Origin of the sequence: Pontibacillus litoralis JSM 072002 (genome assembly GCF_000775615.1) — a bacterium.
Taxonomy (GTDB): Bacteria; Bacillota; Bacilli; order Bacillales; family BH030062; genus Pontibacillus; species Pontibacillus litoralis.
This window is the reverse complement of sequence record NZ_AVPG01000002.1, coordinates 1-57671: the sequence shown is the minus strand read 5'-3', so window position 1 is coordinate 57671 and position 57671 is coordinate 1. Positions and strand designations below refer to the sequence as shown.

The following is a 57671-nucleotide window of genomic DNA, read 5'->3' as shown; positions in this document are numbered from 1 at the left end:
TCGATGTCTCACGTGAATTATTTTTATCGTGTACCTCGCATCCCTCGGTCTGTCCTGAAAAAATATCGAGGTGGAATCTTAATTGGTTCTGGGTGCGATAAAGGGGAAGTTTTCGAAACCATGATGCAAAAATCGCAAGAAGAGGCAGAAAAAGTAGCACAATTTTATGATTATATAGAAATCCAACCTCCTTCTAATTACTATCATTTAATTGAGAAAGAGTTAGTGCGAAATGAAGCACATTTATACGATATTTTAAAGAATCTTGTTCATATGGCCGAACGCATTGGGAAACCAGCTGTGGCAACTGGAAATACTCATTACATCGATAAACATGAGAAGCAATATCGTCGTATTTTAATCGCCTCTCAAAGCGGAAATCCATTGAACCGTCAAACGCAACCTGATGTTCACTTTAAGACGACAACCGAAATGTTAAACGACTTTTCTTTTTTAGGAGAGGAAAAGGCGAAAGAAGTAGTCGTTACAAATACGAATCACATCGCAGATCTTATTGAAGACGTGAAGCCAGTAAAAGATGATTTGTATACACCAAACATTGATGGTGCTAATGAGGAAATGCGTGAAATGACGTATAATAGAGCGAAAAGTATTTATGGGGATCCGTTACCAGAGCTTGTAGAAAATAGAATTGAACAAGAATTAGAAAGTATTATTGGCAATGGGTTTGCTGTCATTTACCTAATTTCTCAGAAACTGGTAACCAAATCATTGAAAGATGGTTACCTAGTAGGTTCTCGTGGCTCTGTTGGATCATCTTTTGTAGCGACAATGACCGAAATTACAGAAGTGAATCCATTGCCACCGCATTACGTATGCCCAACGTGTAAGAAATCAGAATTCTTCAATGACGGTTCTGTAGGCTCAGGGTTTGATTTACCGGATAAAACCTGTCCAAGCTGTGACATTCCTTATATTAAGGATGGACAAGACATACCATTTGCAACGTTCCTTGGTTTTAAAGGAGATAAAGTACCTGATATTGATTTGAACTTCTCTGGTGAGTATCAACCTGAAGCCCATAACTATACAAAAGTATTATTTGGGGAAGACAAAGTATTTCGGGCAGGAACGATTGGTACAGTCGCAGAAAAAACAGCATACGGTTATGTGAAGGGATACGCTAGTGATCATGAGTTAACCTATAAGAATGCAGAAGTCGATCGTCTCGTTCAAGGTTGTACAGGTGTAAAACGAACAACAGGACAGCACCCTGGTGGAATAATCGTCGTACCAGATGATAAAGAAATTTATGATTTTACACCGATTCAATTCCCTGCTGATGATAAAACGTCTGAGTGGAAAACGACGCATTTTGACTTCCATTCTATTCATGATAATTTATTAAAACTCGATATTCTCGGGCACGATGACCCAACTGTTATTCGCATGTTACAAGACTTAAGTGGTATTGATCCGAAAACTATCCCTACGGATGACACGGAAGTGATGAAAATTTTCAGTGGTCCAGATGTATTAGGTGTAACAGAAGAACAAATAATGTGTAAAACAGGAACACTAGGAGTACCGGAATTCGGAACTCGTTTTGTTCGTCAAATGCTAGAAGACACGAAACCCTCTACATTTGCTGAATTAGTTATCATTTCTGGACTTTCTCATGGAACAGATGTGTGGCTTGGCAATGCCGATCAACTGATCAATGATGGCATTTGTACACTTCCTGAAGTAATTGGCTGTCGTGACGATATTATGGTGTATTTAATGCACCAAGGTCTTGAACCATCTATGGCATTTACAATTATGGAATTTGTTCGTAAAGGGAAAGGCTTGAAGGATGAGTGGGTCGAAGAAATGAAGCGTCATAACGTGCCGAATTGGTATATTGAATCATGTAAGAAGATTAAATACATGTTCCCTAAAGCGCATGCTGCTGCTTATGTTTTAATGGCCGTTCGAATTGCCTACTTCAAAGTGCATTATCCTATTTATTTTTATGCAGCATATTTTTCCGTTCGTGCAAGTGACTTTGATATTGATACAATGGTTAAAGGGCCAGAAGCGATTCGCAAACGGATTGAAGAAATAAACCAAAAAGGCTTAGACGCATCACCAAAAGAAAAAAATTTACTCACAGTGTTAGAAATAGCACTGGAAATGACGATGCGCGGTTTTACTTTTCAACCCGTTGATTTATATCGCTCGTCTGCAAGTGATTTTCTTGTAGATGGTGACACCCTTATTCCGCCGTTTAACTCTATTGATGGACTTGGGACGAACGCTGCATTAAATATTGTAAAAGTTAGAGAAGATGGGGAGTTCTTATCAAAAGAAGATTTACGTGAACGAAGTAGGATTTCTAAGACGGTTCTTGAATACATGGATCAACATGGTTGTTTAGAAGGATTGCCAGATCAAAATCAATTATCATTATTTTAAATATAAAAGGTTATTGGTCATTTGATCCATTTGGGTACGTTTCCTATCCAAAAAGTTTTTGTTGGATGCTACAAAGGTGGGAAAAATGGTGAGTAGTTTACACTAAAATCAAGGGATTACTTGCTAAAATGGCCTTCGTATGGTATATTTTTGTTGGTATGATAAAGGATACGTACTGATGCAAAGAGTGGGGAGAACCCACTCTTTCGTGTTATTGCTTATTTTTCGACTATTTTCCCTGCTGCAATCAGCAGGGAATTTTACATGATGCATATATCGTTACAAGTGTAAAGGAGGGAATTAACATGGGTAACAACGATATTAAACAAACAACAACACGGCTTGTACAACCAATATTAGATGAAATGAATTTAGAGCTAGTCGATATTGAGTTTGTTAAGGAAGGTAAGAACTGGTACTTAAGGGTGTTCGCAGATAAAGATGGCGGAATAGAGATTGAGGAGTGCGGCCAGGTTAGTGAACAATTAAGCGCAAAATTAGACGAAGAAGACCCGATTACGTTCCCTTACTTTTTAGAAATATCTTCACCTGGCGCAGAAAGGCCTCTTAAAACGAGAAAAGATATGGAAAAGCATGTAGGGTATTATATAAATGTCAAACTATATGAACCAATGAATGGGGAGAAAGAGTTAGAAGGAACGCTAACCTCTTTTGAAGATGACATTGCAACTATTAAAGTAAAAGAAAAGACTAGAACAAAACAAATAGAAGTACCATATGGGAAAATTGCCAAGGCTCGCTTGGCTGTTAGTTTTAATTAAAAGGGGGATTAAAAGTGAATAATGAGCTTTTCGAAGCCATGGATTATTTAGAGAAAGAAAAAGGTATTGATAAAAACCTTCTATTGGAAGCGTTAGAAGCAGCTCTCATATCTGCATATAAAAAGAACTTTAATTCAGCGACCAATGTGCGAGTGGACCTAAACGAATCTACTGGTGGTATGCACGTCTATGCTTGTAAAACGGTTGTTGAGGAAGTGCTTGATCCACAGGAAGAGATTTCATTGGAAAAGGCCAGAGAGATTGATCCAAACTATGATATTGATGACGTTTTAGAATTTGAAGTTACGCCTAAGGATTTTGGACGCATTGCCGCTCAAGCAGCAAAACAAGTTGTGACTCAACGTGTTCGTGAAGCAGAACGCGGTGTTATCTTTAATGAATATGTTGATCGTGAAGAAGACATCATGACAGGTATTATTCAACGAAAGGATAACCGTTTTACTTACGTGAACTTAGGCAAAATAGAAGCACGTCTTCCTATTGGAGAACAAATGCCTACAGAAGAATACAACGTACACGAAAGAATTAAAGTATTTATAACTAAAGTAGAAAATACGAGTAAAGGTCCACAAATCTTTGTATCACGTACACATCCAGGACTGTTAAAACGCTTGTTTGAAATGGAAGTTCCCGAAATCTATGATGGAACGGTTGAAATCTTATCCGTAGCTCGGGAAGCAGGGGACCGCTCGAAGATTTCTGTTTACGCTACCGATGAAGAAGTAGATCCTGTTGGTTCTTGTGTTGGACAACGTGGACAGCGCGTTCAAACGATTGTAAATGAACTTAAAGGGGAAAAAATTGATATCGTACAATGGTCAGAAGATCCTGTAGTGTACGTATCTAATGCATTAAGCCCTGCGAAAGTTCTTCAAGTACTTGTTGATGAGGAAAATAAAGCTACAACTGTTATCGTTCCAGATTATCAATTGTCATTAGCTATTGGAAAACGTGGACAAAATGCGCGTTTAGCAGCGAAGTTAACAGGCTGGAAAATTGATATTAAGAGTGAGTCAGAAGCAGTAGAAGATGGTACATTAGCTGTACAACAATCTGATGCTGATTTTGGCGAGGATTCATTCGAATAGGGAGGTCTCTTCATGTCAAAAGGGAAAAAAACTCCTTTAAGAAAATGTGTCGTTACACAGGAAATGGTGCCGAAGCAACAGCTTATTCGTATCGTTCGCAACAAAGAAGGAGAAATCTTTGTTGATGAAACAGGTAAGAAAAACGGACGAGGAGCTTACGTAAAAAGCGATGCTTCAGTCATAGAAACAGCCCGACAAAAAAACAGTTTGGCCCAACAATTAAAGGCCAATGTAACAGATGATATATACGAACAGCTGCTTCAAATTGTACAAGGTAAACAAAACGGATGAGTTCATACTTAAATATGCTAGGGTTAGCTTTTCGGGCTGGTAAGTGTAGCCTTGGTGAAGAAGCGATCATTCGAGAAGTGCAGCGCAAACGAGCATATCTTGTTTTAATTGCGGAGGATATAGGAGCAAGCACTAAGAAAAAAATGCAGGACAAATGTCGGTCCTATGAAGTAGATCTTAGAATAGTGGAAAATCGAGATGTACTTTCTAATGCAATTGGTAAAACAGGTAGAGTAGCGGTTGCTATAACAGACAAAGGTTTTGCTAGCAAAATCAAGTCAATGCTCGACGAATCTATTCGGGGGTGAATGTATGAGTAAATTGAGAGTATATGAATACGCAAAAGAAAAGAACGTACAAAGTAAAGAGGTAATAACAAAATTACAAAGTCTGAATGTTGAGGTGACAAACCATATGTCAACGATTTCGGATGATACTAAGAAGAAGTTAGATGAAATGTTTGCTGGTAAAGGTGAAAAGAAAGCACCTGTTAACAATAAACCTAAAGAGCAGAAGCAGGGAAATAGCAATCGCAATGATAAAGCAAAATCTCAGCATAAGAAAAACCAACCCAATAAACGACGAAACAACCAAAATCGCAATCAACAACAAGCACCAAAGAAAGTAGTAAAGCCACAACTACCAGCGAAGATTACATTTCACGGTAGCTTAACAGTAGCAGAACTAGCTTCTAAGTTGCATAAAGAATCATCAGAAATCATTAAGAAGCTGATGTTCCTAGGTGTGATGGCAACGAAAAACCAAGATCTTGATCCTGATACCATCGAACTTATTTGTTCGGAATTTGGTGTGGAAGTAGAAGAGGAAGTCATTGTAGATGAGGCTGAATTCGAGAATTATATTGCCGATGATAAGCCAGAAGATTTAATCGAGCGCCCTTCTGTTGTAACGATTATGGGACACGTTGACCATGGTAAAACTACGTTATTAGACTCTATTCGTAAAACGAAAGTGACAGCAGGAGAAGCTGGGGGAATTACACAACACATCGGAGCTTATCAAGTAGAAGAAAACGATAAGAAGATAACATTCCTTGATACGCCAGGTCACGCTGCGTTTACAAGCATGCGTTCACGTGGTGCACAAATTACGGATATCGCCATTCTTGTTGTTGCAGCAGACGATGGTGTCATGCCACAAACAGTAGAAGCGATTAACCATGCAAAAGCTGCGGAAGTACCAATTATCGTAGCAGTGAACAAAATGGACAAGGAAGGGGCAAATCCAGATCGCGTGAAGCAAGAATTAATGGAATATGGCCTCGTACCTGAAGAATACGGTGGAGAAACAATATTCGTTCATTTATCTGCTATTAAAGGAGAAGGAATTGATGATCTACTAGAGATGATCGTCCTTGTTTCAGAAGTGGAAGAACTTAAAGCTAACCCGAACCGTTTAGCAATGGGTACAGTGATTGAAGCAGAGCTTGATAAAGGCCGTGGTTCAGTTGCAACATTACTCGTTCAAAATGGTACGTTACGAGTAGGAGACCCAATTGTTGTAGGGAATACTTTCGGAAGAATTCGTGCAATGGTAAACGACTTAGGTAAACGCGAGCAAGTAGCTCCACCTTCTACCCCAGTTGAAATCACTGGTTTAAATGATGTACCACAAGCAGGTGATCGTTTTGTCGTATTCCAAGATGAGAAGAAAGCTCGACAAGTAGGAGAGCTTCGCCAGCAACGTCATATAGAGGAAAATAGAAGTGAGAAGTCTAAAGTTAGCCTTGATGACTTATTTGAGCAAATTAAACAAGGTGATATGAAAGAAATTAATATTATCATTAAAGCCGATGTTCAAGGTACTGCAGAGGCACTTGCTACTTCATTACAGAAAATTGATGTAGAAGGCGTTAAAGTTAAAATTATTCATACAGGTGTAGGGGCAATTACAGAATCAGATATTATTCTTGCTTCTGCTTCTAATGCTATTGTTGTTGGATTTAACGTGCGTCCAGATGCAAACGCGAAGAAGACTGCAGAAAATGAAAATGTAGATATTCGTTTGCACCGTATCATTTACAAAGTAATGGAAGAAATCGAAGCTGCTATGAAAGGCCTTTTAGACCCAGAGTATGAAGAGAAGGTTATTGGTCAAGTAGAAGTTCGAGAAATCTTTAAAGTATCTAAAATCGGTACGATCGCAGGAAGTTACGTAACAGAAGGTAAGGTAACACGTAACTCTAGTGTTCGTGTTATCCGTGATGGTGTCGTACAATTCGAGGGAGAAATTGATGCTTTAAAACGTTTCAAAGATGACGTTAAACAAGTGGATAAAGGTTACGAATGTGGTATCACCATTAAAAACTTTAACGATATCAAAGAAGGCGACATTATTGAACCGTTTGTGATGGAAGAAATTAAGAGATAATGATTGGTTATCTAGAAGTGGAATGTTACCTTTATGAGGCACAGTCGTTAAAGCAGAAACGTTCTATTATCAAACGAGTTTTAACGAGAGCTCATAATGGTTATAATGTTGCGGTGAGTGAATTAGATGATCAAGATTTATGGCAACGGACTACGCTCGGATTCGTTAGTATTTCATCCAATAAAGTACAAACGGAGAAAGAGCTCCATCGAGTGCTTGCACTCATTGATTCCTTTCCAGAAATAGAAAGAACAATAACGAATATACAATGGTTGTAAAACTCCCTCCAATCTAAAGAGGTGAATATTAAATGAGCGACATGAGAGCAAATAGAGTCGGAGAACAAATGAAGAAAGAGCTTGGCGACATTATTAGTCGTAAAATCAAAGACCCTCGTATCGGTTTTGTAACCGTGACAGAAGTCAAAGTAACGGGTGATTTGCAACAAGCTAAAGCTTATATTTCTGTTTTAGGCAGTGAAAAAGAAAAGCAAGATACGCTTATCGGTCTTGCTAAAGCAAAAGGGTTTATCCGTTCTGAAATAGGAAGAAGAATCCGACTGCGTAAAACACCAGAAATTACGTTTGAATTCGACGAAGCAATTGAATATGGGAATCATATCGAGTCTCTTATTCGTGATATAAAGTCGAATGATGAATAATTGATCAAAGAAGGGTAGACGAATGAGTCTATCCTTTTTTAAAGTAATGGATGTCCTTTGAACAATGAAATAAAAAAAGGTGAAAACAAGCATATCGTTTTTACATATTTAAAATAAATAGTTAGAATGGAGAAGGTAAGTATGGATGGTATTCTCCCTTTATGGAAGCCAAAAGGTATGACTTCACACGATTGTGTTTTTAAACTTAGAAAAATGTTACATACGAAAAAGGTAGGCCATACTGGTACGTTGGATCCAGAGGTAGAAGGCGTTCTTCCAATGTGTATTGGAATGGCGACAAAGGTTGCTTCGTATATAACGGAATCTAATAAAGTGTATGAAGCAGAAGTAACACTTGGGTTTAGTACAGAAACAGAAGATGGGGAAGGGGAGGTAGTAGAAAGAAAAAAAGTGTCGCAACCAATCTCGTTAAATGAAATACAACACGTATTGCAGTCGTTTGTTGGCACCATTACGCAAATCCCACCGCTATATTCGGCGGTAAGAGTAAATGGGATGCGACTATACGAGTATGCTCGACAAGGCATCCCAGTAGAACGACCAGAACGACAAGTAATCATTCATCAAATTGAATTGTTAAGTAACCAAGTGAAATACGAAGCGGATACTGCTACTTTTCGTTTGCGAATCATTTGTTCGAAAGGAACCTATATTCGAACTCTATGTGTTAATATTGGAGAAGCACTCGGTTATCCAGCTCATATGTCTCAGCTCGTGCGTACTGCATCAGGCTCCTTTGAGCAAGAAGATGCCTATACATTGGAGCAAATAGAGCAAGTCGTACAAGAACAAAAGCTAGTCAATATATTATTACCAATAGATAGAGGAGTTCGCCATCTTAGTCGCATCTCCATTTCTAACGAAGAAGAAAATAAAATTTATAATGGAGCAGTGTTACCGATTCCTAACCCTGTACCAGAAACGGATCCTTTTTGTATCGTTAATGAACAGCAACGTTTATTAGCGATATACAAAATTCATCCAAGAAAACCGGCATTCATGAAACCAGCACGTGTATTTCATTATGATTAGTCCTAGCTAAAAAAGAAGGTGACGAACAGTGGATATTATTCGATTAACTTATCCTCATCTTAATGTTGATTTAACATACCCAGAGAGTGTCGTAGCCATTGGATCTTTTGATGGGTTGCACAAAGGACACATGGCAGTCATTCAGGCGGCAAAAGATATAGCAAGTGAACAAGGTAGAGCGAGTGCAGTCATGACGTTTGACCCGCATCCTTCTGTCGTATTAAATAAGCATAAACCGGCTAAAATGGAACACATTACACCTCTTGATAAAAAAATAGAACTTCTCGAACAAATGGGTGTTGATCGTGTTTTTCTCGTAACCTTTAACAAGGAATTATCCAGCTTATTGCCACAACAATTTGTGGACCAGTTCTTTATTGGTTTAAATATTCGTCATGTCGTGGCTGGATTTGATTTTTCATACGGACATATGGGGAAAGGGAATATGGATACATTACCTTTTCATGCTCGTGGATTGCTCAATCAAACTATCATTACCAAAGTGATGAATAATGACGAAAAAATTAGCTCTACTTTTATCCGCTCGCTTTTACGAGAAGGAAAAATGGAGAAGGTTGCCTCCTTATTAGGCCGACCGTATGCTATTAAAGGAACGGTTATACAAGGAGATCAACGTGGTCGTACCATTGGGTTTCCAACTGCCAATATGGAAGTAGAAGAGACGTATATCACTCCTCCAGTTGGGGTGTATGCTGTGCAGGTGAAGGTTGGAGATGCGTATTACGAAGGCATGGCGAATGTTGGATACAAGCCAACGTTTTACCAAGAAGAAAAGCAGCTTTCTGTAGAAGTTAACTTGTTTGATTTTAAAGGCAACCTTTATGGGGAACAATTAGAGGTATTGTGGCATCGATATGTTCGAAATGAAATAAAATTTAATGGTGTAGAAGCGTTAATGGATCAATTAAAAAAAGATGAACGACAAATTCGAGATTTTTTTCAACACAATTAGCTTAACCCCTTGCATTTTCTCTTCAAAAGATGTAACCTAATATTCGTATGACAAGAACCTTCGCTTGGCGAGTCGAATTCTCCGACGCTCGCTAGGGGATAGGGGATAAATTATTCTAGGAGGTGAATCAGGATGGCAATTACACAAGAACGTAAGAATGAAATCATTAATCAGTTCAAGACGCATGAAAACGATACTGGATCTCCAGAGGTCCAAATCGCTGTCCTAACGGAACAAATTACGACTTTGAACGAGCATTTACGTACGCATAAGAAAGACCACCATTCTCGTCGTGGACTTCTTAAAATGGTAGGTAAACGCCGTAACCTTTTAAACTATCTACGTAATAAAGACGTAACTCGTTATCGCGAACTTATTAAGCAACTTGGTTTACGTCGTTAAAGTGATGAAGCGGGAGTATTTCCCGCTTTTTCTATACCAAAATTACATAAGATGTTGTCTTATGACGAAATATACCATTAAGTAAAGATGACTATATTTTATACTTGAGAGGAGTACAAGTACAAATGGCTGAAGAAAATTATACTTTTTCCATAGATGTTGCTGGTCGCCAATTAAGTGTCGATCTTGGTGAATTAGCAAAACAAGCCAACGGTGCTTGCATGGTTCGCTACGGTGATACGTCTGTTCTAGCAACAGCTACAGGTTCACGTGAGCCGAAAGATTTGCCGTTTTTTCCATTAACCGTGAATTATGAAGAACGTTTATATGCCGTTGGTAAGATTCCAGGTGGCTTTATCAAGCGAGAAGGTCGCCCAAGTGAAAAAGCAATCCTTGCCTCTCGTTTAATCGACCGTCCCATTCGTCCGTTATTTCCAGATGGTTATCGTAATGAAGTACAAGTTGTAAGCACAGTAATGAGTGTGGACCAAGATAACTCTTCTGAATTTGCTGCGATGGTTGGTTCTTCCTTGGCGTTATGTATTTCTGATATTCCATTCGGCGGACCAATTGCCGGTGTGATTGTTGGACGAGTAGATGACGAGTTTGTTATTAACCCAACTGTCGAAGAACAAGAAAAGAGCGACATCACTTTAACCGTTGCAGGTACGAAAGACGCAATTAATATGGTAGAAGCTGGCGCAAAAGAAGTTCCAGAAGAAGTCATGTTAGAAGCGATTATGTTTGGTCACAATGAAATTAAACGTATTGTGGAATGGCAGGAAGAAATTGTCGCTCGAGTTGGGAAAGAAAAGATGGAAGTACAACTTTTCGAACCTGAGAAAGCGTTAGTAGAAGAAGTAGAAGAAAAAGCGAAAGAAGCTTTAATTCGTGCTATCCAAACAGAAGAAAAACAAGCGCGAGATGAGGCGATTTCTGCCGTTAAAAAGGATATTGTCGCACAATATGATACAGAAGAAGTAGAAGCGGATACTGTTAAGAAGGTGGAAGCTATACTTGATCGCATTGTAAAAGAAGAAGTACGACGCCTTATTACGAAAGAAAAAGTTCGTCCAGACGGTCGTAAACCAGACAAAATTAGACCTCTTTCTTCTAGAATTGGTGTATTACCACGCACACACGGTTCAGGATTATTTACTCGTGGACAAACACAAGCCCTTAGCGTTTGTACGTTAGGTGCCCTTGGAGATGTACAAATTCTAGACGGTTTAGATTTAGAAGAGTCTAAACGCTTTATGCACCATTATAACTTCCCATCTTTCAGTGTTGGTGAGACAGGCCCAATGCGTGGACCAGGTCGTCGTGAAATTGGTCATGGTGCCCTTGGGGAACGTGCATTAGAGCAAGTTATCCCGTCAGAGAAAGATTTCCCATATACGATTCGTCTTGTGTCTGAAGTATTAGAATCAAATGGTTCCACATCTCAAGCGAGTATTTGTGCTAGTACTTTAGCCATGATGCATGCAGGTGTACCAATTAAATCTCCAGTTGCAGGTATTGCGATGGGACTTGTGAAATCTGGTGAGGATTATACCGTTCTTACGGATATTCAAGGGATGGAAGATGCGCTTGGAGATATGGACTTTAAAGTAGCCGGAACTGCTCAAGGTGTTACAGCTTTGCAAATGGACATTAAGATTGATGGATTATCGAGAGAAATCTTAGAAGAAGCACTTGCACAAGCGAAGAAAGGCCGTATGGAAATTTTAAATCATATGCTTGCTACGATTAAAGAGCCAAGCCAAGATTTATCGCCATACGCTCCGAAGATTCTTACAATGGCGATCAAACCAGATAAAATCCGCGATGTTATTGGACCAAGCGGGAAGCAAATCAATAAGATTATTGAAGACACTGGTGTTAAAATTGATATTGAACAAGACGGTACTATCTTTATTTCTTCAACAGAAATGGCAAGCAATGAAATAGCGAAGAAAATTATTGAAGATATCGTACGTGAAGTAGAAGTCGGACAAATGTATCTTGGAACAGTGAAACGTGTTGAGAAATTTGGTGCATTTGTTGAATTATTTAAAGGTAAAGAAGGACTTGTTCATATTTCTGAGCTAGCTGAAGAACGTATCGGAAAAGTAAGCGATGTTGTATCAGTTGGTGATGAAATTCTAGTTAAGGTGAAAGAGATTGACAATCAAGGTCGCGTAAACTTATCTAGAAAAGAAGTGCTTAAAGAACAAAAGAAAAACGAACAAGATTCATAATACGCAAGCAAGAAAGAAGCTGGTACTCCAGTTTCTTTTTTAATTTCGATTGTCATACCTTGTCCTTAAGACGCATATTATTTACATTAGGGAGGGGGCTATGATAATGCGAAAGTGGCGTTCGTTCATCTTATTTATTTTGTTCATTATGCTTTCTTATGGGGCGATGGAAAACCCGTTTTCACAAGATTTCTTTTCTGTAATTCATGATACATCTATTCCTGTCTCGAAGCAGCCCAAAGAAGAGATATGGAATCGGATCGAAGAGGAAGCAAAAAAAATGAATCAGCCAGCAAAAAATGCAAAAATAGATACTGTTTGGAAGAAAATACCTGGTCTAAATGGCATCCTAGTAGACGTCGAAAAATCGTATGATAAAATGAAAAAGCGTGGAAAATATAATCAATCCCTCCTTGTTATAAACCAAAAGAAGCCAGACGTTCAATTAAAAGACCTTCCACCATCTCCTATTTATAGAGGACACCCTGAACAAGCCGTAATCGCTTTAAATATTAATGTCTCATGGGGGGAAGAATATATCCCAGACATGCTGAACACGTTAAAAAAACATAATGTGAAAGCGACATTTTTTATAGAAGGTAAATGGGCGAATGAACATGTAGAAATTGTAAAAATGATTCAAGAGCAAGGGCATGTCATTGCAAATCATGCGTACAATCATCCTGATATGCGTAATATAACGTCAGAGGAAGTAGAGAGGCAACTGAAACAAACGAATGACATATTAAAGAGGATAACAGGAAAGCAGCCTACGTTATTTGCACCACCAAGTGGAAGTTATAATGAAGAAGTTGTGAGGATAGCTAATCATTTACAAATGGAAACCATCTTATGGTCAGTAGACACAATAGATTGGAAAAAACCTACAACAGAAGTGCTGTTAAATAGAGTACTAACGAAAGTACATAATGGGGCTTTCATTCTAATGCATCCAACCGCCTCCACATCACAAGCTTTGGAGCCATTAATTTTGAAAATACGTGACAAAAAATATAAAATAACTACTGTCGATAATATTTTAAATGGAAAAAGGATTACACTTGATATACAGTAATGCTTTGAACGGACTAGGAGGATTATGTTGATTAACAAATATACATGTACAAATGGTGTACGGGTCGTCATGGAAGAAATGCCGAATGTACGATCCGTAACGATTGGTGTGTGGGTTCTAACCGGTTCTCGCAACGAGAAAGCGCAGAACAATGGAATTTCCCACTTTATTGAACATATGTTCTTTAAAGGAACGACAACCCGTTCTGCGAAACAAATTGCAGAGAGCTTTGATTCGATTGGAGGACAAGTGAACGCCTTTACGTCAAAAGAGTACACGTGCTATTATGCAAAAGTGTTAGATACTTACGCAAGTAAAGCATTAGATGTATTAGCTGATATGTTCTTTGATTCTGCTTTTGACCCTGAAGAAATAGAACGAGAGAAAAAAGTAGTACTAGAAGAAATAAAAATGTGTGAAGATGCTCCCGATGATATTGTGCACGACGTCTTAGCGGAAGCAAGTTATGGAAGTCATCCTTTAGGGTTTCCCATTTTAGGTACAGAAGAGACGGTAAACAGCTTTACACAGGAAGTGTTAACGGATTATATTGATCGTCATTACATTCCCGAAAATGTCGTCGTATCTGTGGCGGGTAATATTGATGAATCCTTCTTCAAGCAAGTTGATGCGAAATTTGGCTATTATACGAGTGAGTACCAACCATCCGTGATGGAGAAGCCCGTCTTTCATGCGGAACAACTGCAACGATTTAAAGATACGGAACAAGCCCATTTGTGCATAGGATATGAAGGCTTGCCTGTATTACATGAAGGGATCTATAGTTTAGTCGTTTTAAATAACGTTTTAGGTGGAAGCATGAGCTCAAGATTGTTCCAAGAAGTACGTGAGCAAAAAGGGTTAGCTTATTCCATTTTCTCCTTCCATAGTTCTCATCTTGACAATGGTATGCTTACGATATACGGAGGAACCGGTAAGGATCAATTACCATTGCTTCAAGACACGATTGAACACACGGTACAACAAATGCGTAAAAACGGATTAACAGATAAAGAATTAAAAAATAGTAAAGAACAATTAAAAGGGAATATGATGCTTGGTTTAGAGAGTACGAATAGTCGAATGAGTCGCAATGGAAGAAACGAACTGCTTATCAAACGCCATCGCTCCTTGGATGAAATTATTTCTCATATTGATGCTGTGACCCATGAGACTGTACTAGATGTGTTTAACCACGTTTTTAATCATGGGCAATCATCCGCTATTATTTCCCCGCATACATCCTAGTAAGAAAAAGTACTATGCTATCATAGTGCTTTTTCTTTGTACATATAGATATAGTAAACGCAATGGTGATGGAAGAGGTGAGGGAGTATGCGATTTCGTTCTTTGAGTGGAAAAGAAATTGTGGATGTCAAGCAAGGGGCAAGAATGGGAATGCTAGGTCAAACAGATTTAGAAATCGATACAGCTACAGGGCAAATTAAGTCGTTCCTCATTCCGAGCTATAAATGGTTTGGGATGAAGAAAGAAGGAGAAGAGATTCGGATTCATTGGGAGGATATAAAGAAAATTGGAGAAGACATGATTATTATTGATCCGAAAGACTAACTTTATAGCTAGTCTTTTTTTTATGTCTTAAGTTGAAAGCTTGACGGAGATTTACATCAAGTTCTGTGTCACTCTTTCCGAAATCCGCTCATAGTATAAGATGGAAATCTCATGACATATGGTCGAAGGCGAGGTGATGTTAATGTTAACAAATTATACGGTTGTCATGATGGGTGGAGATGCTCGCCAATTAGAAATTATCCGCAGGTTATGTGAATGGGATGCAAACGTCTTATTGGTTGGCTTTGATCAATTAGACCATGGGTTTACTGGTGCCAAACAAGTAACGATGGAGGATTTAGATCCTAAACAAAGTGATGCGCTCATATTGCCTGTTCCTGGTACAAATGATCAAGGGGAAATGGAAACCATTTTTTCTAAAAAGCCCATTGTCCTTCAGAAAGAATGGCTACAAAGGACACCAGAACATTGCATCGTATTTACAGGTATAACAAACCCATATTTAACAAGCATTGCAAAGGAAACGAACCGAACCTTGGTTTCATTGTTCAATCGTGATGATGTCGCCATTTATAATTCGGTTCCGACTGTAGAAGGTACTATTATGATGGCAATTCAGCATACAGATTACACCATTCATTCCTCTGATGTGATCGTGCTTGGAATTGGAAGAGTAGGTATGAGTGTCGCTAGAGCATTTTCCGCACTCGGAGCTAAAGTAAAAGTAGCAGCTCGTAAATCAGAAGACTTGGCACGCGCACATGAAATGGCACTCGAGCCAATTCTTATTCAGGAATTAAAAGAACATGTTCAGCATAGTGACATTGTCATTAATACAATCCCGGCGCCTGTCATCACAGCAAACGTATTACAAAATATGAAAAGTAGCACGTTTGTGATCGATTTAGCGTCTAAACCGGGCGGAACAGATTTTCGTTATGCAGAAAAAAGAGGCATTAAAGCATTACTAGCACCCGGACTTCCTGGCATTGTTGCACCTAAAACGGCTGGAAATATATTGGCGAACGTCATTACGCAAATTATGAAAGAGCGTTATAATGAAAGGGGTACAAAGTCATGACATTAAAGGGGAAAGTAATAGGATTTGGTTTAACTGGATCTCATTGTACGTACGCAGACGTTTTTCCGCAGTTGGAAAAACTCGTGCAAGCAGGTGCAGAGGTAATCCCTGTTGTATCTTATACACTTCAGAAGACAGATACCTATTTCGGTGATGCCGCAGCGCATATGGAGAAAATTAAACAGATAACAGGTAAAGAATTAATTACAACAATCCCGGAAGCTGAGCCGTTAGGTCCTAAACAGCCGCTCGATTGTATGGTTATCGCCCCACTAACAGGTAACTCCCTAAGTAAATTCTCAAATGCCTTAACAGATTCTCCGGTTCTTATGGCAGCTAAAGCAACACTTCGAAATCAACGTCCAGTTGTGCTTGCTGTATCATCGAACGACATTCTCGGATTGAACGGACAAAATTTAATGCGTTTAATGGCCACCAAAAATATTTTCTTCGTTCCATTTGGTCAAGATAACTACCGAAAAAAGCCAAATTCAATGGTAGCAGATATGGAGCAAATTCCACAAACGATTATCGCTGCATTAGACTACAAACAAATTCAACCAGTCATCATTGAAAGAACGACATAAAATAGTATGTTTGATAGTATCTACTAAGGAAAGTGTTATGGTACAATATAGTTTAATCTATGAAATGAAACAAATGCCAGGAGAAGGGAGAAACAAAATGGCTGAACAAATGAAATATCATATAGCAATTGTCGGAGCAACCGGAGCAGTCGGACAAAAAATGCTAGAAACGTTAGAAGAGCGCAATGTACCAATGGCATCATTAACGCTTTTATCTTCTAAACGTTCAGCAGGCAAGAAAGTACCATTTAAAGGAGAAGAATTAACGGTTCAAGAAGCGACCCCGCATAGCTTTGAAGGAATTGATATAGCACTATTCTCCGCAGGTGGTTCAATCTCCAAACAATTAGCACCTGAAGCGGTGAAACGTGGCGCTGTAGTCGTTGATAATACGAGTGCTTTTCGAATGGATCCAAGCGTCCCATTAGTCGTTCCAGAAGTGAATGAAGATGACATTCAGCACCATCAAGGAATTATCGCGAATCCAAACTGTTCAACGATTCAAATGGTAGCAGCATTAGAGCCGATTCGTAAGCAATTTGGTCTTAAACGTATCATCGTTTCTACTTATCAAGCTGTATCAGGTGCTGGAAATGTAGCGAATGATGAACTTTCTGAACAAACACAGGCATTTTTAAACGGAGATGATCATTCACCGGAAGTCTTACCTGTAAAAGGAGACCAGCATCATTATCCGATTGCCTTTAATGCACTTCCACAAATTGATTTATTCCAAGATAACGGTTATACGTTAGAGGAAATGAAAATGATAAACGAAACAAAGAAAATCATGCATGCTGATGAACTACAGGTTGCTGCTACGTGTGTGAGGCTGCCAATTTTCACTTCCCATGCAGAAAGTGTATACGTTGAAGTGGATCATGATGATTGTAGTGTAGAGGCAATCCAACAGCAGTTAGTAGATGCACCAGGTATTACACTAGAAGATGATCCGGCTAATCAAGTGTATCCTACACCGCTAAATGCTGCGAATAAACGTGATGTTTTTGTCGGACGTATTCGCAAAGATTTAGATCATTCAAATGGTTTCCACTTATGGATTGTATCGGATAATCTACTTAAAGGTGCAGCATGGAACTCTGTCCAAATAGCAGAGAGTATCATTAAGCACAAATGGTTCACAAAGAAATAAAGAAAAGCAATGAGGTGTCAGCATGAAAATACTGGTACAAAAATTTGGCGGAACTTCTGTACGTGATGAAGAAGGGCGCAAACAAGCTATATTTCATGTGAAAAATGCTGTGAAGGAAGGGTATAAAGTAGTAATCGTTGTATCTGCTATGGGGCGTAAAGGCGACCCCTATGCAACAGATACACTGCTGAACCTTATACAGTTTCCTCAACACCACGTGTCTAAACGAGAAGAAGATTTACTCACTTCCTGTGGGGAAGTGATTTCTTCTGTTGTTTTTTCCAACGCATTACGTGAAGCTGGTATTACCGCTCAAGCGTTAACAGGAGCACAAGCAGGATTTGTAACGAATGATGATTTTACTCAAGCAAAAATAAAGGAAATGAACCCTGAACGTATTGTACAAGAGTTAGACCAAGCGGACGCTGTAGTTGTTGCAGGCTTTCAAGGTCAAACCTCTTCCGGCGAGACGACCACTATTGGGCGCGGCGGAAGTGATACATCAGCAGCAGCTTTAGGAGCAGCATTAGAATCTGAATACATTGATATATTTACAGATGTAGATGGAATTATGACAGCCGATCCACGGTTAGTGGAAACAGCTAGACCTCTTGAAGTAATGACCTATAATGAGATTGTCAACCTTGCTTATCAAGGGGCAAAGGTTGTTCATCCCCGAGCTGTAGAAATTGCTATGCAAGCAAAAGTACCGATTCGAGTACGATCCACGTATTCGAACGATTATGGTACGCTTGTGACGACAACTACAAGTGAAGGGAAAGGGAAGGATATTCCAGATCGCCCTGTCACAGGTATTGCCCATATGTCCGGTATTACACAATTGAAAGTTCAAGCGAAAGATGAAGCATATCAACTCCAAACAGATGTATTTAAGTCAATGGCGGAAGCAGGTATATCCGTCGACTTTATCAACATTTCTCCTAAAGGTGTTGTGTACACAATTCCAGGAGCATTTACTGAAAAAGCTCGTGATATATTAGTGAAACAAGGTTATCAACCCGAAATCACACAAAATTGTGCCAAAGTATCCACTGTAGGAGCAGGAATTACAGGTGTGCCAGGAATTGCTGCGAAAATCGTTTCAACTCTTACTCAATCAGGAGTACAGATTCTCCAATCAGCAGATAGTCACACGACGATATGGGTGTTAATTAAAGATGAGGATTTAGTTAAAGCGGTCAATGGCTTGCACAAAGTATTCGGGCTGGATATAGGAGATTAATGGGATGAAAGGAGAAGGCGTAAATGAAATTTGGTAAGATAGTAACGGCAATGGTAACCCCTTTTGATAATAAAGGAAATTTAGATTTAGATAAAACGACGAAGCTTGTTGAATATTTAATCAACAATGGAACAGAGGGGCTTGTCGTAAATGGAACGACAGGAGAATCGCCAACACTTACAACAGAGGAAAAAGTAGCGTTGTGTAAACACGTAGTAGAAGTAGTGAATAAACGTGTTCCTGTCATCGTAGGTACAGGTAGTAATAATACCCACACATCTATTGAATTGACAAATAGGGTAGCGAAATTGGGAGTAGATGGAATCATGCTCGTTGCCCCCTATTACAACAAACCAACACAAGAAGGGCTCTATCAGCATTTCTCTACTATCGCTAAATCAACATCTCTTCCTGTAATGATTTATAACATACCAGGACGCTCTGTCGTTAACATTGATGTTGATACGATTGTTCGCCTTGCTCAAATAGAGAATATCGTATCCGTGAAAGAGGCTTCTGGAGACCTTGATGCAATGACAGAAATACTTGCTCAAACGGACGATACGTTTTCAGTTTATACAGGGGAGGATAGTTTGACTCTTCCTTCTTACGCCATTGGAGCAACTGGTGTTGTATCTGTTGCTGCTCATGTAATTGGGAAGGAAATGAGTCGTATGCTACAAGCAGTAGATGATGGCAACATACAACAAGCAGCGAAATTGCATCAACAGCTTCTTCCTGTGATGCATGGCTGTTTCATGGCCCCTTCCCCTTCTCCAGTAAAAACGGCACTACAATTAAAAGGGATGGATGTTGGAGGAGTGAGATTACCACTACTTCCATTAACAGCTGAACAACGAAATAAATTATATGAATTATTATCTTAAATTTAAAGCTTCCTTCTATGTTGAGGGAAGCTTTTTGTATGTGTTCTTTAGCTTTTGCTCATACTACGAATAAAGTCGGAAAGGAGCCAAATGCTATGACGAACCAAGAAGAATCTCCAAATCCAGAGGAGCAAGAGCCGGAACAAGAAAAAGAGCAGCAATCTAAAGCACTTTTGCAGAAAATCCAACAGTTAGGGCAAAGTCAAGTTGCTCAAGCACCAGATAGCAATATTCATATATTACCTATTATTGGTCAAATAGAGGGCCATGTTCAACTACCACCAAAAAACAAAACGACGAAGTATGAGCATTTAATTCCCCAACTTATTGCAATTGAACAAAACCCTAAAATTGAAGGGGTAATTGTGTTATTAAACACAGTTGGTGGGGATGTCGAAGCAGGGTTAGCGATATCAGAAATGATTGCGACGTTATCGAAGCCAAGTGTATCCATTGTCCTTGGAGGAGGTCACTCTATCGGTGTGCCGATTTCTGTAGCGACTGATTACTCTTATATCGTCGAAACAGCGACAATGACTATTCACCCTGTACGGATGAGCGGATTAGTAATAGGTGTTCCGCAAACATTTGAGTATATGGAGAAAATGCAAGAAAGAGTCATTAACTTTGTTACCAATCATTCGAATATTAGTGAGGATAAGTTTAAAGAGTTGATGTTTGATAAAGGAAATTTAACGAGAGATATTGGTACGAATGTCGTTGGAGAGGATGCAGTGAAATATGGTCTCATTAATGAGATAGGTGGAATTAGTCAAGCAATGATGAAACTAAATGAACTCATTCAACAACAAAAAGGATATTCTGACGAGAAGGTGATGCAATGATTCATTATACACCATTAAGTGAGCATGATATTTTCGAAGATGATCCTACACAATATGACCAGCATAAAATCGTCCATGTTCGTGGGAAGTCGGTAAAAGTACAACAACTTGAGGATGGATCTTATCAAGTTGTTCATTTACTCTCTACAAATCCACAACATTATTTGGATCAACACTGTATGCCCGGTACAATTCTTAAGCAACAAGATTTTCGTGACTGAAGATGTATTTATCCCGCTACACTCTATGCTATAATAGAAAAGGAAAAGCAGCCCTTTTATTTGGCTGCTTTCTGTTATAGAAGTGAGGTGAGTTCATGGCGAGAAATAAAAAACAACCAAGAAAACGAAAGAAAAAACAACCTAAAATGAAAGACCAAGTTCGATTTGAATTAGTTGGTCTTCTTCTTGTTTTTCTAGCTGTTTTCGGGAGTGGAGCTAGTGCGATAGCAGGTGGTTTTATTCCAAACACACTAGTACATATATTTCAATTCTTTTTCGGTGTATGGTATTTTTTGGTTTCTGTATTTCTGTTTATCGTAGGTATTTATTTAATGATTAAACGTAAATGGCCGTTATTTTTACATAAACGTTTTGTCGGTCTATACATTATGGTAACCGCACTAATATTATTAACACATATTATTAGTTTTGAAGATATATTAAAAGGAAACTTAGAGCCATCCATCATTCGGACAACGTGGAATCATTATGGAGCGTATTTGGCTGGCGACCTTCCCTCTACACATATCGGAGGAGGGATGGTTGGAGGAGCATTATTTGCCTTTACGTATTACTTATTTGCTCCAACTGGGGCTAAAATTGTTGCTGTCTTTTTATTTATCGTAGGATTACTATTTCTAACAGAGATTTCCTTAGGTGATTTGCTTCAACGTGTGCTTCGAAGAGGGAAAGTATTCTGGCAAGATCAATGGTCGATGTTGCAAAAGCAGAAGCAAGAATGGAAAGAAAAGAAAGCCGAGCAAAGACAACAAAAAGAAATCGAAGTCGTTGAATCTCAAGATGAAACTTCTTTGCCAATGGAAGCGTCACAAGGGTCGGAACCAATCATTCAAGATTTTACGGCTATTGCATACGGTGATTCCGCTACTAAACGTTCTCATCACGAAAAGAAGCCAGAGGAATCGACAAGCGAGGAAGCAAATGGCTCTAGTGATGAACTAGATGACGGTATGGCTCCATCTTTACCGTTAACAGAAGTGGAAAATGTGGAGTATGAATTGCCGTCTTTGGATTTGCTTGCTGAACCGGTGCATAATGCCCAACATCAAGAACGCTCTAAAATCCAAGCTACTGTGAAGAAATTAGAACAGACGTTTCATAGTTTTGGTGTGAAGGCAAAGGTCACGAAAGTCCATGTAGGGCCATCTGTTACGAAGTATGAGGTATATCCAGACGTTGGCGTAAAAGTAAGTAAAATTGTTAATTTGCATGATGATATAGCCCTTGCGTTAGCTGCTAAAGATATCCGCATTGAAGCACCAATTCCTGGGAAGTCTGCAGTCGGTATTGAAGTGCCTAACCAGGAAGTTGCTACCGTTTCCTTGCGGGAAGTCATCGAATCGCATACGTCGCATTCGAAGTCAAAATTATTGTTCGGATTAGGTAGAGATATTGGTGGGGGATCTGTCGTATCGGAGTTAAATAAAATGCCTCACCTGCTTGTAGCTGGTGCAACAGGGAGTGGTAAAAGTGTGTGCATTAATGGCATTATTACGAGCATTCTGATGCGGGCTAAACCACATGAAGTGAAAATGATGATGATTGATCCTAAAAAGGTTGAATTGAATGTGTACAATGGTATTCCACATTTGCTAACACCTGTTGTCACAGATCCGAAAAAAGCCTCCCGTGCGTTAAAGAAGGTCGTTGATGAAATGGAACGGCGTTATGATTTGTTCTCAGATACAAGTACGAGGAACATAGAAGGCTACAATGAACATATTCGTAAATACAATGTACATGTAAGTGAAGAGGAGCAGCAGCCACAATTACCGTATATTGTTGTATTAGTGGATGAGCTTGCTGATTTAATGATGGTTGCCTCAAATGATGTGGAGGATGCGATTACACGTCTTGCACAAATGGCAAGAGCAGCCGGCATTCATTTAATCATTGCTACTCAGCGCCCTTCGGTGGATGTCATTACTGGTGTGATTAAAGCGAATATTCCTTCACGTATTGCATTTAGTGTATCTTCTGCTACGGATTCTAGAACCATTTTAGATACTGGTGGAGCGGAGAAGTTATTAGGTCGTGGTGATATGCTCTTTATTCCAGTAGGTTCCTCTAAACCAGCACGTGTACAAGGTGCGTTTTTATCTGATGAAGAAGTGGAGCGGGTTGTTAACCATTGTATCGAACAACAACAAGTACAATACCAAGAAGAAATGGCTCCATCTGAAGAAGTAGAAACGAAGCAAGAAGTAGATGATGAATTGTTTGATGATGCTGTTCAGCTCGTTGTTGAAATGCAAAGTGCAAGTGTATCCATGTTACAAAGAAGGTTCCGCATTGGGTATACAAGAGCAGCGCGCTTAATTGATGCAATGGAAGATCGTAATATTGTAGGACCTTATGGAGGTAGTAAGCCTCGAGATGTACTTATTTCCAAGCAAAGTGAAGAACAAACATCTTAAATAGAGTTGGAAGATTAGCCTTTATACAGTTCGTTGTATAAAGGCTTTTCCTTTTGTATGTGTCATCACCTATTTTTTCGAATAGATCTATTCAACTTTTAATAAGAGTATTGGAATTTTAAAATAGATTTACATAGAAAATTAACAAATTTTTTACATGAATAACATTGACAAGTTCATAAATATCACATTTTTTTAACTATTTAAACTTAAAAGCGTTTCAACATAATTAGCCGAAATTCTATTTATTTCTTCATGTAATCGTGATATAGTATGTTCAAATAAGATGAGTCAAACATCAGATGTCCGATTTCATACGTTTAACAAGTAGGGGGAGAGCTTTATGAGTATAAAGACAGATTCAAGGCATTTATACCTGCAAGTCATTGATCAGTTAAAGAAAGATATTGAAGCTGGTACATATAAAGAGAAAGAGAAGCTTCCTTCTGAGTTTGAACTGTCAAAGTTGTTAGGGATTTCTCGCGCTACATTAAGAGAGGCGTTGCGTATTCTTGAAGAAGAGAATGTAGTCACGAGAAAACATGGTGTTGGGACATTTGTGAATGCAAAACCGGTTTTCTCTTCAGGTATCGAGCAATTATTTAGTGTCACTGAAATGATTGAGCGTGCGGGAATGAAACCAGGTAGTACATATTTATCCACCGAAATTATAGAGCCAACAGAAGATGATCGTAAGCAATTTCATCCGAGAGGTATTGAAGAATTAGCGCAAATTGAACGAGTGCGAAGTGCTGACGGACAACCGGTTGTTTATTGTGTTGATAAATTGCCAAAGGAATTAGCACCATTGCAATCGTTGCACCAAGATGATTCATTTTTTCAATTATTAGAAGATTATAGTGAGAAGGCTATTAGTTATGCTGTAACGTTTATTGAACCTCTAAGTAACCAAGAACGTATCGCATCAATTCTGGACTGTGATCAGGAACAGTCATTGTTATTACTAAAACAAATGCACTATACAGAAGAAGATGAACCAGTGCTATACTCTTGTAATTATTTTAGAGCAGATTTATTCGGTTTCCACGTTTTACGGAAACGTGTGTAACCGTTTTTATACATTGGAGGAGGTGATGAGTGACACATCATTGAAACAGTTCTTGTGTGAAATCCAATTTAATTAAAATTAGGGGGTCTTGATGTTGAAACAACGTAAATTTATGCTTCTGTTTGTCTTGTTATTATCTGTTGGTATGGTACTAGCTGCTTGTGGAGGTAGTACAAATGAAGAAGAAAATGCAGGCAATGATGCAGAAGGCGAAGAGAAAAGCGGCGATGATTTTAGTGCAGCAATGGTAACAGATGTTGGTGGGGTGGATGATAAATCATTTAACCAATCTTCTTGGGAAGGATTGAAAGCATTTGGTGAAGAGCACGGCCTAGAGAAAGGCAAAGCTGGTTTTGACTATGCGCAATCTGAATCAGAAGCTGATTATTTAAGTAACTTAAATCGTTTAGTGAAAGATGACTTTAATTTAATTTTCGGTATTGGTTATAAGCTTTCTGATGCTATTAAAGAAGTAGCTTCCCGTTATGAGGATACGAACTTCGCTATTGTGGACTCTGTTGTAGAAGGTGACAACATAGCAAGTATTACATTTAAAGAGCATCAAGGATCATTCTTAGTAGGTGTAGCAGCTGCGTTAAAAACAGAAACGGATAAAGTAGGTTTTGTTGGAGCTACAGAAAGTGAGTTAATCGAGAAGTTTGAAGCTGGCTTTACAGCAGGTGCCAAATCGGTTAACAAAGATATTGATGTCCAAGTTCAATACGCTGGTGGATTCGATAAAGCAGACAAAGGAAAATTAATTGCAAGTAATATGTACGAACAAGGTGTAGATGTTATTTATCATGCAGCTGGAGCTACAGGAAATGGTGTGTTTGCTCAGGCGAAAGACATTAAGAAAAACAATCCAGAAGATAACGTTTGGGTAATCGGTGTGGACCGTGACCAATATGAAGAAGGTCAAATTGGCGAAGATAACGTTACGCTAACTTCTATGGTTAAACGTGTTGACGTTGCGGTACAAGATTTATCCAATAAAGCGAAAGAAGGTAACTTCCCTGGTGGCGAACTATTAGAATATGGCTTACAAGATGAAGCTATTTCTGTTGCGGATACGAATGAAGAAGCGTATACAGAAGATATCGCCAAAGAAGTGGAAGCGTGGAAAGAGAAAATTGTGAATGGTGATGTGGAAGTACCAAAGACAAGAGATGAACTTAAAAAGTTTGTAGAATCTCTATAAGATATGTAAAAAGGCTAGTTCTGCTAGCCTTTTTATAAGGTTAAAGAACATTCAAACTATCATTTATGACGGAAAATCATTGAATGAAAGGGTATGAAATAGGTGTCCCCTTTTCATTTGTTGATTTTAAGAACGATTTTCTTTTTTTGCGAAATCACAAACCTTGAATTAAGGGAAGCGAGGAGTGAGTATCAAGTGGATTATGTAATTGAAATGCTAAATATTCGTAAAGAATTTCCTGGAATTGTAGCGAATAACAATGTTAATTTACAAGTAAAGCCTGGTGAAATACATGCATTATTAGGGGAAAATGGTGCTGGTAAATCCACACTTATGAATGTTTTGTTTGGTTTATATCAGCCAGAACAAGGTGAGATAAAAGTAAAAGGGGAAACGGTTAATATAACAAACCCGAACGTAGCGAATGAACTTGGTATCGGCATGGTGCACCAACATTTTATGCTTGTAGATACTTTCACTGTTACAGAGAATATTATCTTAGGAATGGAACCAACAAAAAAAGGTACCGTAAACGTTGCAAAGGCAGAGAAAGAAGTAAAGGAAATCTCGGAGCGGTACGGTCTTAAAGTGGATCCAAGCGCTAAGATTCAGGATATTTCTGTTGGCATGCAACAACGTGTAGAAATTTTGAAAACGTTGTATCGTGGTGCTGATATTTTAATTTTTGATGAACCGACAGCTGTACTTACTCCACAAGAGATCAGTGAATTAATGGATATAATGGGGACGTTAGTAAAAGAAGGCAAATCTATTATACTAATTACGCATAAACTGAAGGAAATTATGGAAGTTTGTGACAGGTGTACGGTTATTCGTAAAGGAGAAGGTATTGGTACGGTTAACGTAGCTGACACGTCCACAAATGAATTAGCGTCTTTAATGGTAGGACGTGAAGTAAGTTTTGAAACGGAAAAGCGACCAGCAGAACCGAAAGATGATGTGCTCACCATACAAAATCTTCAAGTAAAAGATGCTCGTCAAATTAATATGGTAAAAGGGCTCAATCTTCAAGTGCGAGCGGGTGAGATTGTCGGAATAGCTGGTGTAGATGGCAATGGCCAAAGCGAATTAATTGAAGCTATTGCTGGATTACGAAACGTAGAAAGCGGTTCTATCACGTTAAATGGAAAAGAGATTACCAATTTATCACCTCGTAAAGTGACCGAATCAGGTGTAGCGCATATCCCGCAAGATCGACACAAATACGGATTAGTATTAGATTTTCCTATTGGAGAGAATATGGTTTTACAAACATATTACCAACAACCATACTCGAAAAAAGGCGTATTGCGTTATAAAGAGATTTATAAAAAAGCAAAAAGTTTAATAGAAGAATTTGATGTACGTACTCCTAATGAATATACGCTTGCACGTTCGTTATCAGGTGGTAACCAACAAAAAGCGATTATTGGAAGAGAATTAGATCGTTCACCAGATTTACTTATTGCTGCTCAGCCGACAAGAGGTTTAGATGTGGGAGCAATTGAATTTATCCATCAACGCCTAATTGAAGCTAGAGATAGTGGGAAAGCAGTGTTGCTATTATCATTTGAACTAGATGAAATTATGAATGTAAGTGATCGAATTGCAGTGATGTTTGATGGCCAAGTCGTTGCGAATGTCCTTCCACATGAGACTACAGAGCAAGAACTTGGGTTATTAATGGCTGGTAGTAAACGGAAAGTGGGTGAGCAATAATGGAATCGAACCGTCTTTACAACCTATTAGTACCGATTATTTCTGTATTACTAGGGTTATTATTTGGTGCGATAATTATGCTTCTGTTTGGTTACAATCCGATTACTGGATATGTTGCCTTGTGGAATGGAGCCTTTGGAGATTTATATTTTGCTGGGGAAACGATTGTGAAAGTGACACCATATATTTTATCTGGTTTAGCGGTTGCTTTTGCGTTTCGTACTGGTTTGTTTAATATTGGAGTAGAAGGTCAGGTTTTTGTAGGGTGGCTTGCTTCTGTTTGGGTAGGTACTGCTTTACAATTACCGATGATCATTCACTTACCATTAGCTATTTTAGCAGCAGCAGTTGCGGGTGGCTTGTGGGGATTTGTTCCTGGTTTTTTAAAGGCGAAATTCGGAGTCCATGAAGTAATTGTATCTATTATGATGAATTATATTGCACTTTATACGTGTAATGCTATTATTCGAAATGTATTAACAGATAGTGCTGATAAAACGGATAGAATTGCCGAGACAGCATCCTTATCGTCTCCTTGGTTAACAGAATTAACGTTTTCACGACTGCATTACGGGATTCTCATTGCATTACTAGGAGCTTTTCTTATGTGGTTTATTCTAGAGAAGACGACAAAAGGGTATGAATTACGCTCTGTAGGCTTTAACCAACATGCCTCGCAATATGCTGGTATGAATGTAAAGAGTAATATTGTACTAAGCTTTATCATTTCTGGTGGATTTGCAGGTGTAGCTGGAGCTATGCAAGGGTTAGGGACTTTCCAATTCATGTCTGTTCATTCTGGCTTTACTAACATCGGATTTGATGGAATTGCGGTTGCATTATTAGGCGGAAATACAGCGATTGGTTCTGTGCTTGCTGCATTTTTATTCGGAACCTTGAAAGTAGGGGCGTTAAACATGCCTTCTGCAGGAGTTCCAGAAGAGCTAGTAGACATTGTGGTTGCATTAATTATATTCTTCGTTGCATCAGGATATATCATTCGTTGGGTATTAAACCGTATGCAAAAGGAGGGGAAATAAATGAGCATTATTGACATTTTGCAATCGATTATTCCTGCAGCTATTTTCTTCGCGGCCCCTCTTATTTTTACGGCACTTGGTGGTGTATTTAGTGAGCGTTCAGGAGTCGTTAATATTGGTCTAGAAGGTTTGATGGTTATGGGAGCGTTTGTGGCTGTCGTGACGAACTTATCGTTAGCGAGTACAATGCAGGAACTTAATTTAGCTAGTTTAACCCCATGGATTTCAATTATGGTTGCAATGGTTGTATCGGCCATCTTCTCACTTGTTCATGCTGTCGCGTCTATTTCATTCCGGGCAGATCAAGTAGTAAGTGGTGTTGCTATTAACTTTTTAGCTTTAGGTGTTTCGCTGTTTTTAGTGAAGCAATGGTATGATAAAGGGCAGACAGATATGGTCCAGCAACCATTTTATACGACAGATATATGGCTTCTAAGTGACATTCCTATTATTGGACCTATGTTCTTTTCTGGTTATATAACATCTTATGTAGCTATCTTATTAGCTTTTGTTGTTTGGTTTGTATTATATAAAACGCCATTTGGTTTGCGGTTGCGCTCGGTTGGAGAACATCCTATGGCGGCGGACACGAACGGTATTCATGTAACGAAAATGCGTTATATCGGTGTCGTGCTTTCTGGAGCTTTAGGTGGATTAGGTGGAGCAGTGTATGCGTTGACTATTGCACTGAATTTCTCTCATGCTACAATTAGTGGTCAAGGTTTTATGGCGTTAGCTGCGATGATTTTCGGAAAGTGGCATCCTCTTGGCGCAATGGGGGCAGCTTTATTCTTTGGTTTTGCCCAAAGTTTAAGTGTTGTGAGTGCTAGCATTCCATTACTTGAAAACGTCCCACAAGTATATTTATTAATTGCACCATATGTGTTAACGATTTTAGCGTTAGCAGGGTTTATCGGAAGAGCAGATGCACCAAAAGCATTAGGCACACCTTATATCAAAGGAAGTCGTTAATAAACAAGAAGCTTCAAGAGTATTCCTCTTGGAGCTTTTTTAAATATTATCGGGTAAAAAAAGAATTTCTGTGTAAAGACAGCCAATTGTTATATTCGCATTCATGGTGTAAATGCGATAAAATCAAAGAATGTACGACGGAATGTGGATAGCTTTTTAAGGAATAAGAAATGCTAGAAGCAAAAGTATGATGTATAAGGAGGAAATTACATGACACGAATAGTAGAAAAACGAATCGATGGGCAAGGTTATCATCTACATATGATCCCAAGTGAAAAATATAAAACGAATACGCTTGTCATTAAGTTTAGAGCCCCGATAACGAGAGAGGCTATTACCAACCGAGCACTATTACCTTACGTATTGCAGCAAGCAACGACGAAATATCCTACAGCAAGGTCGCTACGAACGGCTTTAGATGAGCTATATGGTGCGGTTTTAAGTGTAGATGCTTCGAAAAAAGGAGAACATCATGTTGTGACGTTTCGGATGGAAATTGCAAATGATGCGTTAATCTCCAAGCAAACGAACTTACTGAAAGAGGGAGTTCGCATGCTTCATGAAATCATTTTTCAACCTAAAGTGGATAATGGTGGGATGGATGAGGCCATTATTGAAAGAGAGAAACAAACATTAAAGCAAAAAATAAGAGCACTTCGTGATGATAAAATGAGCTACGCGAACACGAGATTGTTAGATGAGATGTGTGCAGATGAACCGTATCGTTTGCATGTACATGGCTATGAAGAAGATTTGCCACATGTGAATGGACGATCGCTCTATGAATATTATCAATCGATGCTCGAGCAAGATATACTCGATATTTACTTGTTAGGTGACTTCGATGAACAGGAAGTGCAAACGTTGGTTCAATCTTGTTTTGCTCGGAAGTCAAGAGCAGCGACACAATACGATCTTGATGTAAAGAAAAAGGCACCTTCAGAACCGAAAGAAATCATAGAACGCCAAAATGTGCAACAAGGTAAGTTGCATTTAGGCTATCGTACGAATATATTGTTTGGCGATGAAGATTATTATGCGTTGCAAGTATTTAACGGTTTATTCGGTGGCTTTCCTTCCTCGAAATTATTTATGAACGTGAGAGAGAAACATAGCCTAGCTTACTATGCTGCTTCTCGATTCGAAAGTCATAAAGGCCTCTTGTTAGTATTCAGTGGTATCGACCCAAAAGATTACCAACAAGCGCATGACATTATATTGAAACAAATGGAAGCGATGAAACGAGGACAGTTTACAACCGAGCAATTAGAAGAAACGAAGAACTTAATTGTGAATCAACTATTAGAGACGATTGATCATCAGCATGGTTTGATTGAAGTGTTATACCATCAAGTTTTATCTGATGTTGATACGACTCCAGAACAAACAATTGAGCAGATAAAAAAGGTTACAACAGATGAAGTAGTTCAAGTAGCGAATAAGATAGCTTTAGACACTACGTACTTCCTAACAAGCGAAGAGGGGGAAGATGCAAATGCATAAAACGTATTATGATCAAATTCAAGAAACGATGTATTCAAAGACGCTTGATAATGGATTGCAAGTCTTCTTATTACCAAAGCAACAAATGGCAAAAACGTTCTCTGTATTTACGACAGAATATGGATCCATTGATCAATCGTTTACACCGATAGGTCAAGATAATTTTGTAACAGTACCAGAAGGGATTGCCCACTTTCTTGAGCATAAATTGTTTGAAAAGGAAGATCGTGATGTGTTTCAAGACTTTACGAAGCAAGGGGCTTCAGCGAACGCATTTACCTCTTTTAATAGTACGGCTTATTTATTTTCCGGAACGAGTAATATAAAGGAAAACGTGAAGACGCTACTCGATTTTGTTCAGGACCCATACTTTTCTAATCAGTCTGTTGAAAAAGAGAAAGGAATCATAGCGCAAGAAATTAGAATGTATGACGACCAACCTGATTGGCGCGCATTCTTTGGGACTATTCAAAGTCTGTATCACCATCACCCAGTTCAAGTAGATATAGCAGGTACGGTTGATTCTATTCAACCTATTACGAAAGAGGATTTATATACGTGTTACCATACGTTTTACCATCCATCGAATATGTCCTTTTTTATGGCAGGTAATTTTGATGCAGAAGAAATGATGGGGTTCATTGAAGCAAACCAGCAAGCAAAGACGTTCCCTGCTCCTGAACCGATTCGTCGTCATTACCCGAACGAACCTCATTCGGTGGCAGAACCTCATAAATTGATTAAGATGCCTGTATCAACAGCTAAATGTATGATTGGTATTAAAGAAGATATGAATCACATAAAAGGGCGTAACGCATTGCAATTGGAAATGATTAAAAGTATGGTTTTAGATCACTTTTTCTCAAAGAGTGGTGCTTTCTATGAAGAACTTTATCAAGCGGGGTTAGTTGATGATAGTTTCTCTTATGAAAGTCATTTAGATAAAACATTTGGCTTCACTATCATTGGTGGAAATACGCGTGACCCGCAAAAGTTTCAACAGCGTGTGAAGAAAATGCTTCATGAATTAAAGGAACGTTCGATATCAGATGAAGAGTTTGAACGGATGAAGAAAAAACGGATTGGGCAGTTTTTACGTTCAATGAATTCGTTAGAGTATATTGCAACAACGTTTGTACAGTACCATCATTTAGGTGTTGATTTGTTTCAAGCGTTGCCAACAATTGAATCATTAACGAAAGAAGAAGTGCTCAATCATTTACAAGCGTGGATTCACGAGGATCGTATTGCTGTTTGTGAAATACAACCAGAAGAAGGATAACGAACAATATGAAAAAAGTATGCTTAATTGTCGGTGCAAGTGGAGATATCGGTCAAGCGATTGCTTATTCATTTGCACAGCAAGGTTATAACTTAATACTTCATTATTATAGTAATGAAGCAAGGGTGAAGCACATCGCTGCCCAATTGGAAGATGATCAAGTATTGCAAACGATTCAAGCCAACCTTTCTACGTCAGAAGGAGCAAAAGAGCTCTGTGCATGCCTTGATTTTCATGTGGATGCGGTTGTTTTTGCAAGTGGCAAAAGTATGGTGAAGCTGTTTCAAGATGTTACCGAGGATGAAATGGATAAAATGTATCATATTCATGTCAAGGCACCTTGGATTATTACGCAACATGTTTTGCCAGCGATGATTCAACGACGGTCTGGAACTATTTTACTTATCTCATCCATATGGGGAGAGATAGGAGCTAGTTGTGAAGTAATCTATTCAGCTGTCAAGGGTGCACAAGATAGTTTCGTTAAAGCGTTAGCTAAGGAAGTGGCTTTGTCTAATGTACGGGTGAACGGCATACGCCCAGGGTATATTGATACGAAAATGAATCATGTTTTTCATGAAGATGAAAAACAAATGTTGTTAGAAGCAATTCCAGCAGGACGTTTCGGTACACCGCAAGAAGTCGCAGATCTTGCAGTATTTTTAGCTTCGCCTCAGGCAGCGTATATTCAAGGTCAAATGTTGAACATTAATGGAGCATGGAGTGGTTAAGAGGGATTTCTTCTTTTGGTGCATAAAAGCTTATGAATCATCAAATGATATGCATGTAAGCTTTGATTGCATAAGGAGGAGTAATACATGTCTGTACTAGATAATTTTGATACGTGGAAAGATTTTCTTGGTGATCGTTTGAATCAAGCTCAACAAGAAGGTTTGAGCGAGCGCGCGGTCTCGGAACTCGCTTATGAGATTGGAGATTATTTAGCAAAACAAGTAGAAGTTAAAAATGATCAAGAAGCAGTATTACGAGAACTGTGGAATGTAGCATCTGAAGAAGAGCAACACACTATCGCTAATATGATGGTGAAATTAGTAAAAAGTGAAGGGTCAATGTAGAAACAGGGGGAGACATTCCCCTTGTTTTTTACATGTTTAGATGTTTAGATTTAAGGTAATGACATAACAGAGTGTATGAAATTATTGTAGAAATACTATCATTCCTTTAATAATAACCTTTTATAAAAGTATAAAATCATTTATTATAATAGTATGTATATATGAAATTCCTAACAGTTCTTTTTTTTTGTTAAGAATCCTTGTTGAGAAAGGGGTTGTGATATGGAAAGAAAGGAATGGTACTTCGAATATGAAATTCAGCATAACCGCCCAGGGTTGTTAGGCGATATTTCTTCTTTACTAGGTATGCTTTCCATTAATATTGTCACGATTAACGGTGTAGAAGATTCAAGAAGAGGTATGCTGTTATTGTGTAAAAATGATGAACAAATAAATCGATTGAAATCCATACTAGAAACCATGGAAACAATAAGCATAACAAAGTTTAGACGTCCAAAACTTAGGGATCGTCTAGCGGTTCGTCATGGACGGTATATACATAGTGATATCGATGATAAAAAGACGTTTCGCTTCGTTCGAGAAGACCTTGGTTTGTTGGTGGATTTCATGGCAGAACTATATAAAAAAGACGGTCACAAACTTATCGGAATTCGAGGAATGCCTCGAGTAGGAAAAACAGAATCGATTGTAGCAGCAAGCGTATCTGCTAATAAACGTTGGCTCTTTGTATCCAGTACGTTATTAAAGCAAACGATTCGAAATCAATTAATTAAGGAAGAAATCTCAACGGATAATTTATATATTATTGATGGGGTTGTCTCAACGAAGCGGGCTAATGAGCGACATTGGGAATTAGTGCGTGAAATAATGCGAATACCGGCAACGAAAGTAGTGGAGCACCCCGACATGTTTGTACGTGCAACAGAATATGAATTAGAAGATTTTGACTATATTATTGAGTTACGTAATACTCATGACGAAGAAATAACATATGAATCAGTTGACAAGCCACAATTTGAACAAAATGATGGCTTTTCCATGTTTGATTTTTAAAATGGAAGGTGTTTATAAAATGGAGATAGGATCTCGATTAAAAGAAGCAAGGGAAGCTAAAAAATTATCCCTTGAAGACGTGCAGCAAGAAACGAAAATTCAAATCAGATATTTACAAGCAATTGAACAAGGTGATTTCGGAATAATGCCTGGGAAATTTTACACGCGTGCATTTATTAAACAATATGCAGAAGCAGTAGGGCTAGATCCGGAAGAATTATTTGAGCAGCACCAAAATGAAATACCTAGTGCATCAGATGATGAATATATTCAATATACGCGTGTCCAAAGACATAAGGAACAATCATCGGATAAGAATTCGATGTGGATGACGATAATTCCAAAAGGGATTATCGCGTTATTGCTTATTGGTATTGTTGTAGTAGCTTACGTTTTCCTTATTCAATCAGGAGGAGATGACGGTAATCATAACGCAGTAGACAGTTCTAAAGCAGGTAATGAAGTAACGTATGAGAAGAACCCTGATACGAACGCAAATAGTGCACCACCTGAACAAGATAAAGAAGATCAAGCTGATAAAGAGGAAGACGAGGAAGAAAAACAAAAGGCTGAAGAGGAAAAAGAGGAAGAAAAGCCAAAAGAGCAGTTAAACTTAGTGGAGAAAGGTTCTGGTACGCGCCCATCTCATGCGTTTGAGTTAGAGAGCCCAGAACAACTTAAATTAGAGTTTGAAGCAACGAATGCTGACAATCCTGAAAGTTATTTAGAAGTAAGAGATGGAAGCGGAAAGGTATACTTTAGTACGATTCTCAATAAAGATAATTCTCCTCAACAATTTGATTTAACTGGTGAAGAGCAAATTGATATTACTATAGGTAGGTCATATCAACTGGATATGAAGATTAACGGAGAAAAAGTAAAATACCCTGTTGATCCAAATGAACGAGATGTACAAGAATTCCACATTACAGTGAAAGACGAATAACAAGGCGGGAGGAGTCATCTGTCGATAGGTGACTCTTTTCTCGTCATATGTATTGCAACTACAGATGGAGGATGTAAATATATGAATATACCAAACCGTATTACGTTATCAAGAATATGCTTAATTCCAATTATTGTTGTGCTTTTATCTATTCCGTTTGATTGGGGAACGATTTCTATTGGAGAAGGAATTTTACCTGTATCTCATTTAGTTGCCGCTATTTTATTTATAATTGCTTCTACTACGGATTGGATTGATGGTTATTACGCTAGAAAACATAACTTAGTAACGAATCTTGGAAAGTTTCTAGACCCATTAGCAGATAAATTACTAGTGTCAGCAGCTTTCATTGCACTAGTTGAATTAGAATTAGCTCCTGCATGGATTGTAACACTAATTATAAGTAGAGAGTTTGCGGTGACAGGGCTTCGTCTAGTTGCAGCTGGCGAAGGAATCGTGCTTGCTGCTAGCCAAATGGGGAAGTTGAAAACATGGATACAAATCATTGCTATTTCTGCTTTGTTGCTGCATAACTATCCATTTTCCTATATACCATTCCCTTTCGCAACGATTGCGCTCTATGCGGCGATGATTATAACGGTTGTTTCAGGAGTCGAGTACTTTGTGAAAAATTGGCACGTTATGAAGGAGTCTAAATAATGAGTAATCAAGTGAAAGCTGAAATACTATCTGTTGGTACGGAATTGTTGTTAGGCCAAATAGCGAATACTAATGCCAAGTGGTTGTCTGCGAGGTTAGCGCAAATGGGCGTTCATATGTACTATCATGGTGTGGTAGGGGACAATGAAATTCGGTTAAGAGAACAATTTTTCCAGGCTAAACAACGTTCCGACTTAGTTATCGTCACTGGTGGATTAGGACCAACTGATGATGATTTAACGAGAGAGGTAGCGTCTGAAGTAATTGGTGCATCTATTCTTGAAGATGAAGAAGCCTTAAAGCGTATCCAAGCCGTTTTTGCTCATCGACCGATGACACCAAATAATCGGAAGCAAGCAAGAATATTACAAGGTTCTACCATTCTACCTAATGATGTTGGGTTAGCCCCCGGGTTTGTTTTAACGAAAGAGGGAACAACGTGGATCTTCTTGCCAGGTGTTCCGAGGGAAATGAAAGCGATTATGGAGCAACATGGATTTGACTACATTCAATCTCGTTTTGCAATCTCTAGTACTATTTACTCCAAAATGCTTAAGTTTGTCGGGATTGGAGAATCACAATTAGAGCATGATGTACACGAATTGATACAAAAGCAAACCAATCCAACAATTGCTCCGCTTGCTTCTGAAGGAGAAGTGGCATTGCGTTTAACCGCCAAGGCTTTTAGTGAACAAGAGGCTAAAGCACTCATTTCTGAAAGTGAACGTATGATTATGCAGCGAGTGGGCTCTTTTTGTTATGGTGCAGATGGGGACACAATTGAACATAAAGTATTTCAATTATTACAAGCATCTGGGGAGCAAATTGCTGCGGCAGAAAGCTTAACAGGTGGGCAGTTTATGAATCAACTCATTTCAATCCCGGGTGCTTCTGCTATATGTAGCGGTGGAATCGTGTGTTACACAGCTTCTGTTAAAGAACACGTATTAAATGTACCGAAGTTACTAATTGAGCAGTATGGAACAGTAAGTGAAGCGTGCGCAATCGAGCTAGCTGTGCAAGTTGCCCGTAAACTCCATTCTTCCATTGGCATTAGTTTTACAGGGGTTGCAGGCCCAAGTGAACTTGAAGGACAATCGGTTGGGACTGTTTATATAGGGATATACCATGCAGGTAAGCAACCATATGCAAAGAAATTTCACTTTCATGGTGATAGAGAAGCGGTTCGCCAACGTAGCGTTAAGAAAGGGTTTGAACTTTTATATCATTATTTGAAATGATTTTTTAGCACTCACGAGTAGGTGAAAAATCGATTTTATCTGTACAATTTTTAAAAAATACAGTATGATTGCATTATGAAAAATAGCGAACATTCATTCGTGTTTTTGTTGGCAAATGGAACAAAACAAGTTATGATATATATAGTTGATATTCAAGGAGGAGAAAATGTGAGTGATCGTAAACAAGCGCTGGATATGGCGCTACGTCAAATAGAAAAGCAGTTCGGTAAAGGCTCTATTATGAAATTGGGGGAACAAGCGAATAAGAAGATAAGTACGGTTCCTAGTGGTTCATTAGCGTTAGATGTTGCTCTTGGTGTAGGTGGCTATCCACGTGGACGAATTGTGGAGATTTATGGACCGGAATCTTCTGGTAAAACAACAGTAGCCCTTCACGCCATTGCAGAAGCACAGCGTCAAGGTGGGCAAGCTGCATTCATCGATGCTGAGCATGCGTTAGATCCAACTTATGCACGCGCCTTAGGGGTTAACATCGAAGAATTATTACTATCGCAGCCTGATACAGGAGAACAAGCGTTAGAAATTGCAGAAGCTCTTGTACGTAGTGGTGCAGTAGATATGGTTGTAATTGATTCTGTAGCAGCATTAGTTCCTAAAGCGGAAATTGAAGGGGAAATGGGAGACTCGCACGTAGGTCTTCAAGCACGACTCATGTCACAAGCGCTTCGTAAACTAGGAGGAGCTATTAACAAATCAAACACTACCGCTATTTTCATTAACCAAATTCGTGAAAAAGTTGGTGTTATGTTTGGTAATCCTGAAACAACTCCAGGTGGTCGCGCCCTTAAGTTCTACTCTTCTGTTCGTCTAGAAGTTCGTCGAGCAGAGTCTTTAAAGCAAGGTAATGAAATGGTTGGGAACAAAACAAAAATTAAAGTCGTGAAAAATAAAGTCGCGCCTCCATTTAGACATGCAGAAGTGGATATTATGTATGGTGAAGGGATTTCTAGAGAAGGAGAACTTCTTGATATTGGAACCGATTTAGACATTGTCACGAAAAGTGGTTCTTGGTACTCGTATGATGGTGATCGTATGGGACAAGGTCGCGAAAATGCCAAGCAATTCTTGAAAGATAATGAAGAAATCTATCAAGAGGTTCACGATAAGATTCGTCAACACTATGGTATGTTTGAACAAAGTGAACAAAGCGAGCAAGTCAATGATAAAGAAGATGCTCAAAATACCCTTGATGTATAATAGTTAGACAAGTAGCCCCTTACCTTTTGAAATTGGTAAGGGGCTATATTTGTTGTTTCCTTGACAATAAGGTTGGGCAAGCTTAAAATTAATATGTATAATTTTCATTTTTCTTGAATAATATTTGAATATTTTATGACAGTGATACTTTTGCGAAAATGAAAATGAAACGTAAAGTACATGCCGACACACATGTATAGAAAGATTTGAATGGCAAAGAGGAGGTGAACGTATGGGGTTTATTGAATTCATCATCTTCATTTTGCTTACCATCGTCGGTATTGTTGTTGGTTATCTGATTCGGAAATCCATTGCAGAGGCGAAGATTTCAAGTGCTGAGGAATTGGCGAAACAAATTGTGGAAGAAGGTCACCGTAATGCGGAGGCTTCTAAGAAAGAAGCGTTGCTAGCGGCGAAAGAAGAAATGCATGTGTTTCGTCAAGAAGCTGAAAATGAAATGAAAGAACGACGTATAGAGCTTCAAAAGCAGGAAAGTCGTTTAGTGCAAAAAGAGGGAAATTTAGATCGTAAAGACGAAACGCTAGATAAGCGAGAGCTAATGCTAGAGAAAAAGGAAGAATCACTAACAGAAAAACAACAACAAATTGAAGAAACGGAAAGCAAAGTGGAGAATTTGAAAGTACAACAGCAATCCGAGCTTGAGCGTATATCTGGTTATACGACAGATCAAGCAAAGCAAGTCATTTTAGACCGTGTAAGCCAAGAGGTTGCTCATGAATCGGCGATACGGATTAAAGAAGCGGAAAATCGGGCTAAAGAAGAAGCTGATAAGAAAGCGAAGAACATTCTTTCCCTTGCTCTTCAGCGTTGTGCTGCAGATCATGTAGCAGAAACCACTGTTTCCGTAGTGAACTTACCTAATGATGAAATGAAAGGGCGTATTATTGGTCGAGAAGGGCGTAATATTAGAACCCTTGAAACATTAACAGGTATAGATTTGATCATCGATGATACGCCAGAAGCGGTTATTCTATCCGGTTTTGATCCGATTAGAAGAGAAATCGCCCGTATTGCACTAGAAAAACTAGTTCAAGATGGTCGAATTCATCCGGCTCGTATCGAAGAAATGGTCGAGAAATCTCGACGTGAAGTGGATGAGTATATTCGAGAAGTTGGTGAACAAACAACCTTTGAAGTTGGCGTTCACGGGTTACACCCAGATCTTGTGAAGATTTTAGGAAGATTGAAATATCGTACAAGTTATGGTCAAAATGTCTTAAAGCACTCCATGGAAGTTGCATACCTTTCTGGGTTACTTGCTGCTGAATTAGGAGAAGATGAAACCTTAGCTCGTCGCGCGGGATTACTGCATGACATTGGTAAAGCAGTTGACCATGAAGTAGAAGGTAGTCACGTTGAAATTGGGGTTGAATTAGCGAAGAAATATGGTGAAAACGATACGGTCGTTAACGCTATTGCTTCTCACCATGGTGATGAGGAAGCGACAACCATTATTTCTGTACTAGTTGCTGCTGCTGATGCATTATCAGCCGCTAGACCTGGTGCACGCAGTGAAACCCTTGAAAACTATATTAAGCGATTAGAGAAGCTAGAAGAGATTTCTGAATCATATGATGGCGTAGAGAAGTCCTTTGCGATTCAAGCTGGTCGAGAGGTTCGTATTATGGTAAAGCCAGAAGAAGTTGATGATTTGAAATCTGTTCAGTTAGCTCGTGATATACGAAATCGGATCGAGGGAGAACTGGATTATCCAGGTCATATAAAAGTGACAGTTGTCCGTGAAACGCGAGCAGTAGAATATGCCAAATAAAGCGATCCAAAGGGGTCGCTTTATTTATGCGAAGAAAAATTGTATACTTTGCATAAATGCTGGTAGAAAGATACAATAAGGCATGAGAATTTTACATTGTGGTAGAGAGGAATTTATATCAAAATGAGGATTTTATTTGTAGGAGATGTCGTTGGCTCTCCAGGTCGAGATATGGTTACAGAATATATGCCAAAGATTAAACAAAAGTACCATCCGAATTTAACCATCATTAACGGTGAGAATGCCGCATCAGGAAAAGGGATCACACAAAAAATTTATCAACAATTTATGGAATCGGGAGCGCAAGCCATAACATTAGGGAACCATGCTTGGGACAAAAGAGAAATATTTGATTTTATTGATGATGCAAACAACATGGTTCGTCCAGCGAATTTCCCTGAAGGTACACCTGGTAAAGGAATGTCATTTATGAAAGTGAATGATAGAGAAGTAGCGGTCATTAACTTACAGGGACGCACATTTATGTCGCCACTAGAAGACCCATTTAAAGTAGCAGATGAACTTATTGAAGAAGCAAAAAAAAGGACAAATATAATTTTTGTTGACTTCCATGCAGAAGCAACGTCCGAGAAACTAGCGCTTGCGTGGTATTTAAATGGGCGAGTTAGTGCGATTGTTGGGACGCATACTCATGTACAAACAGCCGATGAACGAATTCTTCCTAATGGCACAGCCTATATTACAGATGTGGGTATGACAGGGCCATATGATGAAATATTAGGTACAGATAAAGAAGCTGTCATCAAGAAATTCCAAACGAGCCTGCCAGTACGTTTTGAGATACCTAAAAAAGGAAGAACACAATTGAGTGCTTGTTTAATAGATATCGATAAGGAATCTGGCAGAGCGACTAGCGTGAAGCGCATTTTAATTAATGACGATCATCCTTTTCTTGACTAATTGTTTGTATTTTTCGAAATATTCATGCATAATGGTAGTGTGGGGAATAACTTCCAACTCCATGAATATAGTAGAAGAGGAACAATTATTAGGATATGAAGGAGGAACTAGTCATGGAAATATTGAAAGTGTCATCTAAATCTAACCCTAACTCAGTAGCAGGAGCCCTTGCGAATGTGCTAAGAGAACGTGGTTCAGCTGAAATTCAAGCAATTGGTGCGGGTGCTTTAAACCAAGCGGTAAAAGCGGTGGCTATTGCTCGAGGTTTTGTCGCTCCTAGTGGAGTTGATTTAATTTGTATTCCTGCCTTTACGGACATTTTGATTGACAACGAAGAACGTACAGCCATTAAATTAATTATTGAACCTAGATAATGTATGTATGATACCTGTTTGCCATCAAGCAAACAGGTTTTCCTTTTATATAAATAGAAAAGGGGGAATAGTATTGATTATCGATGCTCATTGTGATGTTTTATGGAAACTATGGTCTAATGAACATTTGTCTTTCCACAACAGTGAAGAATTAAGGGTAAATTATGAGAAATGGAAAAATAGCCATGTAAAAGTACAGTGTTTCGCCATTTTTGTACCTGAGGAAGTACCTAGTGAACAACAATTCCAAGTGGCTTTGAAAATGGTCGATTTATTCTATGAACGGATTATTGAACCCTATGATGAAATTCAAGTAATTACATGTCAGGAGGATGTGCTCAACCTACAGCCTCACGAAAAAGGAGCCATGTTAACGTTAGAAGGATGTCATCCAATAGGAGAAGATATTGTAAAATTGAAGACATTGTTGCGACTCGGTGTCCAAGCGGTCGGACTTACGTGGAACCAAGCGAATGCGGTATGTGACGGAATTGGCGAGGAAAGAGGGGCTGGTTTGTCATCATTTGGAAAGCGAGTAGTATCCGTATTGAATGAGTACCGAATATGGACCGACGTATCCCATTTGTCGTACCAAGGGTTTTGGGATGTCATGAAGCTAGCCGAATATCCGATGGCTTCTCATTCAAACGCATATGCTCTAGCTCCGCATCCAAGAAATTTAGATGATGAACAGGTAAAAGAGCTCATTTCAAGAGATGCTTTTATCGGTGTTACATACGTTTGCCCGTTTTTAACGCAAAAGGACGTGGCGACAACCGACGATATTATCCGTCATCTCGAATATATTATCTCTCTTGGAGGTAGTGACGTTGTGGGACTCGGATCTGACTTTGATGGTACATCTTGCGTCATCGAAGGGATAATAGACTATACTGATTACGATGATTTCGAACGTCTATTACAACAGCAATTCCCTCCATCTTTGTTTGCGAATATTACTTATCAAAATTTTATCGCTCATTTTCCTAAGTGATGTAAGGAGAAACCGAACAAATTGTCCAGGAAAACGCGTGCAAACCGAGAAAAGCTGCTGCTAAGTAGAATGAGTTAATGGCCCTTTTTTATGAAAGGGTTATTTTTTTGAAATAAAATTCACGTTCAACGGCAGCGCAAAAAGGGAGCCTAATGCGGTTTTGGAGAAAGCGCTTACCTAACGTACTCAAATGTTTTTTCTGTGAGGACACATAAAAGAAAATATTCTGGATTTATTTATCATACATTATTATAATAGTGTTATAAGGGAATTTATAGTTGGGATGTGTCTTTTATGAGTGGAATGATGAAGGCTTTAGTGAAGCATCATCGTGGAGGGGGAGCCCAGTTAAAAGAAGTGCCGATACCGGTTATTGGCGAAGGCGAAGTGTTGATAAAAGTGAAGGCCACATCAATTTGTGGTACAGATGTCCATATCTACAACTGGGATGATTGGTCAGCTAGTAGAGTGAATCCTCCCTATGTGTTTGGACATGAGTTTGCAGGAGAAGTTGTTGAAGTGAGCAAATCTGCTACGAGGGTAAAGGTGGGTGATTATGTAAGCGCTGAAACTCATATTGTGTGCCATCGATGCCCGCAATGTTTAACAGGTCAATATCATATTTGTGACAATACGAAAATTATTGGAGTGGATACACAAGGTTGTTTCGCTCAATACGTCGCTGTGCCAGAGGAGAACTTGTGGGTGAATCCTGCTACTTTACCGGCAGATATTGCTTCCATCCAAGAGCCGATGGGAAATGCTGTTCATACGGTTTTGAATGGAGATGTGACGAGTAAGTCGGTTGCCGTCATTGGTTGTGGTCCGATTGGCTTAATGGCAGTAGCCGTAGCGAAAGCGGCGGGAGCTTCTCAAGTACTAGCGTTTGATTTAAACCCTTATCGGTTACAACTAGCAAAGGACATGGGAGCAACAACGGTTATTCATTCTGATGAAGAAGACCCTGTCACGGTTGCGAAACAAAAGACGAATGGATTCGGTGTGGACGTCGTATGTGAGATGAGTGGTCATCCGTTGGCGATGGACCAAGGGTTTAAAATGGTGGCAAATGGAGGGCGTGTAGCGATATTAAGCTTGCCAGTGAAACCGGTTACGTTAGATGTGACGAATGATATCGTGTTTAAGGGTGTTTATGTGCAAGGAATTACGGGTAGGAAGATGTTTGAAACGTGGCAGCAAGTTTCAAGATTGTTAGAAGCAAATCAAGTGAATATGCAATCGCTTATTACGCATCACTTACCTCTTGAGGAATTTGAACAGGGGTTTGCGTTAATGAATGAAGGAATGTGTGGGAAAGTGGTATTGTACCCAAATGAATGATGATACATTAGGAGGTTTTTAAACGTGAAAGGATTTGAATATCTACAGCAAGAGTTAGATCAAATGAAGGCAAATGGTACGTTTCGGGAACTTATACCATTAGAGTCTAAGCAAGGTTCTCGGGTTACAATCAAAGGAAAAGAAGTTATCCAATTATCTTCTAACAATTATTTAGGGTTAACAGACCACCCAAGATTGAAAGAAGCTGCATTACAAGCGATTGAACGTTATGGTGCTGGTACGGGTTCTGTTCGGACGATTGCAGGTACATTAACGATGCATGAGCAATTTGAACACAAGTTAGCCAAATTTAAGCATACAGAAGCGGCTCTCGTCTTCCAGTCTGGTTTTACAACGAACCAAGGTGTGCTTTCCTCCATGTTAACAGACCAAGATGTCGTGATTTCGGATGAATTAAACCACGCTTCGATAATTGATGGGATTCGGTTAACGAAAGCAGGGCGTAAAATTTATAAACATGTCGATATGCAATCTTTAGAGGAGAGGTTACGAGAATCGGAATCGTATCGAACGAAGCTAATCGTAACAGATGGTGTATTCTCCATGGATGGAAATATTGCACCGCTTCCTGAAATTGTAGAGTTAGCCGAGCGATACGGTGCTCTAGTCATGGTAGATGATGCCCATGCAAGCGGGGTGCTTGGAGATAATGGACGAGGAACAGTAAACCATTTCGGTCTTGATGGTCGCGTGCATATTCAAGTAGGTACACTAAGTAAAGCGATAGGTGTTCTAGGGGGATATGTAGCTACAACGCAAACGTTAAAAGACTATCTTATTCATAAAGGTCGACCTTTTTTATTTAGTACCTCTCATCCTCCTGCAGTAACTGCTGCGTGTGAAGCGGCAATAGATGTTTTGCTAGAAGAACCAGAATTAATAGACAAACTGTGGGACAATACGAAATTCTTCAAACAAGGCCTTGAGCAATTAGGGTTTGATATAGGAATTAGTAAAACGCCCATTACCCCGGTTATGATTGGAGACGAATCGCTAACACATCGTTTCTCGGACGAACTATTTAAAGAAGGTGTATTTGCTCAAGGGATTGTTTACCCTACCGTACAAAAAGGCCAAGGCCGTGTACGTACCATAGTAACAGCTGAACATTCGCAAGAAGCATTACAAGAAGCGTTACATGCATTTGAAAAAGCTGCTAAGACGTTAAACATTTTATAGCGCATGTAAAGGGGCTAACACAAGCTCCTTTTCTTTTTGTTGATCCTCTTAAATACTACCTATCTTCTTTCTTTTTTGAAGTGTGGCTGATATAATATTACAGTTAGAGGGATCGTTAGGAAAGGAGTTCTCTGAAAATGAATGAACAACAAAGAAAAGAACTAAATCAAATAAAAGAAAATCCAACGGACAGAAAATCCGCTCAGGATAAACCTTTAAAAGAAAAAACATCAGCAGATTTTGCTAAGTATTTTGAAACGACGTATCAACCACCTTCTTTAAAAAATGCTAAAAAACGTGGTAAAGAAGATGTGAACGTCCATTATGACTTTGATATTCCAGAAGATATCGCACGTATTGGGGAAGGTAAGAAATTTCTTATTCGTACGTATGGCTGTCAGATGAACGAACACGATACGGAAATTATGGCAGGTATCCTTACTGATATAGGATATGAATCAACGTCGGATACAAACGAGGCCGACATTATTCTGTTAAATACGTGTGCCATTCGTGAAAACGCAGAGAACAAAGTGTTTGGTGAAATTGGTCATCTTAAACCGTTAAAGCAAGAGAAGCCAGATCTTATTATTGGTGTTTGCGGCTGTATGTCACAAGAAGAATCTGTTGTGAACCGCATTTTGCAAAAACATCCATTCATTGACTTAATTTTTGGTACGCATAACATTCATCGACTGCCACAATTAGTGAAGGAAGCAATGTTTAGTAAAGAAATGGTTGTTGAAGTATGGTCTAAAGAAGGAGATATCGTGGAGAATCTTCCGCGGCAGCGTAAAGGTAGTATTAAAGCTTGGGTGAACATTATGTACGGTTGTGACAAGTTTTGTACGTATTGTATCGTTCCTTATACTCGCGGGAAAGAACGTAGCCGCTTGCCACAAGATATTATACAAGAAGTTCGTCAATTAGCGGCACAAGGGTATAAGGAAATTACCTTGCTCGGCCAAAACGTAAACGCCTACGGGAAAGACCTTGATATGGAGTACGGTTTAGGTGATCTGATGGATGAAATTCGTAAAATTGATATTCCGCGCGTTCGTTTTACGACTTCTCACCCTCGTGACTTTGATGACCGTTTAATTGAAGTACTTGCTAAAGGAGGTAACCTACTAGATCATATTCATTTGCCAGTACAATCAGGTAGTTCAGAAGTATTGAAGATTATGGCTCGTAAATATACGAGAGAACGTTATCTAGAACTTGTACACAAAATTCGTGAAGCGATGCCGAATGCTACTCTTACAACGGATATTATTGTAGGTTTCCCAAATGAAACGGAAGAGCAATTCCAAGAAACATTATCTTTAGTAGAAGAAGTAGGGTTTGAAGGAGCTTACACATTTATTTATTCACCACGAGAAGGTACACCAGCAGCTAAGATGAAAGATAATGTACCAATGGAAGTGAAGAAAGAGCGTTTGCAGCGATTGAATGCACTTGTGAACCACCAAGCGGCAGAAACAATGAAGAAATATGAAGGTGAAATGGTTGATGTGTTAGTAGAAGGAGAAAGTAAGAAGAATCCAGATGTATTAGCTGGCTACACGCATCGTAATAAGCTAGTAAACTTCAGGGCACCTAAATCATTAATTGGTGAAATTGTCCAAGTGAAGGTAACAAAAGCAAAAACATGGTCTCTAGATGGAGAATTAGTCCAAACGGCAGAGGTGAAATCATAAATGGCAAACTATACGAAAGAGCAAGTAATGGAGCAAGTGCAACAGTTATCTATGGCTATTGCAAACACGCCAGAGATTGATCGCTTCAAGGAAGTAGAAGCGAAGATAAATGAAAATGAAAAAGTTCAACAATACATTAACCGAATAAAGAAATTACAAAAACAAGCTGTCAATTTTCAATACTATGAAAAGACCGAAGCATTAAAGAAGGTCGAAAAAGAAATTGAACGCCTTCAAGATGAATTAGATGCCATACCGGTTGTACAGGAGTTCAAAGAAACACAAGTAGATGTAAACGACTTCCTTCAACTTGTAACAACGACGATTGCCAATCAAGTAACGGATGAAATTATTCGCGATACAGGTGGCGATTTATTGCAAGGGACGACTGGTTCAGCACTACAAGCTGGTAGTTCTTGTGATCATTAAAGTGACAGAAGAGCACTCTTACGTATAAGGGTGTTCTTTTTTTATGGGAAGCATTTTTTTTAGGATGACGGAATACATATGGTGTATGGAGGATTGTGAGAATATTTTCGTAAATATTTATGGGCTTTTGCATACAATGTAACAGGTTATCATTTCACGAATGTCTAATTATGATCCTGGTAACTGTTTCGTGCACTTCGGGCGTTTGTCATGCATATAATGGCAATGAACAAAGAAGAAGGAGGTTGGGCTCTTATGTCGTTTTTTAATCAAGAATACCGTGAGATTATTACGAAAGCAGTTTGTGGTAAAGGGCGGAAGTTTACCCAGGATACCCATACTGTTACTCCATCTCATCGCCCAACAAGTATATTAGGTTGTTGGGTAATCAACCATATGTATAACGCAAAGAAAAAAGGGGATTATGTAGAGGTATCAGGAAGTTACGATATTAACGTTTGGTATTCGTATAACGATAATACGAAAACAGAAGTCGTTACAGAGAGAGTACATTATACGGATAAAGTTCGGTTGTCTGTGCAGGATGAGAATTGCCTCGATTGCGATTTTGAAGTGATGGCGCGTGTCATTCAACAACCGAACTGTTTAGAAGCACGAATTGCTAATCACGGGCATAAGATTGTTGTCGATGTAGAGCGTGAATTTATTGTTGAAATCGTAGGTGAAACGAAGTTATGTGTAAAAGTGGACCCAGATGGATGCATGCAAGATGATGACGATTGCCTCTATGATGTAACCGATGAGGAGTTGGCATCTGTTGATCCAGACTTCCTTGCTCACAAAGAAGAAGAATAAGAAAGAGGCCCTAAGTTTAGGGTCTTTTTTGTTGTGCCACTTTTATTAGAGGGAATAAGGTTGATGTGATATAATGAAACACATGTGAAATACGTTGGGGGATTTAGAAATGGCAAAATATACACCAATGATGCAGCAATATGTAAAAATCAAGGCACAGTACCGAGATGCCTTTTTATTTTTTCGATTAGGTGACTTTTATGAAATGTTTTTTGAGGATGCGACGAAAGCAGCTCAAGAATTAGAAATAACATTAACAAGTAGAGATGGTGGAGAGAATGGACGTATTCCGATGTGTGGAGTGCCATTTCACGCTGCTGATAATTATATTAAAACGCTTGTAGAACGTGGGTATAAAGTGGCGATTTGCGAGCAGATACAAGATCCGAAAGAGGCTAAAGGAGTTGTAGAGCGCGAAGTTGTTAAGCTAGTAACTCCTGGTACTGTGATGGAAGGTGCGATGCTGAAAGAAGAGGAGAATAATTACCTTGCTTCCTTAACCCCATTTGAAGACGATACATACGTTATTGCTTACAATGATTTAACCACTGGTGAAAATAGTGTTGCATTAGTGACCGACGGTTTTGATGGTGTGTTAAGTGAATTGTTTAATCGACCTGTAAAAGAAGTAGTGGTACCGACTACATTGCCAGTAGAACAAAAGAACGGATTGGCCGATCGACTTGGTGTAACGGTATCAGAAGAAGATTGTGAGGAATTAGAAGACGATGTGATGGCGCTTGTTGTTGAATTACAATTGCCTAAACTAAAAGTCGGTTTCGCTCGATTGTTTCATTATTTAAAAGCAACCCAAAAACGTGCGATGGATCATTTAAAGCCTGTTCAATATATAGAATTGCAACAATTTATGAAGTTAGATATGTATTCTAAGCGTAATTTGGAGTTAATGGAAACCATTCGCAAACAAGGAAAAAAAGGTAGTTTGTTATGGGTGTTAGACCAAACAGTTACGTCTATGGGTTCGCGGTGTTTAAAGAAGTGGATGGAGCGGCCACTTCTTCAAAAGGACTTAATTGAAAAGCGCTATAATCAAGTCGAAGGGTTTCAAGAGCAGTTTTTTGAACGGGAATCATTAAGAGAAGCTTTACGCTCGGTATATGACTTAGAGCGCTTAGCAGGTCGTGTATCATATGGGAATGTGAATGCTAGAGATTTAATTCAATTAAAGCAGTCACTTAGTAAAATTCCTGAAATAAAGCGTCTGTTAGCTGACTTTGCGGAACCACAATTACAACAGTTGGGAGAGCGACTGGACTGTTTACACGAAGTCTATCAAGTTCTAGAAGATAGTATTCAAGAAGACCCACCGATAACAATAAAAGAAGGTGGATTGATCAAAGATGGTTACCACAGCCAACTCGATGACTACCGTGACGCAGCTCGTAATGGAAAAAAGTGGATTGCTCAATTAGAGAAACAGGAGCGAGAATTAACGAATATTAAATCGCTAAAAGTCGGTTATAATCGGGTGTTCGGCTATTACATTGAGGTGACGAAAGCAAACTTGCACTTGTTACCAGCAGGTCGATATGAGCGTAAGCAAACATTAACGAATGCAGAGCGTTATATTACCCCAGAACTGAAAGAGAAAGAAACACTTATATTAGAAGCACAAGAAAAAAGTGTTGACCTAGAATATGAGCTATTTGTAAAAGTAAGAGAGCAAGTGAAATCGTATATTCGTCCTTTGCAGTTGCTAGCAGAACAAATCGCTTCTATTGACGTTCTTCAAGGCTTTGCCACCGTAAGTGAACAAAATGGTTATACACGTCCTGAAATAGGAGATAACCAGAACGTTGTCATTAGGCAAGGCCGACATCCTGTTGTGGAAAAAGTGATGAAAGATGCGCAGTTTGTTCCAAATGATGTGGAAATGAAAGATGATTCCACGATCCTTCTGATTACAGGTCCGAACATGAGCGGGAAGAGTACGTACATGCGACAACTTGCTTTAACAGCTGTGATGGCACAAATCGGTTGTTTCGTTCCGTGTGAACAAGCGCAGCTCCCGATCTTTGATCAAATTTTTACGAGAATTGGAGCAGCTGATGATTTAGTATCTGGCCAAAGTACGTTTATGGTTGAGATGATGGAAGCGAAGCATGCATTAACAAAAGCGACTGAGCGTAGTCTTATTTTGTTAGATGAAATCGGACGTGGGACAAGTACGTATGATGGTATGGCGCTAGCCCAAGCGATCGTGGAATATATTCATGAGGAAATCCATGCGAAGACCATGTTCTCGACGCACTATCATGAGCTTACGAGTTTAGAAGAAGACTTACAACAGTTAATGAATGTACATGTGCGTGCAGAAGAGTATGAAGGGAAAGTTGTATTCCTGCACCAAATTCAAAAAGGCGCAGCAGATCAAAGTTACGGTATTCACGTAGCTAAACTTGCGCAGCTCCCTACTACACTAATTGAACGGGCAAATGCTATTTTAGTGCAATTAGAAGGTGCACCTTCCGAGCGTCCTGTCGTCAAAGAGCAACCAAATGACAGGCAACTAAGTTTATTTACTGCTCATGAAGAAACGGAGCAACTGCACGTTAAGCAGCCGGTTTCGCAAACGGAACAATCCGTAATGCAACAATTGAAAGAACTGGATTTGCTAGAGTTAAATCCAATTGAAGCAATGAATCACTTGTATCATTTACAAAAACAGTTAAAGAAACAATAAGGAAGGGATTCGTATGGCGACGATACGACAAATGCCAGATGCATTAGCAAATAAAATTGCAGCCGGTGAAGTGGTCGAGCGCCCTTCTTCAGTTGTGAAAGAATTAGTGGAAAACAGTATAGATGCAGGGAGCACGTGGATTAAAGTTGAACTAGAAGAAGCGGGATTAGCGAAAATAAAAATAATCGACAATGGTAAAGGTATGGCGGAGGGGGATTGCGAGCGAGCGTTTCTCCGTCATGCGACGAGTAAAATTATAGACGAAAGAGATTTGTTCCGCGTTCGTACCTTAGGTTTCCGAGGAGAAGCACTTGCGAGTATAGCCGCCGTTAGTCGCTTGACGATACGAACGTCAACAGGCGAGCAAGCGGGAACATTTCTTTCGTTAGCTGGTGGAAAAATAGAGGAGAAGGATAAGTGCGATGCCCGAAAAGGAACAGAAATCACGGTGGCAAGCTTGTTCTATAATACACCTGCTCGGTTAAAATATATGAAGACAATTCATACAGAGCTTGGGCATATTACAGATGTAATGAATCGAATGGCGCTTTCCCATCCAACCATACGCTTTGAATGTTGGCACGGTGATAAAAAGCTGATGCAAACGAACGGTAGAGGGGATTTATTGCACGTTATTGCGCAAATTTACGGCATGAATACTGCGCGTAAAATGGTGCCGATTCATCATGAAACGTTAGATTTTACGATCAAAGGATATATTGCGAAACCGGAAGTAACACGTGCTTCTCGAAATTATATGTCCACTTTGGTAAACGGTCGTTACATTCGTAATCATACTGTCAACCGAGCGGTACTGCAAGGATACCATACATTGCTTCCAATAGGTCGCTACCCGATCGTCGTAGTAGAAATTGACATGGATCCAATTTTAGTCGATGTAAATGTTCATCCAGCTAAGTTAGAAGTGCGTTTTAGTAAGGAAAAAGAGTTATTTGACGCCATGCAAGAGGCTGTGACACAAGTGTTTAAACAGCAAGCGTTAATTCCTGAAGTAAATCAAGCGCCAAAGCGTGTCAAAGAAAAAGACTCTGTCCAAGATGCTTTTTCTTTTGAAGAACGACCGCCTTTATCTAAAAAGGAACTGAAAAAAGCACCTGAACACCCGCTTGTTCGAGAGCCGGATTACGTTCCTGAATGGTTGCAACAAGCGTCTACCAATCAAACGGAAGCGACAAAAGTTGAACAGAGTGAAACAATAGAAGAGCAGGAAGTGAACGTATCTGATGGGAATCAACATGCTCAAACAGAGACGTCAAGAGTTCCTATCATGTACCCTATTGGACAACTTCATGGTACGTATATTCTGGCACAGAATGAAAATGGCTTATACATTGTGGATCAGCATGCAGCTCAAGAACGTATTAAGTATGAATTCTTTCGTGATAAGTTGGCAACACCAGCAAAGGAAGCACAAGAATTGCTTGTACCAATGACGTTTGAAGTATCTCAATCAGAAGCAATTCTCTTGAATCAACATTTGGAAGAGTTAAAGCAAGTCGGATTATGGATGGATTCTTTCGGGGAGAAAACATTTATTGTACGGTCCCATCCTCATTGGTTCCCAAAAGGGGAAGAGCAAGAAATTATTCAAGATATGTTCCAACAAGTTTTGGATAAACAAAAAGTCGATATAAAGACGTTAAGAGAAGAAGCGGCAATTATGATGTCTTGTAAAGGGTCAATTAAAGCAAATCAGTTTTTAACTGAAGAAGATATGCGCCAATTACTTGAAGATTTACGCCTATCTTCAGACCCGTTTACATGCCCGCATGGACGTCCAATCATTGTGCATTTTTCTCAATATGAGATGGAAAAAATGTTTAAACGGGTAATGTAACGAACTGATGGGGGGATAAAAATGGATCGAAAAATGTTGCATGAACGAGTATATGCTCTTAAATACGTAATGGAAGGTGGTCAAGTCCACTTAGGTGCTGCGCAACGTAGCGTTGAATATGACTTAGAACAAGTTCGTACGGCAAGCGATGGAATGATTGACCCGGAATCTGTTTCACAACAAATTATAGACATTGTAGAAGCAACATTAGAAAACGAGCATTAAATTCAGGGAGAATACTCACAACTTCTCCCTGTGAAAAGGGAAGTGAAGTATTTGAAGCAAACGATTATTGCCATTGTAGGTCCAACAGCAGTAGGTAAAACGAGGTTAAGTGTGGAAATAGCTCGGCGATATAATGGAGAAATTATTAGCGGGGATTCTATGCAAATATACAAACACATGGATATAGGGACGGCAAAGGTTACAACAGAAGAACAACAAGGCGTTCCTCATTATATGCTTGATATTAAACAACCTGATGAAAGTTTTTCGGTTGCGGAATTTCAGCGTCGCGTACAAAGACATATTGAGGAAATATCTTCAAGAGGGAAATTGCCAATCATTGTTGGTGGGACAGGACTGTACATCCAATCTGTTTTATATGATTTTCAATTTTCCGAGCAAGAGCGAGATGAAGAGTTCCGAGCCGAATTAGAAGCACAAATGGCTTGCGAAGGGATAGAACCTTTAATGGAAAAGTTGAAGGAAGTAGATCCGAAACAAGCAGCGAAAGTGCATCCGAATAACAAACGTCGTGTATTACGAGCACTTGAAGTATATGAAAAAACAGGGATGACGATGAGCGAATACCAAGAAAAGCAAAAGAAAGATTCCCCGTACAACCCTATTTTAATCGGTTTACATATGGAGCGGGAAGCTTTGTACAATCGGATTAATCAACGAGTTGATCTTATGATCGAGCAAGGGTTAGTCGAAGAAGTTAGCCACCTGTATAATCAAGGCTTTGAACACGCTCAAAGTATGCAAGCAATTGGCTATAAAGAAATGGTTCCGTATATAAAAGGGGAGATTGCCTTAGAAGATGCCATTGCAACTTTAAAGCAAAACTCACGGCGTTATGCTAAGCGCCAATTAACTTATTTTCGCAATAAGTTACATGTCGATTGGTATGAAGTTTCCGAGCAAACCGTTACAAAAAAGTTTGAAGAAATTTTAACAGATTTAGCAGGAAAGCTGTAAAAATTAGCGAATTACATTATAGTATAGATAGAAAAGAGGAGGAGTATCATGGCACAATCAGTTAATATTCAAGATCAATTCTTAAATCAACTTCGGAAGGATCATGTACAAGTTACCGTCTTTTTAACGAACGGATTTCAGCTTCGCGGTGTCGTGAAAGCATTTGATAATTTTACCGTTTTACTTGAAACGGATGGAAAACAGCAATTATTATTTAAACATGCGATATCTACATTTGCTCCGGTGAAGGCGATTACGCTTGAATAAGAATAGGTAACAATTGTGAATGGGTGCTTTTTTGGCACCTGTTTTCTTTTTTATTGGGCGTTTGTCACACCTTTAATGCACCATGCGTATAATGGTGTTGAATAAGGGGTGATAAAGGTGGATACGCAAGTCACTTATAAACGTAACGGTCAAATTAATGTGATGTTTCAAGAAAGAAAAAGTGAACTAGAACAAATAGATAAAGCGTCGAAATCATACTTAACAAACCCTTTCGAAGCGATTGATGCAGAGTTTACAGATTTTATTGGTTTAGAGTCATTAAAAGGGACGATTAAAGAAATCTATGCCAGTATCATCGTCAATCAAAAAAGGCAAGCTGTGGGATTAAAGCCGTCTCAACAAGTGCTTCATATGATGTTTAAAGGGAATCCCGGCACAGGAAAAACAACCGTCGCCCGTAAATTAGCGAAACTTTTTTTCGAAATGAATGTACTGTCTAAAGGGCATTTTATCGAGGCTGAACGGGCAGACCTTGTTGGGGAATATATTGGACATACAGCACAAAAAACGAGAGATTTAATCAAGAAAGCCATGGGAGGTGTGCTGTTTATTGATGAAGCATATTCTTTAGCTAGAGGTGGAGAAAAGGACTTTGGCAAGGAAGCAATTGACACGATGGTGAAACATATGGAGGATCATCACAATGACTTTATTCTCGTTCTGGCAGGTTACCCGAATGAAATGGAACGGTTTCTTCGATTAAATCCAGGCTTGCACTCTCGCTTCCCGCTAATCTTAGAATTTGATGATTATTCGGTGGATGAACTATTATCCATTGCAAAGCAAATGCTTGCGGAACGAGAGTATGAATTAGCGAAAGATGCTGAATGGAAACTGAAGGATCATTTAATGAAGAAACAACACCAAAAAGAGGAAAGTTTCTCTAACGGAAGATACGTGCGCAACGTGATTGAACAGTCTATTCGTAAACATGCCATGCGTCTTATGAAACAAAATCGATACAGTTCTTATGAATTAAAGACGTTAACGAGTAAAGATATCACTTTAGATGTCATGTAAGGTAGCGATTGTTAAGCCAAATGCCTTCTGTGTATTTGGCCCTTTTCGCTTTAATGTTCGTGATCGTAAAGGATACATTCGCAATAAAAGAAGTGGTTTGTTATGATAGGTAAGGTTAGTACATTGTAAATGAGGGATGGTATGAATCAACGAGAAAGAGTTTTGATTGCTGCGTGTCAGTTGCCGAATCAAGATGACGAACGCTTTCAATCATCATTAAATGAATTAGTATCTTTAACGGAAACAGCTCACGGAGAAGTTGTAAGCATCGTTACACAAAAACGTCAACGAATACATCAAGCTTATTATATTGGAACAGGTAAAGTAGAAGAAATGAACGTGTACATAGAGCAAGAACAAATCGATTTGGTTATTTTTAATGATGAACTGACGCCTAGCCAAATGAATCATTTAGCAGATTTCTTGGAAGTCCGTATTATTGACCGTACGCAATTGATTTTAGATATCTTTGCGAGTCGTGCGAATACGAGAGAGGGGAAGTTACAAGTCGAGCTTGCGCAAATGTCTTACTTGTTACCTCGTTTACACGGTCAAGGTAAAAATCTATCAAGGCTTGGTGGCGGAATTGGGACAAGAGGACCAGGGGAAACCAAGCTTGAATCAGACAGGCGGCACATATTAAGAAGAATGGATGATATTAAACGGCAAATGGAGCAAGTAGCAAAACAACGATTGCAATATCGGAAGCGAAGGAAAGAAAACCAAGCATTTCAAATCGCCATTGTCGGTTATACGAATGCTGGAAAATCTACGTTGTTTAATCGGATGACAGATAGCGAATCTTTTGAAGAAAATCAGCTTTTTGCAACGCTTGATCCGTTAACGAGACAAGTACAATTAACGAGCGGCTTCCACGTGTTGATGTCAGATACAGTAGGTTTTATACAAGATTTACCAACCGCGCTTATTGCGGCTTTTCGATCAACTTTAGAAGAAGTGACAGAAGCGGATTTTATCCTACATGTCGTTGATGCCTCACACCCTGATCATGCGGAACACGAGAAAACGGTACAGAAGCATTTAGAACAGTTAGAGGCTCATCACATTCCTATGCTTACCGTCTATAATAAAATGGATTTAGTAACCGAGACGTTTGTACCTGTTTCTGTTCCGCATATTACTATTAGTGCGTATCAAATGGATGACATTCATCGCCTGTTTAAAAGGATAGAAGAAGTTATCTTAAAACAATTTGTTGCTTATCAATTATATGTAAAGCCATCAGAAGCGGACTATTTACATCGGCTTAGTCGTCAGTCCATTGTAACAGAGCAAACCTTTCTTGAGGAACAAGAGCTATATATTGTCAAAGGCTACATTCACACAGAGCACCCGATGTATTATCAAATGAGAATAGACAATTAAAGGAGTAAGAAACAAACATGCATAACAACATAGAAGAAATCGTCAAACAAACAGAACAAGATATTAAACCAATACATGAAAAAATCGGCAAACTAGTTGAATATAACCAAGAAAGAGTGTTACGTGCTTTTCAACAAGAGCGCGTAAGTGATGCTCATTTTAATTCTACAACTGGTTATGGATACGATGACTTTGGGCGAGAGAAGCTAGAGGCGATTTATGCTTCGATATTTGGTGGAGAAGATGCTTTGGTTCGTCCACAAATTGTTTCAGGCACTCATGCAATTACGGTGGCGTTATTCGGTTTATTACGCCCTCATGATGAATTGTTATATATAACTGGGCGTCCTTATGATACGTTAGAAGAAATTGTTGGATCTCGCGGTACAAATAATGGCTCTTTAAAAGAGTTTGGCATTGATTACAATCATGTCGCATTGACGGAAGAAGGGAAAGTAGATTTTGAACGTGTGAAGCAAATGATAAACGAGAGAACAAAAGTCATTGGTATTCAACGTTCCAAAGGCTATGCGGACAGACCGTCGTTTACTATTGCACAAATAGAAGAAATGATTCGTTTTGTAAAACAAATAAATCCGAATGTGTATGTGTTTGTCGATAATTGTTATGGAGAGTTTGCGGAAGAATTAGAACCACTTCATGTAGGTGCGAATATTATAGCGGGTTCATTAATTAAAAACCCAGGTGGCGGTATTGTTCGTACAGGCGGCTATATTGTGGGAGATGAAGCTTTAGTCGAACAATGTGCAAATCGTTTAACTGCACCAGGACTTGGAAAAGAAACAGGAGCAACGTTACATACGTTACAGGAGATGTTTCAAGGTATATTTTTAGCCCCACATGTAGTAGGTGAAGCGATGAAAGGTGCGGTATTTACTGCGCGTATGCTAGAACACCTCGGTTTTACTTCTTCACCGAGTTATGATGAGAAGCGAACCGATTTGATTCAGTCTGTATCCTTTCAAACAGCTGAGCAGATGGTTGCTTTTTGTCAGGAAATACAATATGCTTCCCCAATTAATTCACACGTGAAGCCGTACCCAAGCCCAATGCCTGGATATGAAAGTGATGTCATTATGGCAGCAGGGACGTTTATACAAGGTGCCAGTCTAGAATTAACAGCTGACGGCCCGATTCGTCCGCCATATATGGCATTTGTGCAAGGTGGTTTAACATATGAACACGTGAAAATCGCTATTAAAGCGGCGGTGAATAAGTTAATTACAGAATAAACGGAAAGGGTAGTCAAATGGCTACTCTTTTTTTTTTGATGTGCGCCCTGCATGGGCGAAAACTTGGT

54 protein-coding genes (1 of these 54 running past the window's edge) are annotated in these 57671 nt (G+C 39.1%); all 54 read left to right on the top strand.

The window, feature by feature from the left end:
* Window positions 1-2418 carry the 3' portion of a PolC-type DNA polymerase III gene (locus tag N784_RS02580; RefSeq protein WP_036832283.1) on the top strand. It extends 1881 nt beyond the left edge of the window, so only the last 2418 of its 4299 coding nucleotides appear in the window; the start codon falls outside the window, past its left edge; it ends in the stop codon at window positions 2416-2418.
* A 305-nt stretch (window positions 2419-2723) separates the two neighbouring features.
* Complete coding sequence (gene rimP, locus N784_RS02575) at window positions 2724-3200, top strand: ribosome maturation factor RimP (protein WP_036831902.1); 477 nt, start codon at window positions 2724-2726, stop codon at window positions 3198-3200.
* Window positions 3201-3214: 14 nt separating this feature from the next.
* Complete coding sequence (gene nusA / locus N784_RS02570) at window positions 3215-4309, top strand: transcription termination factor NusA (protein ID WP_036831899.1); 1095 nt, start codon at window positions 3215-3217, stop codon at window positions 4307-4309.
* Window positions 4310-4321: 12 nt separating this feature from the next.
* The gene (gene rnpM / locus N784_RS02565) at window positions 4322-4600 is read left to right on the top strand and encodes an RNase P modulator RnpM (RefSeq protein ID WP_036831896.1); all 279 of its coding nucleotides are present in this window, start codon (window positions 4322-4324) and stop codon (window positions 4598-4600) included.
* Window positions 4597-4908, top strand: coding sequence for a ribosomal L7Ae/L30e/S12e/Gadd45 family protein (locus N784_RS02560; protein ID WP_036831893.1), 312 nt, complete (start codon window positions 4597-4599; stop codon window positions 4906-4908). Before rnpM ends, N784_RS02560 begins: the two co-directional genes overlap by 4 nt.
* 4 nt (window positions 4909-4912) lie before the next feature.
* On the top strand, window positions 4913-6991 hold the full coding sequence (gene infB, locus N784_RS02555) for a translation initiation factor IF-2 (RefSeq protein WP_036831891.1): 2079 nt from the start codon (window positions 4913-4915) through the stop codon (window positions 6989-6991).
* Window positions 6991-7269 carry a DUF503 domain-containing protein gene (locus tag N784_RS02550; RefSeq protein WP_036831888.1) on the top strand — a complete coding sequence of 93 codons (279 nt, stop codon included), beginning with the start codon at window positions 6991-6993 and terminating at the stop codon, window positions 7267-7269. The genes infB and N784_RS02550 overlap by 1 nt, the downstream gene beginning before the upstream one ends.
* A gap of 32 nt (window positions 7270-7301) precedes the next feature.
* Window positions 7302-7652, top strand: coding sequence for a 30S ribosome-binding factor RbfA (gene rbfA, locus N784_RS02545; RefSeq protein ID WP_036831885.1), 351 nt, complete (start codon window positions 7302-7304; stop codon window positions 7650-7652).
* A 141-nt stretch (window positions 7653-7793) separates the two neighbouring features.
* Window positions 7794-8705, top strand: coding sequence for a tRNA pseudouridine(55) synthase TruB (gene truB, locus N784_RS02540; protein ID WP_036831883.1), 912 nt, complete (start codon window positions 7794-7796; stop codon window positions 8703-8705).
* 28 nt (window positions 8706-8733) lie between these two features.
* Window positions 8734-9678: a riboflavin biosynthesis protein RibF gene (ribF, locus tag N784_RS02535; protein ID WP_036831880.1), complete on the top strand. Its 945-nt coding sequence runs from the start codon at window positions 8734-8736 to the stop codon at window positions 9676-9678.
* Window positions 9679-9810: 132 nt separating this feature from the next.
* A complete protein-coding gene (gene rpsO / locus N784_RS02530; RefSeq protein WP_036831877.1) occupies window positions 9811-10080 on the top strand; it encodes a 30S ribosomal protein S15 in 270 nt (89 codons plus the stop codon).
* Window positions 10081-10205: 125 nt separating this feature from the next.
* Complete coding sequence (pnp, locus tag N784_RS02525) at window positions 10206-12320, top strand: polyribonucleotide nucleotidyltransferase (protein WP_036831875.1); 2115 nt, start codon at window positions 10206-10208, stop codon at window positions 12318-12320.
* Window positions 12321-12426: 106 nt separating this feature from the next.
* Window positions 12427-13395 carry a polysaccharide deacetylase family protein gene (locus N784_RS02520; RefSeq protein WP_036831872.1) on the top strand — a complete coding sequence of 323 codons (969 nt, stop codon included), beginning with the start codon at window positions 12427-12429 and terminating at the stop codon, window positions 13393-13395.
* Between the two features lie 27 nt (window positions 13396-13422).
* Window positions 13423-14643, top strand: coding sequence for a M16 family metallopeptidase (locus tag N784_RS02515; RefSeq protein WP_036831871.1), 1221 nt, complete (start codon window positions 13423-13425; stop codon window positions 14641-14643).
* Window positions 14644-14730: 87 nt separating this feature from the next.
* On the top strand, window positions 14731-14967 hold the full coding sequence (locus tag N784_RS02510) for a YlmC/YmxH family sporulation protein (RefSeq protein ID WP_036831870.1): 237 nt from the start codon (window positions 14731-14733) through the stop codon (window positions 14965-14967).
* 142 nt (window positions 14968-15109) lie between these two features.
* Window positions 15110-16009: a dipicolinic acid synthetase subunit A gene (gene dpaA, locus N784_RS02505; protein WP_036831867.1), complete on the top strand. Its 900-nt coding sequence runs from the start codon at window positions 15110-15112 to the stop codon at window positions 16007-16009.
* Window positions 16006-16596 (top strand): dipicolinate synthase subunit B, encoded by a 591-nt coding sequence (locus N784_RS02500; RefSeq protein WP_036831866.1) that lies wholly within the window; start codon window positions 16006-16008, stop codon window positions 16594-16596. Before dpaA ends, N784_RS02500 begins: the two co-directional genes overlap by 4 nt.
* 97 nt (window positions 16597-16693) lie before the next feature.
* On the top strand, window positions 16694-17749 hold the full coding sequence (gene asd / locus N784_RS02495; RefSeq protein ID WP_036832281.1) for an aspartate-semialdehyde dehydrogenase: 1056 nt from the start codon (window positions 16694-16696) through the stop codon (window positions 17747-17749).
* A gap of 22 nt (window positions 17750-17771) precedes the next feature.
* The gene (gene dapG, locus N784_RS02490) at window positions 17772-18992 is read left to right on the top strand and encodes an aspartate kinase (RefSeq protein ID WP_036831864.1); all 1221 of its coding nucleotides are present in this window, start codon (window positions 17772-17774) and stop codon (window positions 18990-18992) included.
* A gap of 23 nt (window positions 18993-19015) precedes the next feature.
* Entirely contained in the window at window positions 19016-19879 is an 864-nt protein-coding gene (gene dapA / locus N784_RS02485) for a 4-hydroxy-tetrahydrodipicolinate synthase (protein WP_036831862.1), read from the top strand.
* Window positions 19880-19974: 95 nt separating this feature from the next.
* A complete protein-coding gene (locus N784_RS02480; RefSeq protein WP_036832279.1) occupies window positions 19975-20724 on the top strand; it encodes a ClpP family protease in 750 nt (249 codons plus the stop codon).
* Window positions 20721-20945: a YlzJ-like family protein gene (locus N784_RS02475; RefSeq protein WP_036831860.1), complete on the top strand. Its 225-nt coding sequence runs from the start codon at window positions 20721-20723 to the stop codon at window positions 20943-20945. Before N784_RS02480 ends, N784_RS02475 begins: the two co-directional genes overlap by 4 nt.
* Before the next feature lie 95 nt (window positions 20946-21040).
* Entirely contained in the window at window positions 21041-23383 is a 2343-nt protein-coding gene (locus N784_RS02470; RefSeq protein ID WP_036831859.1) for an FtsK/SpoIIIE family DNA translocase, read from the top strand.
* A 343-nt stretch (window positions 23384-23726) separates the two neighbouring features.
* Window positions 23727-24452, top strand: coding sequence for a GntR family transcriptional regulator (locus tag N784_RS02465; protein ID WP_036831857.1), 726 nt, complete (start codon window positions 23727-23729; stop codon window positions 24450-24452).
* Between the two features lie 94 nt (window positions 24453-24546).
* Complete coding sequence (locus N784_RS02460) at window positions 24547-25653, top strand: BMP family lipoprotein (protein ID WP_036832277.1); 1107 nt, start codon at window positions 24547-24549, stop codon at window positions 25651-25653.
* A gap of 195 nt (window positions 25654-25848) precedes the next feature.
* Window positions 25849-27372, top strand: a complete 1524-nt coding sequence (locus N784_RS02455) for an ABC transporter ATP-binding protein (protein ID WP_036831855.1) — start codon at window positions 25849-25851, stop codon at window positions 27370-27372.
* Window positions 27372-28412, top strand: a complete 1041-nt coding sequence (locus tag N784_RS02450) for an ABC transporter permease (protein WP_036831852.1) — start codon at window positions 27372-27374, stop codon at window positions 28410-28412. The genes N784_RS02455 and N784_RS02450 overlap by 1 nt, the downstream gene beginning before the upstream one ends.
* A complete protein-coding gene (locus N784_RS02445) occupies window positions 28413-29384 on the top strand; it encodes an ABC transporter permease (protein WP_036831850.1) in 972 nt (323 codons plus the stop codon).
* 210 nt (window positions 29385-29594) lie between these two features.
* Window positions 29595-30887: an EF-P 5-aminopentanol modification-associated protein YfmF gene (gene yfmF, locus N784_RS02440; protein WP_036831849.1), complete on the top strand. Its 1293-nt coding sequence runs from the start codon at window positions 29595-29597 to the stop codon at window positions 30885-30887.
* Entirely contained in the window at window positions 30880-32169 is a 1290-nt protein-coding gene (gene yfmH, locus N784_RS02435; protein WP_036831846.1) for an EF-P 5-aminopentanol modification-associated protein YfmH, read from the top strand. The genes yfmF and yfmH overlap by 8 nt, the downstream gene beginning before the upstream one ends.
* An 8-nt stretch (window positions 32170-32177) precedes the next feature.
* Complete coding sequence (ymfI, locus tag N784_RS02430; protein ID WP_036831843.1) at window positions 32178-32900, top strand: elongation factor P 5-aminopentanone reductase; 723 nt, start codon at window positions 32178-32180, stop codon at window positions 32898-32900.
* Between the two features lie 87 nt (window positions 32901-32987).
* The gene (locus N784_RS02425; RefSeq protein WP_036831840.1) at window positions 32988-33245 is read left to right on the top strand and encodes a DUF3243 domain-containing protein; all 258 of its coding nucleotides are present in this window, start codon (window positions 32988-32990) and stop codon (window positions 33243-33245) included.
* Between the two features lie 222 nt (window positions 33246-33467).
* On the top strand, window positions 33468-34259 hold the full coding sequence (locus tag N784_RS02420; protein WP_036831836.1) for a YmfK family protein: 792 nt from the start codon (window positions 33468-33470) through the stop codon (window positions 34257-34259).
* Window positions 34260-34278: 19 nt separating this feature from the next.
* Window positions 34279-35205: a helix-turn-helix domain-containing protein gene (locus N784_RS02415; protein WP_036831833.1), complete on the top strand. Its 927-nt coding sequence runs from the start codon at window positions 34279-34281 to the stop codon at window positions 35203-35205.
* An 81-nt stretch (window positions 35206-35286) separates the two neighbouring features.
* Window positions 35287-35865 carry a CDP-diacylglycerol--glycerol-3-phosphate 3-phosphatidyltransferase gene (pgsA, locus tag N784_RS02410; protein WP_036831831.1) on the top strand — a complete coding sequence of 193 codons (579 nt, stop codon included), beginning with the start codon at window positions 35287-35289 and terminating at the stop codon, window positions 35863-35865.
* Window positions 35865-37106, top strand: a complete 1242-nt coding sequence (locus N784_RS02405; RefSeq protein ID WP_036831829.1) for a competence/damage-inducible protein A — start codon at window positions 35865-35867, stop codon at window positions 37104-37106. Before pgsA ends, N784_RS02405 begins: the two co-directional genes overlap by 1 nt.
* A 168-nt stretch (window positions 37107-37274) precedes the next feature.
* Entirely contained in the window at window positions 37275-38324 is a 1050-nt protein-coding gene (gene recA, locus N784_RS02400) for a recombinase RecA (protein ID WP_036831827.1), read from the top strand.
* Between the two features lie 232 nt (window positions 38325-38556).
* The gene (gene rny, locus N784_RS02395) at window positions 38557-40116 is read left to right on the top strand and encodes a ribonuclease Y (RefSeq protein ID WP_036831824.1); all 1560 of its coding nucleotides are present in this window, start codon (window positions 38557-38559) and stop codon (window positions 40114-40116) included.
* A gap of 123 nt (window positions 40117-40239) precedes the next feature.
* Window positions 40240-41037, top strand: coding sequence for a TIGR00282 family metallophosphoesterase (locus N784_RS02390; RefSeq protein WP_036831822.1), 798 nt, complete (start codon window positions 40240-40242; stop codon window positions 41035-41037).
* Between the two features lie 113 nt (window positions 41038-41150).
* Window positions 41151-41411, top strand: coding sequence for a stage V sporulation protein S (locus tag N784_RS02385; protein WP_036831820.1), 261 nt, complete (start codon window positions 41151-41153; stop codon window positions 41409-41411).
* Window positions 41412-41484: 73 nt separating this feature from the next.
* Window positions 41485-42405 (top strand): dipeptidase, encoded by a 921-nt coding sequence (locus N784_RS02380; protein WP_036831818.1) that lies wholly within the window; start codon window positions 41485-41487, stop codon window positions 42403-42405.
* A 294-nt stretch (window positions 42406-42699) separates the two neighbouring features.
* Window positions 42700-43746, top strand: a complete 1047-nt coding sequence (gene tdh, locus N784_RS02375) for an L-threonine 3-dehydrogenase (protein ID WP_052127095.1) — start codon at window positions 42700-42702, stop codon at window positions 43744-43746.
* A 24-nt stretch (window positions 43747-43770) separates the two neighbouring features.
* On the top strand, window positions 43771-44946 hold the full coding sequence (locus N784_RS02370) for a glycine C-acetyltransferase (protein WP_036831812.1): 1176 nt from the start codon (window positions 43771-43773) through the stop codon (window positions 44944-44946).
* Window positions 44947-45083: 137 nt separating this feature from the next.
* Window positions 45084-46646: a tRNA (N6-isopentenyl adenosine(37)-C2)-methylthiotransferase MiaB gene (gene miaB / locus N784_RS02365; protein ID WP_036831809.1), complete on the top strand. Its 1563-nt coding sequence runs from the start codon at window positions 45084-45086 to the stop codon at window positions 46644-46646.
* Complete coding sequence (locus N784_RS02360) at window positions 46647-47075, top strand: RicAFT regulatory complex protein RicA family protein (RefSeq protein ID WP_036831806.1); 429 nt, start codon at window positions 46647-46649, stop codon at window positions 47073-47075.
* Window positions 47076-47330: 255 nt separating this feature from the next.
* Complete coding sequence (gene cotE, locus N784_RS02355) at window positions 47331-47891, top strand: outer spore coat protein CotE (protein WP_036831803.1); 561 nt, start codon at window positions 47331-47333, stop codon at window positions 47889-47891.
* A 109-nt stretch (window positions 47892-48000) separates the two neighbouring features.
* On the top strand, window positions 48001-50595 hold the full coding sequence (gene mutS, locus N784_RS02350; RefSeq protein ID WP_036831801.1) for a DNA mismatch repair protein MutS: 2595 nt from the start codon (window positions 48001-48003) through the stop codon (window positions 50593-50595).
* 13 nt (window positions 50596-50608) lie between these two features.
* Complete coding sequence (gene mutL, locus N784_RS02345; protein WP_036831799.1) at window positions 50609-52453, top strand: DNA mismatch repair endonuclease MutL; 1845 nt, start codon at window positions 50609-50611, stop codon at window positions 52451-52453.
* A gap of 21 nt (window positions 52454-52474) precedes the next feature.
* Entirely contained in the window at window positions 52475-52678 is a 204-nt protein-coding gene (locus tag N784_RS02340; RefSeq protein WP_036831797.1) for a hypothetical protein, read from the top strand.
* A 51-nt stretch (window positions 52679-52729) separates the two neighbouring features.
* Window positions 52730-53656: a tRNA (adenosine(37)-N6)-dimethylallyltransferase MiaA gene (miaA, locus tag N784_RS02335; protein ID WP_036831794.1), complete on the top strand. Its 927-nt coding sequence runs from the start codon at window positions 52730-52732 to the stop codon at window positions 53654-53656.
* 48 nt (window positions 53657-53704) lie between these two features.
* Window positions 53705-53923, top strand: a complete 219-nt coding sequence (hfq, locus tag N784_RS02330) for an RNA chaperone Hfq (RefSeq protein ID WP_036831791.1) — start codon at window positions 53705-53707, stop codon at window positions 53921-53923.
* Between the two features lie 117 nt (window positions 53924-54040).
* Entirely contained in the window at window positions 54041-54964 is a 924-nt protein-coding gene (gene spoVK / locus N784_RS02325) for a stage V sporulation protein K (protein WP_036831788.1), read from the top strand.
* A 141-nt stretch (window positions 54965-55105) separates the two neighbouring features.
* Window positions 55106-56350 (top strand): GTPase HflX, encoded by a 1245-nt coding sequence (gene hflX / locus N784_RS02320; protein WP_036831786.1) that lies wholly within the window; start codon window positions 55106-55108, stop codon window positions 56348-56350.
* A 17-nt stretch (window positions 56351-56367) separates the two neighbouring features.
* Window positions 56368-57603, top strand: coding sequence for a methionine gamma-lyase family protein (locus tag N784_RS02315; RefSeq protein ID WP_036831783.1), 1236 nt, complete (start codon window positions 56368-56370; stop codon window positions 57601-57603).
* Window positions 57604-57671 lie beyond the last annotated feature (68 nt).

Excerpts from the sequence above, each read along its gene's own strand:
- rimP (WP_036831902.1), top strand. The coding sequence starts at position 2,724 with ATGGGTAACAACGATATTAAACAAACAACAACACGGCTTGTACAACCA.
- rnpM (WP_036831896.1), top strand. The coding sequence starts at position 4,322 with ATGTCAAAAGGGAAAAAAACTCCTTTAAGAAAATGTGTCGTTACACAG.
- N784_RS02560 (WP_036831893.1), top strand. The coding sequence starts at position 4,597 with ATGAGTTCATACTTAAATATGCTAGGGTTAGCTTTTCGGGCTGGTAAG.
- infB (WP_036831891.1), top strand. The coding sequence starts at position 4,913 with ATGAGTAAATTGAGAGTATATGAATACGCAAAAGAAAAGAACGTACAA.
- N784_RS02550 (WP_036831888.1), top strand. The coding sequence starts at position 6,991 with ATGATTGGTTATCTAGAAGTGGAATGTTACCTTTATGAGGCACAGTCG.
- rbfA (WP_036831885.1), top strand. The coding sequence starts at position 7,302 with ATGAGCGACATGAGAGCAAATAGAGTCGGAGAACAAATGAAGAAAGAG.
- truB (WP_036831883.1), top strand. The coding sequence starts at position 7,794 with ATGGATGGTATTCTCCCTTTATGGAAGCCAAAAGGTATGACTTCACAC.
- rpsO (WP_036831877.1), top strand. The coding sequence starts at position 9,811 with ATGGCAATTACACAAGAACGTAAGAATGAAATCATTAATCAGTTCAAG.
- pnp (WP_036831875.1), top strand. The coding sequence starts at position 10,206 with ATGGCTGAAGAAAATTATACTTTTTCCATAGATGTTGCTGGTCGCCAA.
- N784_RS02520 (WP_036831872.1), top strand. The coding sequence starts at position 12,427 with ATGCGAAAGTGGCGTTCGTTCATCTTATTTATTTTGTTCATTATGCTT.
- N784_RS02510 (WP_036831870.1), top strand. The coding sequence starts at position 14,731 with ATGCGATTTCGTTCTTTGAGTGGAAAAGAAATTGTGGATGTCAAGCAA.
- dpaA (WP_036831867.1), top strand. The coding sequence starts at position 15,110 with ATGTTAACAAATTATACGGTTGTCATGATGGGTGGAGATGCTCGCCAA.
- N784_RS02500 (WP_036831866.1), top strand. The coding sequence starts at position 16,006 with ATGACATTAAAGGGGAAAGTAATAGGATTTGGTTTAACTGGATCTCAT.
- asd (WP_036832281.1), top strand. The coding sequence starts at position 16,694 with ATGGCTGAACAAATGAAATATCATATAGCAATTGTCGGAGCAACCGGA.
- dapG (WP_036831864.1), top strand. The coding sequence starts at position 17,772 with ATGAAAATACTGGTACAAAAATTTGGCGGAACTTCTGTACGTGATGAA.
- dapA (WP_036831862.1), top strand. The coding sequence starts at position 19,016 with ATGAAATTTGGTAAGATAGTAACGGCAATGGTAACCCCTTTTGATAAT.
- N784_RS02480 (WP_036832279.1), top strand. The coding sequence starts at position 19,975 with ATGACGAACCAAGAAGAATCTCCAAATCCAGAGGAGCAAGAGCCGGAA.
- N784_RS02475 (WP_036831860.1), top strand. The coding sequence starts at position 20,721 with ATGATTCATTATACACCATTAAGTGAGCATGATATTTTCGAAGATGAT.
- N784_RS02470 (WP_036831859.1), top strand. The coding sequence starts at position 21,041 with ATGGCGAGAAATAAAAAACAACCAAGAAAACGAAAGAAAAAACAACCT.
- N784_RS02465 (WP_036831857.1), top strand. The coding sequence starts at position 23,727 with ATGAGTATAAAGACAGATTCAAGGCATTTATACCTGCAAGTCATTGAT.
- N784_RS02450 (WP_036831852.1), top strand. The coding sequence starts at position 27,372 with ATGGAATCGAACCGTCTTTACAACCTATTAGTACCGATTATTTCTGTA.
- N784_RS02445 (WP_036831850.1), top strand. The coding sequence starts at position 28,413 with ATGAGCATTATTGACATTTTGCAATCGATTATTCCTGCAGCTATTTTC.
- yfmF (WP_036831849.1), top strand. The coding sequence starts at position 29,595 with ATGACACGAATAGTAGAAAAACGAATCGATGGGCAAGGTTATCATCTA.
- yfmH (WP_036831846.1), top strand. The coding sequence starts at position 30,880 with ATGCATAAAACGTATTATGATCAAATTCAAGAAACGATGTATTCAAAG.
- ymfI (WP_036831843.1), top strand. The coding sequence starts at position 32,178 with ATGAAAAAAGTATGCTTAATTGTCGGTGCAAGTGGAGATATCGGTCAA.
- N784_RS02425 (WP_036831840.1), top strand. The coding sequence starts at position 32,988 with ATGTCTGTACTAGATAATTTTGATACGTGGAAAGATTTTCTTGGTGAT.
- N784_RS02420 (WP_036831836.1), top strand. The coding sequence starts at position 33,468 with ATGGAAAGAAAGGAATGGTACTTCGAATATGAAATTCAGCATAACCGC.
- N784_RS02415 (WP_036831833.1), top strand. The coding sequence starts at position 34,279 with ATGGAGATAGGATCTCGATTAAAAGAAGCAAGGGAAGCTAAAAAATTA.
- pgsA (WP_036831831.1), top strand. The coding sequence starts at position 35,287 with ATGAATATACCAAACCGTATTACGTTATCAAGAATATGCTTAATTCCA.
- N784_RS02405 (WP_036831829.1), top strand. The coding sequence starts at position 35,865 with ATGAGTAATCAAGTGAAAGCTGAAATACTATCTGTTGGTACGGAATTG.
- rny (WP_036831824.1), top strand. The coding sequence starts at position 38,557 with ATGGGGTTTATTGAATTCATCATCTTCATTTTGCTTACCATCGTCGGT.
- N784_RS02390 (WP_036831822.1), top strand. The coding sequence starts at position 40,240 with ATGAGGATTTTATTTGTAGGAGATGTCGTTGGCTCTCCAGGTCGAGAT.
- N784_RS02385 (WP_036831820.1), top strand. The coding sequence starts at position 41,151 with ATGGAAATATTGAAAGTGTCATCTAAATCTAACCCTAACTCAGTAGCA.
- tdh (WP_052127095.1), top strand. The coding sequence starts at position 42,700 with ATGAGTGGAATGATGAAGGCTTTAGTGAAGCATCATCGTGGAGGGGGA.
- miaB (WP_036831809.1), top strand. The coding sequence starts at position 45,084 with ATGAATGAACAACAAAGAAAAGAACTAAATCAAATAAAAGAAAATCCA.
- N784_RS02360 (WP_036831806.1), top strand. The coding sequence starts at position 46,647 with ATGGCAAACTATACGAAAGAGCAAGTAATGGAGCAAGTGCAACAGTTA.
- cotE (WP_036831803.1), top strand. The coding sequence starts at position 47,331 with ATGTCGTTTTTTAATCAAGAATACCGTGAGATTATTACGAAAGCAGTT.
- mutS (WP_036831801.1), top strand. The coding sequence starts at position 48,001 with ATGGCAAAATATACACCAATGATGCAGCAATATGTAAAAATCAAGGCA.
- mutL (WP_036831799.1), top strand. The coding sequence starts at position 50,609 with ATGGCGACGATACGACAAATGCCAGATGCATTAGCAAATAAAATTGCA.
- N784_RS02340 (WP_036831797.1), top strand. The coding sequence starts at position 52,475 with ATGGATCGAAAAATGTTGCATGAACGAGTATATGCTCTTAAATACGTA.
- hfq (WP_036831791.1), top strand. The coding sequence starts at position 53,705 with ATGGCACAATCAGTTAATATTCAAGATCAATTCTTAAATCAACTTCGG.
- hflX (WP_036831786.1), top strand. The coding sequence starts at position 55,106 with ATGAATCAACGAGAAAGAGTTTTGATTGCTGCGTGTCAGTTGCCGAAT.
- N784_RS02315 (WP_036831783.1), top strand. The coding sequence starts at position 56,368 with ATGCATAACAACATAGAAGAAATCGTCAAACAAACAGAACAAGATATT.